Here is a 56,139-nt window from a genome sequence, read left to right as displayed (position 1 = left end):
AGCAAGCCCATTAGCGGGAGGTTGCCAATGTTGACTAAGATCTGGAATGCGCGGGAGTAAAGGAAGTCGCCGACTAGTACGCTGGGGGCGTTTCCCCAGTTGGCGTTGGCCGTGGGACGGCCGCGGCGCAGGGCGGAGATGTCGACAACATCGTCGTGAAGTAATGTGGCGGTGTGGATAAACTCGATGACCGCGGCCAGTTGCAGGTGCTTTTCGCTAATTTGGCCAATGGCGCCAGCACTGAGTAAACTCAGTAGTGGGCGCAGGCGCTTGCCGCCAGCGTCGACGATATAGTGGCCGATGTTTTCCACGAGGGGCACATTAGAATGCAGTTGTTGGATGATGAAGTCGTTGACGGCGACGAATTCGCTGTCCACGACCTGTCTAATCTGTTGCATGGTAGCAAGGAGTCGTCTGGCGGAGTCGGCTGGCATCGTATGAGCGCAGCCGCGAGCTGTCAAGGTCTACGCGTCACTTGTGATTGCGGGTATTGTGTATTTTTTTAAAACTGCGTACAATTCGCGCCCCTGAAGCAAAACCGTGCGGCCCCTTAATGGTTAAGTGGTGGTGACGGTGCCTGGACTTGTCCCGGCGTGTTGTAGCTAGGCCTTATTTTGGTCTCGATACGAACGCTCGGCCGAAACAAACTATTGCAAGCAGGCTCTTGGAGATATAAACATGTACGCAGTGATTGAAAGCGGTGGTAAGCAGCACCGTGTTATTGAGGGCGAAACCCTTAAGCTAGAAAAAATTGAAGTTGCCACTGGCGAAAGTTTGACCTTCGATAAAGTATTGATGGTTAAGACCGGTGACGATCTAAAAATTGGCGCGCCTTATGTTGAGGGCGGTAAAGTGACTGCGGAAGTAATTGCGCAAGGTCGTCACGCCAAGGTGAAAATTGTTAAGTTTCGCCGTCGGAAGCACAGCATGAAGCAAGCTGGTCACCGTCAGTGGTTCACCGAAGTGAAAATCACTGGTATCAGTGCTTAAGGAATTAGGAGAGACTCATGGCTCACAAGAAAGCTGGTGGTAGTACTCGTAACGGACGCGACTCGCAGAGTAAGCGTCTGGGCGTAAAACGTTTTGGTGGTCAGGTAGTTAGTGCAGGTAGCATTATTATTCGTCAGCGTGGAACTCGTTTCCATGCCGGTGAAAATGTTGGTTGTGGTACTGATCACACTCTGTTTGCTAAGGCAGACGGTGTAGTGAAGTTTGAGGTTAAAGGTCCCAAGAGCCGCAAGTATATTAGTATAGTTGCAGCGTAAACCGCTCGGTGATCTTGAAGGCCTCGTCTATTGACGGGGCTTTTTTGTTTCTGTAGATAGGTTTTTCGGTATATTCATTTTATGTGGTTGGCGCGGTAATGAAATTTGTAGATGAGGCAGTAATTCGAGTTGAAGCGGGTCGCGGTGGCAACGGCTGTCTCAGTTTTCGGCGGGAAAAATTCATCCCTTGGGGTGGTCCAGACGGTGGTGATGGTGGTGATGGTGGTAGTGTGATTTTGCGCGCCAACGCCTCTATGAATACGCTGGTCGATTTCCGGTTTGTAAAATCTTATACCGCCCGCCCTGGCGAGGGTGGTCGCGGCGCTAACTGTCGTGGCCGCAGCGCTGAAGATTTGGTGTTAGATGTGCCGGTCGGCACCACCATTGTCGACGAGGACACCCTTGAGGTCTTGGGCGATCTGGTTGCTGCTGGCGATGAGCTTAAGGTCGTGCAGGGCGGTTTCCACGGTCTTGGTAATACCCGCTTTAAGTCGAGTACCAATCGCGCGCCGCGTCAGTTTACTCGGGGTAGCGACGGTGAGATTCGTAATCTGCGCTTAGAGCTAAAGGTGCTTGCTGATGTCGGCTTGCTGGGTATGCCCAATGCCGGGAAATCGACGTTTATTCGCGCGGTGTCTTCCGCCAAGCCAAAAGTCGCCGATTATCCCTTTACTACCTTGGTGCCGAACCTAGGTGTGGTGCGGGTGCAGCAGCATCAGAGTTTTGTTATTGCCGATATTCCCGGTTTGGTTGAGGGCGCGGCCGAGGGTGCGGGCTTGGGGATTCGCTTTCTCAAGCATTTAACCCGCACTCGTTTGTTGCTGCATTTGGTGGATATGGCGCCGTACGACGAGACCTTGCCGCAGGATGCGGTGGCGATTATTGCTAAAGAGTTGGGTCGCTTTAGTCCGACGTTGGCGAATCGAGAGCGTTGGCTGGTGCTGAATAAGTTGGATTTGATTCCTGAGGATGAGCGCGAGGCGCGTTGTCAGGAAGTGGTTGATGCCTTGGGCTGGACTGGGCCGGTGTATAAGGTCTCGGCCATAACGGGCACGAATACTAAGGCGCTGTGCCAGGATATTCTGCAGTTTGTTGAGGCGCAGGCTGAGTTGCTGGCGACCGACAGCGAGGCCGCTGAGCGCGAGCGGGATATCCAAGACGCTATGCAGTCGGAGGCGCGTGAGCGGATTCAGGCGCTGGCAGATCAGCGTCGTTCTGAGCGTCGCGCCGCCGGTGATACCGACGATTACGACGACGATGAAGATGACGACCACGATGTTGAAGTGGTTTACCGGCCCTGAGGTGAAGAAGCTTGTCTGATAAGCGGCAAAGTTTGCGCGCCTGTAAGCGCGTCGTGGTGAAGATTGGCTCGGCCCTGCTGACCAATGACGGCCGCGGCCTCTGTGTTGAAGGCTTGGATGCCTGGGTAGCGCAAATCGCTGCGCTGCGGGCCGATGGTCGTGAGGTGGTATTGGTGTCATCGGGTGCCGTGGCTGAGGGTATGACCCGTCTTGGCTGGAAAGAGCGGCCGGATGATCTTCATAAGTTGCAGGCTGCCGCAGCCGTGGGGCAGATGGGGCTGATTCAGGCCTATGAGCAGCGCTTCCGCACCCATAATCTGCAGACCGCGCAAATTCTATTGGGTCACGACGATATTTCTGCTCGTGACCGCTACCTCAACGCTCGTGGCACCTTGCTGACCTTGCTGGAATTGGGGGTGGTGCCGGTGGTGAATGAAAACGACACCGTGGTCACCGATGAAATTCGTTTTGGTGATAACGATACCCTTGCAGCCCTTGTGGCGAATTTGATTGATGCAGACACCTTGGTGATCTTAACGGATCAGCGCGGCCTGTTTGCCGAAGATCCCCGCAAAAATCCTGCCGCCGAATTGATTTCGGTGGCAGAAGTGGCTGACCGCGATCTCGATGTGATGGTGGGCGGTAGCGCGGGTGTGTTGGGGCGTGGTGGGATGTTAACCAAGCTGCGGGCGGCGCGTCTCGCCTCGCGTTCCGGTGCGAATACTGTGATCGTTGGTGGTCGTGAAGACCGGGTCTTGGATCGGGTGTTTGCCGGTGAAGATTTGGGAACACTGCTTTTGTCTGGTCAGCGGCCAATTGCGGCGCGCAAAAAATGGCTGGCGGGTCAGTTGCAGTTGCGTGGCAGGCTTCAGTTGGACGATGGTGCCGTGCGCGTATTGCGTCAGCAGGGGCGTAGTTTGCTACCGGTGGGCGTGGTAGCGGTGAGTGGTCAGTTTGCTCGTGGCGACCTTGTTATGTGTGTTGGCGCTGATGGTAATGAGGTGGCGCGGGGTTTGGTTAACTACAGCGCCGAAGACGCGCGTAAAGTGCTGGGTTTGTCCAGTGCGCGGATTGCCGAGGCGCTGGGTTATATTGCCGAGCCGGAATTAATACATCGCGATAATTTGTTGATTAGCTGAAATGCCGCAAGATGCTTGATGGGCGGCGGTAGGCGCTAAGATAAGAGGCTGGGTGCCTGTCGTAGTGGGTGCTAGTTTGTCTTGCTTAAATCGCAGCCAATAAAAAACCCGCGCTTGGCGGGTTTTTTATTGGCTAAACCAAAAGCGAATTAAGCGGTTGCGCTCATTGCTTTGATTTTGCTGTTCAAACGGCTCTTATGGCGAGCAGCTTTGTTTTTGTGCAGAATGCCTTTGTCCGCCATGCGGTCAATAACAGAAACTGCAGATACGTAAGCAGTCTTGGCAGCATCTTGATCGCCAGAAGCGATTGCGGCCAACACTTTCTTTAAGTACGTGCGTACCATTGAGCGCAGGCTGGCGTTATGCGTACGACTTTTTTCCGCCTGACGTGCGCGTTTTTTAGCTTGTGGAGAATTCGCCACCCTTATAACTCCTTGAAACCTAGTACTGAAAATTTAGGCCGGGAATTATTCCTGTTTACCGCCGGGTTGTCAATAGGGCTAGCACTAAAGAAAGAATAATTTGCTGTGTGCTTGTGGTCTATAAAAATCGCTGCACGGCAATCATCGCCCAGCAACTTAAACACAGCAGCATACTTAGCATCACAGCGGCCGAGCCGAGGTCTTTGGCTTGGCCTGAAAGCGGGTGTAGCTCGGTGCTGATCCGGTCTACGATGGCCTCGATGGCAGAGTTGAGTAGTTCGACGATGATAACAATGACCACACTGCCAATGAGCAGTGCTCTTTCGCTGGCGTTGGTGCCTAGCCATAGCGCAAGAGGTAGCAAAAGCGAGGCGAGGGCGATTTCTTGGCGGAATGCCACCTCGTGCTGCCACGCCGCGCGCAGCCCCTTCAGGGAATATCTGTAGGCATCGAAGACGTGGGCGACTCCGGTGCGGCTCGGTTTGTTCATCATGAAGTATGTGAATCTCTATTGTGGCGCAGTGGCAACTGGCGTGACTAATCAGTGTACAATGCAGCACGTTAAATTAAATGATCTATCGGCGCTAATAAGCGGCGCGAGTTTGTAATATTTGCTGTAACAATAGTGTAAATTCTAACGATGACAATTGAGAGTAAATTAATTTACCCCAAATATTGGCCAGTGTGGTTAGGTGTCGGTGTGCTATGGCTGCTGGCGCACCTGCCTCGGCGTATGAGCTATGCCTTGGGCGCGGGTATTGGCAATCTGTTCTATCGCTTTGCTGGCGATCGGCGCCATACCTGTGAAACAAATTTTCGTTTGTGTTTCCCTGAGTTAAACGACGCAGATCGCGATGACCTTATTCGCAAGACTATGCGCAATCAAGGTGTCGGTTTAATGGAGACCCTGCGAGTTTGGTTTTTGGCGCCAGACAAGCTTGATGTTGATTTTGAGCTGGTGGGCGGGGAGCATCTTGAGGTTGGCGAAGACGGTATGGGCATCATTGTATTGGGTACCCATTTTACGTCTCTTGATGTGTGCGGCACCTTGATAGGCTATCGCTACCCTACTGATTCCTTTTATCGCAAACATAAAAACCCGGTGTTCGAATATATTCTGAGTCGCTCTCGCGGACGTTACGGTGAGCCTATACATCGCAGAGATATCAAGCGCGCCTTGCGACGCTTGCGTGAAGGGCGGCGTTTATACTACCTGCCGGATCAAGATTATGGTCGCAAGTCTGCCGAGTTTGTGCCGTTTTTTGGTGTCATGGCGGCCACGACTATCGGTACCAGTACCTTGGCCAAGAGCGGTCGGGCGCGGGTGGTGTTTGCCCAGCAGCAACGCTTGCCAGGCGGGCGAGGCTACCGGGTAGAGATAATACCAGTGAATAACTTCCCCAGTGGTGACCCTGCTGCAGACGCTAGGGCGATAAATGCCTTGTTGGAAGACAATATTCGACTGGTACCAGATCAGTATATGTGGGTGCATCGCCGCTTTAAGACCCGTCCAGAAGGCGAAGCAGGGGTTTACTGATGGCGGCATTGCAGGTGTGGGTGCTCACGGACGGCAGGCTTGGCCATCTCAATCAGCTCAAGGGTTTAGTGGCGCGCTTGCAGGCAAAAAGAGCGCTTGCTGTGTCTTGGCTAAATATTGCGGAGCAGGGATTCTCCTATACTGGCCGCGCTGGTTTGCAGGCGCAGTTTGGCTGCGAGCAATCGCCAGACTGGATTATCGGCGCGGGCAGTCGTACGCACTTGCCTCTGTTATGGCTTAAATGGCTTGCCGGTGGTAAAGCACTGGTGCTGATGCGACCGAGTTGGCCGCTATTTTTGTTTGACGCAGTCTGTATGCCTCGGCACGACTCGCCGCCAAATCGCCAAAATGTGTTGGCAACCGAGGGTGTGATGAATCACATCGTGCCGGTGACTGAGGGGCGAAACTCTGCGCAGGGTTTGATCTTGCTCGGCGGTATTAATAAGCATTTTGTTTGGGATAGCGAGGCTGTTTTGGCACAAGTGCAGCAAATTGCCGCTGCCTCGCCGGGGGTGGCGTGGCTAGTGTCTGATTCGCCGCGCACGCCAGTCGGTTTGTTGGCGAAAGTGGCTGAGCTCGATATGGTAAATATCGAGACCATTGCCTACCAGCAAACCGGGTCAGGTTGGTTGCAGGCTAATTTGGCGGTGGTGGGCCAGGCGTGGGTGAGTTGTGACAGCGTATCCATGGTCTACGAAAGCATTAGTTCTGGCGCGCCTACCGGCTTGTTGGCTCTGTCGCCGCTCCGGGAGTCTCGTGTTACTAAGAGTATGGGGCAGGTCTTGGCTGCCAGCTTGGCCTCGGGTTTCGCAACTGCAAATTTACATCAGGTATTGCCAAGCGCGGCCTACCCGTTATGGGAGGCCGACCGCGCGGCGGATTGGTTATTGAAATTACATGGGAGCGTTTGAGCGCATGACTGATCAAAGTCCGCCCTTGAAAATTGTGCAAGTTTTGCCGGCGTTAAATTCCGGCGGAGTAGAGCGCGGCACAGTGGAATTGGCCAGGGAGCTGGTGCGTGGTGGCCATCAGTCGGTGGTGATATCCGCCGGCGGACGAATGGTTGACGGGCTCGTTGCCGAGGGCAGTGAGCATATTGAGATGCCGGTGCATCGCAAGTCGCTGATGTCGCTATTTCAAGTTCGGCCAATGCGTCGCCTGCTGACTGAGCTAAAGCCGGATATTGTCCATGTTCGCTCCCGCGCGCCAGCGTGGATTGTCTGGCTTGCTTGGCGGCGGATGAACCCCAGTACCCGGCCGAAATTGGTCAGTACTTTTCACGGCATGTACTCGGTTAACTTTTATAGTGCAGTGATGGCGCGCGCCGAGCATATGATTGCTATTTCCGACTGCGTTAAAAAATACATGCGTAGCAATTACCGTGTGCCAGAAGAAAAAATTACCTTGATACCGCGAGGGCTGGATCCGGCTGCGTTTAATCGCGACGCCTGCACTGCGCAGTGGCGAAAGGAGTTGTATGCGGCTTACCCTGAGTTGCAGGGTAAGCATATTGTTTTGATGCCGGGGCGGCTTAGCCGCTGGAAAGGCCAAGAGGCATTTTTAGATATGATGGCGCGGCTAATGCGCCTGCGGCAGGATTGCCACGGTGTTGTGGTGGGTGATGCTGAACCGGGCAAACAACATTATTTTGAAGAGTTGTTGGCTAAGCGCGACGCCTTGGGCCTGAGCGATAAAGTGACTTTTGTTGGCCATCGCAGCGATATTCCAGCCTTTTACGCATTGGCCTCGGTGACTTGCCATATGTCTAATAAAGAAGAGCCCTTTGGGCGAACCGTGCCGGAGTCATTGGCTACGGGCACGCCGGTGGTGGCCTTTGATCGCGGTGGCGCAAGTGAGTCTTTGAATGCGGGCTTTCCTCAAGGTTTAGTGCCCGCAGATGATGTTGTGGCCTTTGCGGTTCGGGTTGACGATTTAATCGATGCCGATGCAGAAATTAAGCTGCCAGAAAGTTATTATTTGAGCAGTCAATTGGCCAGTACCCTTGGTGTGTATCGGCGTTTAATAGCGCAGCGTTAAGACGAGGTTTGAGAATGAAAGTGCTTCACGTGGATTACGAACGCCTGCGCAGCTATGGCGCCAACCGGATTAGCTGGGCCGAGAAGATGAAATACGGCTTGATCCGCAATAATCACTATGTGCGCAGCTTTTCCGATCGCGATGTCGCGGCGTTTGAGTCGCCTTTAGGAATTCGCGAGCTGGGTAAAAAGGCTGCTAATAGGCGGTTTCTTGAGGTTGTAGAACACAACGATCCCGACCTTATTATTATTGGTCACAGCGATATTATCACAGTAGATAGTCTTAAATTGGTGCGTCAGCGTCGCCCCGAGTGCGTATTGATTCACTGCAATTGCGATCCCTTATTTGTGCCCAATAACAGCAAGCGCATTGCTGCTTTTGCGGGGGTGGTGGACGCGGTATTTGTCACTACTGGCCTGCGTGATTTGCGACGTTACGCTGGCTTGGGTGCACGGCTTTACTATATTCCCAATCCGGTAGAGCCCACGGTAGAGGTTTTAGATAACTCGGTTAAAACTGATTTGCCAATCGACCTGTTGTTTTGCAGTAATGCCACTAAATTCACTAAGCGCCTGGAAATGGTTAAAGCCATTAAAGACGCTGTCGACGGTGAAATGAATTTTAAAACTTACGGGAGTTTCGGAGAGGCTCCAGTGTGGGGTCGGGATTACGACCTGGCCTTGTCGAAAACAAAAATGGCGCTTAATTTAAATCGTCAGGAAGGCGATCACTGGTACACATCTGACCGAATGTCCCAGCTTGGTGGCAACGGAGTGCTGCAGTTCGCCCACAGCAGCGGCAATTTTTCGGAATACGTGCCGCCGGAAACCTTGGTGTATTTTGATGACCAAGAGGATCTAATTGCTAAGGTTCGCGAATTTCATCACGACGATGCTAAGCGCCAAGACTGGGCTGCGCGGGCGCGAGCCTTTTTTCAGCAGGAATTAAATTCGACCTTGTACTCACGCTATATTGTTGAGGCGACGATGGTTCAGCCCTTTAGCCATGACTATGTTTGGGCGCGGAACATCAACCCCGACGGCAGCGACAAAGCATGATTGCCCTCAAGGCGTTAAAGCCGTTTGCGGCGGGTGGTAATCGCTGGTGCTATGTTGACCCAAGTGATTCCGCGCGGTGTATTAAAGTGCGGCGCCCCGATTTTAGTATCGCGGAGCGGCGCCGTAGCAAGGGCTTCCCGAAAAACTTAAAGCCCTTGTCGAGCTTCGACGACAATCTAGATGAATTCAATGTTATGGCGAGTCTCGAGCGCCACTATGATGACAATATTTTTGCGCATATAAGCTGTTGCTTTGGTTTTGTCGACACCGATATGGGTAGGGGGCTGTGCTCCGAATTGATTCGTGACAGCGACGGTGACGTCTCGCTGTCGTTAAAGCAATATCTTTGGGAAAATGGCTACGACGAGGATTGTCGCTCAGCAGTGAATGCCCTGTGTGAACATTGGTTGGCATACCGCGTGCCTTCGCGGGATTTGATTTTGCACAATGTTGTAGTGCAGCGTGAAGTGAGCGTGCCCGATGCGCCCAAAATACAGCGTTTAGTGGTGATTGATGGTGTTGGTAGTGCCGGCGTGATTCCGGGCCATTTAATGCCGGGATTTATGCAGCAAAAGAAAGCGCAGCGTAAAGTGGCTAATATCCACCAGCGTATTGAAGATCTGCTCAGCGACAAAGCTCAGGGCAAGGGCCCTGGAATGCATGGTTTTTTATTTCATAGCGGGCAAAAGTAATTGGCTTCGACAGGCTTAGTTGGCGACCCCCTGTTCGGCGATATATTCCAGTAGTTTTTTTGCGATCTGGGGCCACTGTAATTCAGTCTGCGCACGGTGCTGCGCATTTTGGCCTGTGGTCTTCAATGTATTCTTGTCGCTGAGCATTTTTTTAAGGCTCAGATAGATGTCGTCCTCGTTGTCACCATCACACAATAATCCGGTATGGCCGTCGATAACGGCGTCGCCAGCACCCCCAGCGCGTCCGGCCAGGCTCGGCAAACCGAGCATGGCGGCTTCTATATAAACAATTCCAAAGCCTTCAACTGAATCGCCAACCGCGCGGCAGGGCATGGCAAAAACGTCTGCTTTTTGCAGCAGCGCTGATCGCTCGCCGTCACTCACTCTTCCGCAGAATTTAACGTTAGCGCCTAGGCCGAGTTCATTGACGCGGTTAACGAGACTATCTTGCAGGGGGCCGCTACCCGCGATTAGATATAGCGCATTGGGGTACTCCGCAAGCAGCTTGGGCATGATCTCAATGATCTTGTCCTGACCCTTCCGCGCTTCTATGCGGCCCACGGTGATTAAAATAGGGGTGTGTTCGCCAAGCCAGTCTCTGGCTTTTGCCTGCTCACTGTTGTTGGCTTGAATTGGCGGATTTACGCCCGGGTGCAATGTGTGAAGTCGCGTAAAATCGGGCGTGTAGGGCTTTGCTCTTTGGGCGGTAAATTCTGAGTTGGCTAAAATTAAATCTGCCCTCGCCAGGGTTTTGGTGATGCGCCGGTGCTTTTTGGCTTCAAGCTGGGCGGGAAACTCCATGCCATGAGCAATACAAATACAGTGGGTATTGCCTAATTTTTGCGTTTTTATAAGTTCAAGGCTTTTCCAGCTGTCGCAAATTAATATCGATTGGTCTAGCTTTTTGAGCTGTGCTAAAACCTTTAGGGCTTTGCGATAGCGGCGGAGGATTTTGGGGCCGCTGAGTCGTTCAACTGAAAATGGCAGACTATTGTCAAAATGGTCTTGGCCCTCTGCTGTCGGCGCATCACAAATAACGCGCACGGTATGGCCAAGTTGGTGCAGTGCTAGCGCAAGTTCATGCATATAATTCTGAATGCCACCAGCGGCGGGGGGGTAGTTCTGTGTGCTAATGATAATGTCGTGGCTTGGCATCGCGCTGAATCCGGTTTGGGGCTGGTGTATGCTGTCAAGCCATGGTGTTCAGTTTGCTGGGCTTGCTGCGTCCTATTCAATTTTAAATGTTACAATAGCGGCAAAATTGAAGCCGAGACGACGGCCAACTAAGCACTGGGTGAATATAAACGGCCGCTTGAAATCATACAAGGCGTTGCTGCCTCGTCAGTTTTTTACTTAGTTGACAGATTAACCGCTTGCCGAGGGTAGATTGTGCCTAGCTTGGGATCTGATGAAAGGCGATTAAAGAGGGTTTCATGCAAAAAAAATGCATATGCTGGGTGATAAGTCTTAATTCCGAGTCTGAAAATGCTCAAAAGCTGCTTGCCGACTTGCTGCGTCAGGGGCTTGATGCCGAGATTTTTCCAGCGATAGACGGCCGAGTGGGTATGCCTGCGTTAGAAGGTGGCGAGCAAATTCGTGGCAATTTGGCGATGGTGCGTCATGGTAAGCGCTTAACGGCGAGTGAGTTAGGGTGTTATTTGTCGCATTTGCGGGCGATAAAAGCGGCCTATCGCGACGGTTATGAGTATGTCTGTGTCATCGAAGATGATGTTGTTATTGAAAATCGCTTTGGCGACGTGTATCGCTCGGTACTTGATAAGGGCCTGGACATGGTCCGGTTGATGTCGCTGCGAATTCGTAAACGAACCGTGCTTGAATCTCTTGTTGGTGAGCACCGTTTGGTTCGCCCAGAGCGCGGTGGACTGGGAACACAGGCCTATGTGCTGAACCGCGTAGGCATGAGAAAGTTTATTGATTATGCTCAAAACATATACGAGCCCGTTGATAAAGTATTTGATCACTTTTTCCTGTTTGATCTAAAGGTCTTTGCTGTTGAACCGCATGTTGCCTATGAGCTGGTTCACGAAACCAGCGTGGCTAAGTCCTCAAATACGGCAGCCGATAAACCCCTGTTATGGCATCGTGTGGTGTTCCACCCAGTGAAACTGTGGTTCAGCCTACGCCGACATGCCTATCGATTTCGTCATTGGCGAGACTTTCGTAATGCCGCAATGCCGGAGCATGAGGTGGGTAGAACAGAGCGCGCGCGTTAATTATCAAGAGGCGTTTTAAAACACTAAATCGTCTTCTGAGTACGATACTCTTTGGGTTTTTCTAATATGAAATGTTTAGTCACCGGCGGTGCCGGTTTTATCGGCAGCGCCGTAGTTCGCCATATTTTGTCCGACACCGATGCCGCCGTCGTTAATGTGGATGTGCTTACTTATGCGGGTAATCTAGAGTCACTGCCCGGCGCGGAAGATTCTGGCCGTTACGCCTTTGCCCAAGTTGATATTTGCGACGCAGCAGCCATGAGTGCCGTTTTTGCCAAGCACCAACCCGATGTTGTGATGCACCTGGCCGCTGAAAGTCATGTCGACCGCTCCATCGACGGCCCCGGCGCCTTTATTCAAACCAATGTGGTGGGCACTTACACCATGTTGGAAGCGGCCCGCGCCTACTGGCAAGGACTAGAGGGCGACAAAAAGGCCGCGTTCCGTTTTCATCATATCTCCACCGATGAGGTCTATGGTGACCTTCACGGCACCACCGACTTGTTTACGGAAACCACGTCTTACGAGCCCAGCTCGCCCTACTCGGCCAGTAAGGCCAGCTCCGACCATTTGGTAAGAGCCTGGGGGCGCACCTTTGGTCTGCCGATCATCGTGACTAATTGCTCCAATAATTACGGCCCCTACCATTTTCCCGAGAAACTGGTGCCCCATATTATTCTTAACGCCCTGCACGGCAAACCGTTGCCAGTCTATGGCGATGGCAGCCAAATCCGCGACTGGCTGTATGTCGAAGACCACGCCCGCGCCCTGTTTAAAGTGGTTCGCGAAGGTAAGCTTGGCGAGACCTACAATATTGGTGGCCATAACGAAAAGCGCAATATTGAGGTGGTGGAAACCATCTGCGAACTGCTTGAAGAACTCGCTCCCGAGAATGCCAATTCCCGCGCCAGCGGCAAAGGCTTTAAAGACTTAATCACCTTTGTTAAAGACCGGCCCGGTCACGATGCCCGCTACGCGATTGATGCCAGCAAGATTCAGCGCGACTTGGGCTGGACGCCAGAAGAGACCTTTGAATCGGGTATCCGCAAAACCGTGCAATGGTACTTAGACAAGCCCCAGTGGTGGCAGCGAGTATTGTCGGGGGATTATAAGTTGGACCGGATTGGCGAGGCGGGCTAAGCGCTTGAAAACAGCTGGACGCTTGACGGGAGAGGGGAGACGCAGAAGCGAGGGCCGAGCTGAACCCGTTGTTATGTCTGTGTAAGTATGACGCCGACAAAACGCCCTTCGCCGTCATACCTGCGCAGGTAAGTATCCACGTGAGCGCAGCGAATGCCGTTGGGTGGTAAATGCGAGGTGCAAGGCCAAGGTATAGACTCCTGCCTGCGCAGGAGTGACTTAATTTGTTGTCATACCTGCGGAGGCAGGTATCCATTGAGCGCAGTGAGAGCGTTGAGTCTCCAGTGCAGTGCTTCGGCGAAACTAAATTCATATTGGGCCTGATGTTTGTGACATCAGGCCGGTAAAGGACGCACCATGACCAAGAAATACAAAGGCATTATCCTCGCCGGTGGCTCGGGCACACGCTTGCACCCCATTACGATGGGATGCTCCAAGCAGTTACTGCCAATTTACGATAAACCAATGATCTATTACCCACTGTCAGTGCTGATGCTGTCGGGTATCAAAGATATTTTAGTTATCTCTACGCCCACCGATTTACCGGGCTTTCAGCGCCTTTTGGGCGATGGCAGCCAGTTTGGTACGAATATCTCTTATGCCGAGCAGCCCAGTCCCGACGGCTTGGCCCAGGCCTTCACCATAGGCGCTGATTTCATTGGCAATGACAATGTCAGCTTGGTCTTGGGGGACAATATCTTTTACGGTCAGCATTTCTCCGATAATCTGAAAAGCGCCATGGCCCAAGACACCGGCGCCACGGTGTTCGGTTATCACGTCACCGACCCCGAACGCTTTGGGGTGGTCGAGTTTAATGCTGAAGGCAAAGCCATTAGCATTGAAGAAAAGCCCGCCAAGCCGAAGTCGCCCTATGCGGTAACGGGCCTGTATTTTTACGACAACGACGTGGTTGAGATTGCGCGTAATATTAAACCGTCTCACCGCGGCGAATTAGAAATTACCGATGTGAACCTCGCCTACCTCAATCGCGGCGACTTAAATGTGGAAGTGCTGGGCCGCGGCTTTGCCTGGTTGGATACCGGCACCCACGATTCCTTAATCGATGCGGGTCAGTTTGTGCAGACCGTTGAGCATCGCCAAGGTCTCAAAGTCGCCTGCCTAGAAGAAATTGCCTACCGACAGGGCTGGATCAATACCGAGGAATTGTTGCGGCAAGGTGAGGCCCTTAAAAAGACCGGCTATGGCGAGTATTTGTTGCGCGTTGCAGCGGGGTATAAATGAACGTCATTCCAACCCAACTCAAAGATTGCGTGATTATCGAGCCCAAAGTGTTTGGTGATCATCGGGGCTTTTTCTTAGAGACCTTTCAGGCAGATCGCTACCGCGACATGGCGGGTATCAGCCAGCCCTTTGTGCAAGACAATCACTCTCGTTCGGCCAAAGGCGTCTTGCGTGGCCTACACTTTCAAAAGACCAAGCCGCAGGGTAAATTGGTGCGGGTGGTCAGCGGTGAAGTGTATGACGTGGCGGTGGATATTCGCCCCGACTCACCGAGCTTCGGCCAGTGGGAAGGCGTAATCCTCTCGGAAGAAAACAAGCGCCAGTTCTGGGTGCCGCCGGGTTTTGCCCACGGGTTTGTGGTGCTCAGCGATACCGCTGACTTTGAATACAAATGCACCGACTACTATGACCCCAGTGACGAAGGCAGCCTGATTTGGAATGACCCGGCGATGGCGATTACCTGGCCGCTAGAAAATCCTACGCTGTCGGATAAAGACAGCAAGGCCCCCACCTTTGCCGAGCTGTTTCAGCAATGAGTGCGCAGGCCGCAATGCACCTGCTGGTGACTGGCGCCAATGGCCAGCTAGGCCAATGCTTGGCGGACCAGCTCAAGGCGCAGAACATTGCCCACACCCTGCTGAGTCGTCAAGACGCCGATATTAACGACACCGTGGTGCTGGAAAAGATCATCGCGGATAAGGGCGTTACCGCCATTATCAATGCCGCCGCGTACACGGCGGTAGATAAAGCTGAATTCGAGCCAGAATTAGCCATACGTGTGAATGTTGATGGCCCCACTGTACTGGCTAAACTCAGCGCGCGTTTTGATATCCCCTTATTACATGTTTCTACTGACTACGTTTTTGACGGTAATAAGCAAACACCGTACATCGAAACGGATGAAACTGGCCCCACTGGGGTCTACGGCCAAACCAAACTCGACGGCGAGTTGGCCATACAGCGCCATGCGACAAAATACATTATTATGCGCACCGCGTGGGTGTTTAGTGAATATGGCAATAACTTCTTGAAGACTATGCTGCGGCTGGCAAAGGAGCGGGACACGCTCGGCGTGGTCGCCGACCAAATCGGTTGCCCGACCTTTGCTGGGGATATCGCGCAGGCATTAATCAGTGTTGCTCAGCAATTGCACGAGAGTGAAGAGCAACGTCTGCCAGAAGCGCGCTACGGTATTTATCACTATGCCGGCGACGAGGCGGTGAGCTGGCACGGCTTTGCCATGGCGATATTTGAGGAAGCTCATCAGCAGGGTGCGTTAGCAAACATACCGGTGGTGAATGCCATTGCAACGCAAGATTACCCAACGCCAGCGAAGCGGCCTGCGCACTCGGTGTTGAGTGCCGCTAAGATCGGTGTGGACTATGCTGTGAGGGCGAGTGAATGGCGAATTTCTGTGGGCGAAATTGTGCGGGATATTGCAGGGTAATTTGGTTTTAAAACTGAGTAGATAAGGAATAGGGTAAAAGATGCAGGATCTCGCGAAAGAATTGACACTGGTAACCGTGACCTATAATAGCGCCAGTGTTTTGGCCGCGCATATTGATTCGCTGCGTGATTCGGCCGATTCCCCTCTGCCGCGGTGGCTTATTGTTGATAACGCTAGCACTGACGAAACCGACACTTTGCTAAGGGGCTATGCCCGAGATGTAGAACTAATTAAGAACCCGAAAAACATTGGCTTTGGTGGCGCATGTAATATTGGGATTGCAGCTAGTCAAACCCGCTACGTCTTAATATTAAACCCAGATACCGCGTTGTCAGAGTCAGCGGTACAGCAGCTGTTGGCGGAACTGAAATCCCAAGACGCAGCGATTGCCGGTCCAGCATTGGAGGCGGTTGCGGATAATAATGTGGAGGCGGTGGACTGGTTGGTTGGTGCAGTACTTCTTTTTGATAAAGAAAAAATGGACCCTATTGGCTATTTTGATGAGCGTTTCTTCTTGTACGAAGAAGATGTCGATATTTGCAAGTGCGCTAATAATGCAGGGTTGAAAGTTGTACATTGCCGCAATGTTAGTATTCCTCATGTCGGAGCGGGATCCACAGAGCGCACAACCACCGTGAATGAGTTTATTCACTTCCATAAAGGTCGGTCATTTGTGTTGTATGCGAGAAAGCATAACTTGCCTTCAAGTGTGGTTGAAAAATATATTGGCGATAACCGTCGTCGAAAATTTATTGCGCTACTGACCTTTGGGCGAAGTCGCTATTTGCGTGCTCGCGCCAAACTTAAAGGTGTGGCATCAGTGTTGTTGGAAAAGAACCGCAGTAAATAAAAAATTGTATAGAAGGTGTGGGTGATTAGAAAATCTGGCTTTTGTAGTCGTAGTCGTTTAAGTGCCTTTTAAGGTAGTGGGTCTGCGCGCGAGCTTGCCCTAATTTGGTCGGGAGAAGGTGTAATGAAAGTCCTATTTACTTTAGGAGTTTATCAGGAAGATCGGCCAGAACGATGGGCAGCTAAGCACAGTGTTTTTTTTGCGTTGGCGAATTCGCTTACTAATCTTGGTCATGAGATTTTATTTTACTGTAATAAGAATTCAGTCAAATCAAGATTTGTTACTTCTAAATATAAATACTACTTCGAAGGCGAAGACATTTTTTCGGAAGTTCTGGTGGAGAACAGCATTCAGTGTGTTGTTGTTTGGGGTGGGCGTACCGATGCTGACGACAAACTAAGACGAAGTTGTCCTGAAAATATAAAATTAATATATGCAGAGGCTGGCTGGTTTCCTCAGGCTGGTACCTGTTATTTTAGTGAATTCGGTACTAATGCTAATGCCCAGTTTTTAAAAGAAGGGCTTCAAAATCACCATTTTAACGCAGCAAGTTTTGCGCGAGCTAGAAGAAAAGTGCTGGGAGCGTCTATTGGCTATTTTCGATGCTTGAAGTTGCCAAGTTTTTATGATGTGAAAAAATTTGATTCGACAAAGCCTATATTTTTACCTTTGCAAGATGAAGGCGATACCAATATTGTGCTTTCCTCACCAGTGAAGAGCATGGCACTTTTTATATCTAAATTTGCGGAGCAATACCCGCAAGTGAGTTTTATTGCACGTCCGCATCCGCGGGCAAGCTATTCGAGTTTGCCAGCTCATGATAATGTAACGTATCAGAGTTCAGACGTTGATCCGTACACTAATTTTGATCATTACGGGGGGGTAATTGGGATTAACTCAACAATGCTTCTGCAGTACGCGTTACTTGGTTTGCCCGTGGCCGGTGTGGGTAAGGGAGTTGCTACAGGGAGTGGGGCATACTTCGACCTTGAATACGACCAATTGCCTAGCCAACTTGATGATATTGTGTACGACGTTCATTCGTCGGCAAAATTTTTCGATTATATGCTGAGAAATAAGCAGTTAGCGGTTAGAAAGCTAATGAATACTCGCTATGTCAGTAAATCATATTTAATGGGTATGTTTGAATAATAATGGGTGTCTAATGAGATTTGATTTTTGGTTTCGGCGCTATTTGCTTGGGTCTCGTTTGAAAAAAAAGAGTACCCCTATTATTGGGCTTAGTAGTAGCGCGCGTATACAAGAGAAAACTCGAATATTTATCGGTAAGGGTGCTGGTTTTTTTGAGCTAGGCGCTCGCTCTGAATTACGGCGTTTGGTTGATATTCAGGTTGGCGGCGGATTTTCCCTCGGCGAAAACTCTGTGGTTGGGGTTGGGTCCTTCATTGAGGCTTTTGGAACGGTTCGCATTGGCGATCGAGTGCTAATGGGCCCTCATGTTAAAATATTTTCCAGTACTCACGAGTACGGTGTGCCCGGTGCTTTGCACAGACCGTTGGTCAAAGGGGATATTAGTATTGGGAACGATGTGTGGGTCGGAGCGGGCGCAGTCATAGCAACAAACGTGACGATAGGAGAGAATTCAGTGATTGGTGCTAATGCATTCGTTAATTCAGATGTGCCAAGTAATTGTGTAGTGGCAGGCTCTCCGGCTAAGGTTGTAAAAAGGCTCTAGTTGTTTGCTATGAGTGTATAATGCTCCTTCTAATTTAAGTATGGTGCTTTGCGCTGAATTATAAATAGTGGCCGGTGTTTGTACTTAGGCAATAGTGGGGCAGCCTTGATGTCATGTGCATATTGTGCGTCATAGCTCCGAATCTGCAAACGGGGTGTCACGTTTGGACTTGAGTCGCCACATACCAAATGACTAAGCCCGTCATGAGATCTCTTTTTTCGATTTAATTTAGGCCTGGTGGTATACAGAGGCAGTAGTGTTTTATGGCTATTTGGATTCGGAAGTTTAAATGAATGTGACGCGAATATTGCGAGTGAAATTTTTGGCGCGTGCAAAAATGTGTGCGTTGGGGTCCACCGTAGATCGTTGTGGGCTACAAGCGTGTTAAGCGCCCCCCCTAAGATATCTGTAGCGATGTGCACGTTTAATGGCGAGCGCTTTGTGGCGGAGCAATTGGATTCCATTTTAAACCAGACGTATAAGAATATTGAGCTGGTGATTGTCGATGACTTATCAACTGACGGTACATTATTGTTACTTGATGATTATGCTGCGCGCGACGAGCGGATCCGTGTGATCCGTAATAGCGAGAATATTGGTTTTGTGCGGAACTTTGAAAAGGCAATGGGGGAATGCAATGGCGAGTTTATTGCCTTGGCGGATCAAGACGATATCTGGTTCCCCGAAAAAATTGAAACTTTATATAATGAAATTGGCGAGAACTGGCTGATTTATTCCGAGGTAAGTCCGGTCGATTTTGAAGGAAATCTTTTGGATATAAACTTTCCAAAGGTTAATCGCTTGGAAGGTCGTTGTCCCTTGGCATTAATGCTAAATAATTGCGTTACCGGTCATGCAAGTTTAATAAAACAAGAGTTGCTGAGCTTGGCGATGCCTGCAATGAGTGGAATGCCCTTTCATGACCAATGGCTGGCGATAGTTGCTGCATCAAGAGGTAAGCTCAAGGCCAGTAATAAGGTTTTGTCTTTCTATCGGCAGCATGAAAATAATGCAGTCTGGAAAACGAAGGCCAAGCGAACTGAGGCTAAATATCTAAAAACCTTGCGAGATGTGGAGCGGGTCTGCGAGTTTATCCGCACCGTGCTGGCGGCAGACATCCTTGTCGGGCGAGAGCGGGAATTGCTCGAAGAGTTTTACGCCTGTTATTCGCGTTACGATAGAGTTTTTTATAATTTTAAACTGCGCTGTTTTCTTAAAAAACATGGGGATACTTTTCTGGCCTTGTTTCTGCAGAAAGACAAATACCGTCGTAGGATTTGTCGCGGCAAGTGGTACTTTATATTTTTGGCATTTTGGTAGTAAGGTTTGATAAAGGTATTTAATAATATTTATTTGTAATCTGAAATATTCAATATTCTAGGGCGAGTAAGAGCTCTATTATTTGCATTATTCCCGTGTCACAGTAGCGATATGAGTCTATTTTTTGCGGTGGTGTGGTCATATTTTTTTAAGGTCTGATTCTCTGCTTTGTTTAGAGGTGGTGGGAATGACTTGATTTGTATTCCTATGCTGTTGCTGCATTCTGGTGTCAGCTCGGTTCGTCAATGTATTGGTTAGGGAGTTTCGGCAACCACATGAAGTGTATTATTTGCGACTCAAATGTCAGCTACTTTTTTTCTAAGCGGTATACGGATCCGTATATAGCTAGGCTAATGGCTGATGTTGGTGATGTGCATTATTGGCGGTGTGGTGATTGCGGTTTTGTTATTTCTCGAACTCATGTCGAAATGTCAGGTGAGGTTTGGGGTGAGCTAAATTACCAGTTCCATCACTTTCATGAGAAGTCAGGTTTTGAATCCGAGATTAATCAGCCTCCTTATCTCGAGCAAGCAGCGATGTTAGCTGTGTTGGTTGAAAATGACATAGTTGATGCTGGAAGTGTGTTGGATTATGCCGCTGGGTATGGCAGTTTAAGTTTTTTATTAGATAAGTATTTTGGCTTGAAGTTGCCGAAATATGATCCTTATGTAAATCAAGGCGGTCACCTTCCTTATTTGCAGCAAGAAGAGTTAGGGACGTATAAAACAGTGATTAACTCGGTCATGTTTGAACATGTGCGAAGTCGAGATGATTTGGATCGGGTCCATGAACTAGTTGCTAGCGACGGGTGCATGGTTATTCACACGCTTGTGTGTGAGAGTGTCCCAAATGACCCCGATTGGTTTTATCTGCGGCCTCCAGTTCATACGGCATTCCATACTAATAAAAGTATGGAAATATTGATGGCTCAGTGGGGGTTTAAATCTTCTATATACTGCCCTCAGAGTAAATGCTGGGTTTTACTTAGGGGTGATGTGAGTGATGTTGAGCTGCGTGTCGCAGATATAAATCAAGAACTACAGCACCAGTGGCTATTTTGTAAAAATGGCTTCGTTGATTTTTGGAAGGGTTTTTAAGTTTCCGAATTTTGGTTGAGAAAAAATTATGTTGTTGAGCGTAGCACTTTATTGTTCGCTATCGCCTAACTGTAACAATCAAAATTAAGTAAAGTGTTGATGTAGGTTAACTAAATGACCGATAAGCCAATTTTTGTTACACAACCATTTTTGCCGCCATTAGATGAGTACGTCCCGTATTTGGAAGAAATATGGGATAGTAAAATACTCACAAATGGCGGGCAAATGCATCAGCGCTTTGAACGCGCCTTGTGTGAGTATTTGGGCGTAGAGCATATATCTTTATTTAATAATGGCACGATAGCGCTACTTGCGGCGTTGCAAGAATTGCGTGTGACCGGGGAGGTCATTACCACGCCCTACTCATTTGTGGCGACCAGTCACTCGCTGCTGTGGAAGGGCGCAAAGCCGGTATTTGTTGATATCGACCCCGTTAGCTTGAATCTTGATCCTCAAAAAATAGAAGCGGCCATAACGCCACAAACAACAGCTATCATGCCGGTGCATTGCTATGGGAATCCATGTGATACGAGGGCCATTAAGGCAATAGCAGATTTATATAATTTAAAAGTTATATATGACGCCGCACACGCTTTTGGTGTTGAGGATCACGCGGGCAGTATCTTGAATCATGGTGACCTCAGTGTGCTCAGTTTTCATGCCACAAAGGTATTTACTACTTTTGAGGGTGGTGCCGTTATTTGCCCAGATGCCAAATCTAAGCAGCGCCTAGACTACATAAAGAATTTCGGTTTTCAGAATGAGGTCTCCGTGGTTGCCCCCGGAATCAACGGTAAGTTGAGTGAGGTGAACGCCGCTATGGGTTTGCTGCAATTAAAATATTTTGATCAGATTGTTACGCGTCGAAAAGATATTGATGCCTATTATCGGCGGTGCCTGGCGGGTGTCAGTGGTATTGTCATACCTGACAGGGAGCGCCAAGTAGTGGATAATTACGCGTATTTTCCCATTTTGGTTGAAAGTGATTTCGGCATCTCTAGAGATGAGCTTTACGAATTGATGCTAAGCGATAATATTTATACTCGCCGCTATTTTTATCCGCTTATTAGCGAGTTTCCGATGTACCGAAGCTTGCCGTCGGCCTCCACAAATAACCTGCCGGTGGCAAGTGCGGTGTCCAGAAAAATTTTGTGTCTGCCAATTTACCCGGCGCTGGAGAACACTGATGTTCTGCGTGTTGTCGATGTAATAAGGAACGTTTGAAATGGGAATTTTGTCGAAAGAGCAGATAAACGAAATGGGCTTTGCGCGTGTTGGCGAAAACGTCGCCTTGTCTGATAAAGCCTCTTATTATAATTGCGGAAAAATCTCAATTGGCAATAACGTCAGAATCGATGATTTCTGCGTTCTATCTGCAGGTGACGGGGGGATTGAAATCGGTAATTATTGTCACTTCGCCGTTTTTACCTCAATGATGGGTGCGGGGAAGATATCCTTTGGTGACTTTGGTGGTACATCGTCGAGAGTGAGTATTTATAGTAGTAATGATGACTACAGTGGTGCGTATTTAGCTGGGCCTCAGGTCCCTCCTGAATATACGAATGTGTATCATGCCGATGTCGTCATTGGTCGTCATGTTATTTTTGGTGCGGGTTCAGTGGTATTGCCAGGGGTGGTTGTCGAAGATGGTGCCGTTGCGGGTGCGCTTAGTTTGGTGACGAAAAACATGAGTGCGTTTTGCTCGTACTTTGGGGTGCCAGCGCGAAAGATTGGTACGCGATCACGGCAGTGTCTAGAAAAGGAGCAAGCATTGATGGCGTCTTTGCAGATATGAGTGACAGGGCGTTGATGTGTTTTTTTTATATGTGTCCTAAGCTACATCGGGTGGAGTGAATGCGCGCTAAGCCCAAATATATTATTGTAACTCCGGATTACGATGACACCTCTGGCGGACGTATTGCGCTGCATAAGCTATGTCATGAGTTGAATCAGCTTGGCGCGACAGCAGTCATTTGGCCAGATAAGTGGGTGCAGCGTAAGAAAGCATATAGCCGTTTGAAGCAATTCCGCCTGAACCTAAAGGACGCAATCCATGGCGTGCCATTTTATTGTCATCCCCAGCTCAATACACCGCTAGCGAAGCTTTGGGGGGTGGGGGCGAGAGATATTGTGGTGTATCCAGAAGTGGTCGCGGGGAACCCTTTGGGGAGTCGCAACGTGGTGCGCTGGCTCTTGCACCGGCCAGGCTTTCATACCGGTATTGTCGACTACAATGATGGCGATCTGTTTTTTAAATTTGCTGATTTCGCGGATGATCCAACTGTAACGGGCGGCAATGCCGATCGACTTTTTGTTTTTTCGGTAAACGAAGTCTATCGGAATCAAGGTCTAGCGGAGCGAAAAGGGGCTTGTTATCTTGTTCGCAAAGGCGGTGATATCGAAATAGGTTCTAGTCTTGCTGGGGCTACGAAGATTGACGGCTTGTCTCATTCAGAGGTAGCTACAATTTTTAATCGCTGTGAGGTCTTTTATTCTTTCGACGATGCGAGTATGTACTCTTGCTACGCTGCCATCTGCGGCTGCACGAGTGTTGTATTGCCAAAACACTACGCGTCGCGACAAGATTGGGTGGCTAAGAATCCTGGGCTACAGTTTGGGGTTGCCTACGGTGAAGATGATATAGCCCATGCACGTGCTACCCAGAAGCTCGTGCTTGGCCATCTTAATTCGCTTGAAAACGAGTCTCTTGAGTCGGTTAAGCGCTTTGTTGAGATTACACAGGACCGGTTTGGGGGTAGGTTCTAGCGCTGATCGGGCAGCAAATGAATTGCTGCCTAGCTATCGAAGCGTATAAACGCCTCTGTTCTAGCGGTCCTTGGCAATACTCACAGCGACCGGAGTCTCGACGACATACGGTGTTATAATGCCGAGCTTTTGCCCTTACGGGTTTGCCGTTAATCGTCTATATCGGAATTTTTATGTTGTTGTTATCGAAGAAAGAAGACTGGCTGGGCAATGTCCGGGGTGATGTTCTCGCCGGCCTTGTTGTAGCGCTAGCGCTGATCCCTGAGGCGATAGCCTTTTCCATTATCGCGGGCGTTGATCCAAAAGTAGGTCTTTACGCTTCGTTTTGTATCGCGGTGGTTACCGCCATCGTTGGTGGGCGCCCCGGCATGATCTCGGCGGCGACTGGCGCCATGGCTTTGCTGATGGTGACCTTGGTTAAAGATCACGGTTTGCAATACTTATTGGCGGCAACACTATTAACCGGTGCACTACAGATTGTGGCTGGCTATTTAAAGCTCGGCCAGCTGATGAGCTTTGTGTCGCGCTCGGTGGTTACCGGCTTTGTGAATGCCTTGGCGATATTGATTTTTATGGCGCAGTTGCCAGAACTGACTAATGTGACTTGGCATGTGTACGCCATGACCGCGGCCGGGCTTGGGGTGATCTATTTATTCCCGCTGCTGCCAGTGATCGGCAAGGTAATCCCTTCACCACTAGTGTGCATTCTGAGTTTGACGGCCTTTAGTCTATTCGTTGGGCTGGATATTCGCACCGTGGGTGACATGGGTGAACTGCCCGATACCCTGCCTATCTTCCTCTGGCCAGATTTGCCGATGACGATGGAAACTCTGGCGATTATATTCCCTTATTCTGCGGCACTGGCAGTGGTGGGCTTGTTGGAGTCGCTAATGACCGCGACGATTGTCGACGACTTAACCGATACCGGCAGTGACAAGAACCGTGAGTGCAAGGGGCAGGGCGTCGCTAATATCTTTTCCGGTTTGTTGGGCGGCATGGCGGGTTGCGCCATGATTGGTCAGTCTGTCATCAATGTAAAATCGGGTGGTCGTGGCCGCCTATCTACTATGGTTGCTGGGGTGATGTTGCTGACTATGGTGGTGTTTTTGAGCGATCTGGTCTCTATTATTCCTATGGCAGCCCTCGTCGCGGTCATGATTATGGTGTCGATAGGCACGTTTAATTGGGGCTCGGTGCGTAATTTGAAATCTAATCCGCTGTCCAGCAATGTGGTGATGATTGCCACGGTTGCCGTGGTAGTGTGGACCCATAATTTGGCCTTTGGGGTATTCGTTGGGGTCTTGTTAGCCGCGTTGTTCTTTGCTAATAAAGTTAGCCATTTTATGTATGTGGACAGTCAAATAGATGAAAAAACTGCCGCACGCTATTATCGAGTAATTGGCCAAGTTTTCTTTAATTCAGCCGATAAGTTCGTCGCATTTTTCGATTTTAAAGAAGCCAATGAAAAAGTGGTTATTGATTTGAGTCGTGCTCATTTCTGGGACGTATCCGCGGTCGGGGCGCTGGATAAAGTGGTGCTGAAGTTTCGCCGTGAAGGCGCAGAAGTCGAGTTAATTGGTTTGAATGAAGCCAGCGAAACCATCGTCGACCGTTTTGGTGTCCATGATAAGCCGGAAGAAATTGAAAAGGTTCTCGGAGCGCATTAATGAATAATAATTACATATTAGGCTGTATTGACGGCGCAAGCCTAACAGCCGCAGTTTGTGACTACAGCGCGTGGTTGGCAGGTAAAATTGCCGCGCCAGTAAAGCTACTACACAACCTGGAGCATCGTCCTCAAGCGCCGCTTGCTGATTTAAGCGGTAGTATCGGCCTAGGAAGTCAGGAGGAATTGCTAGAAGAGTTGATCAAGGTTGAGCAGCACCGCAACCGGCTCTTGATGGAAAAAGGTAAATTGATGCTCGATGCGGCACGTCAGCGTGTTGAGGCTGAAGGCGTAAGCGATATTGAGGCTTGGCAGCGGAACGGCAGCCTTCAGGAGACCTTGGTTGAGCACGAAGAAGATATACGGGTGCTCGTCATGGGGGTGCGTGGTGACGAGCATCGCGAGGGTCAGCTAGGCGCTCATTTGGAAACGGTTATTCGCGCTTTACACAAGCCGGTACTGGTTGTGAATAAAGCGTTTACTGCACCTAAACGAGTGATGCTGGCCTATGATGGACAGGACGCAGCCCGAAAGGCCCTCGATATGATGATCAACAGCGCTATATTTAAAGATATTCCCTGTGATCTGGTTTATGTCGGTGAAGAGCGGCTTGGCGAAGATTTGCTGTTGGAGGCGTCGAGCTTGCTGACAAAGGCAAATATTCAACATACTACAGTGTGTTTGCAGGGGCGTGGCGACGAAGTTCTATGCCAGTATCAAATTGATAACGATATTGATATGACGGTGATGGGGGCTTACAGCCACCATCCTCTGCGTAATATGTTGCTAGGTAGCTTTACGGCGAAGATGCTGCAAAAAAATCGTCAGCCATTACTGTTGTTGCGCTAGATAAAAGCGAGTTCTCCGTCCGATGAGTGAGACAATGCTTCGTAGGCCATGCTCCTCATCCTGACATTCAATTTTCTCGGCTATTGAATCCAGTTGGGTCTGCGCTTTTCTAAAAATGCAGAAAGGCCTTCTCTACCTTCGTCGGAGCCACGAGTTTGAGCGATGCGCTCGCTGGTGTCGGCAATCATCGCGGCGTCGATTTCACGGTCCGCGATATCCAGTACTAGGCGTTTGGCTTCGGCCATCGCGTTTGGGCCATTGCGAAGTAGATTTTTCACGAGATTCGCTATACGGGCATCGAGCTCTTCTCTCTCTACTAATTCAGAAACTAAGCCTAGCTCATGTGCGCTCTTCGCGCTAATTAGCTCTGCCGTGGTGAAATAGCGGCGCGCGGCGCGCGGCCCGATTGCTCGAACGACATAAGGGCCAATAGTAGCGGGGATCAGGCCAACTTTAACCTCGCTAAGACAAAATGCTGACTCGGTTGATGCTACCGCAATATCACAGCAGGCGACTAAGCCCACGCCGCCACCGTAGGCGGCACCTTGTACTCTGGCAATTGTCGGCTTTGGTAAAAAATTTAGGGTGCGCAACATGTTTGCAAGTGCATTTGAATCTCGCAGATTTTCCTCGTAATTATAGCCAGCCATACGGCGCATCCAGTTTAGATCGCCTCCAGCACAAAAACTCTTGCCGTTCGACGCCAAGATCACAACGCGCACTGCAGAGTCGTTAGCGGCCTGCGTGAATGCATCGGTCAATGCTGCAATTACAGTGTCGTCAAAAGCATTGTGGATGTCTGGACGATTCAAGGTGATGGTTGCTACACCGTGTTCATCCACGTGGTAATGAATGGATTGACCCATAAGCTTGGCGGTCATTTGATGTCCTTAATATGAGGTGGAGATGGCTGGCTGCTAGTTAGTTTAAAGTGTAGATGATGATACTTTACCGCAGTTACTGGGTGTAGGGGTAAAACCGTAATTGCCACAAGGGATTCGGTTTTGTTGATGTGTGTCCTAGGGCGCAGTTGGGAAGAGCGTCAAGGGGCTGCCGATGGGCGTGCACTTGTCCTATACCTTAGCCGTATTTACTTAATAGTGAGGTAATATGGCCGATCTGCTCGTTCAGTAGTGCGTCATCTTTGGTGTTGTCGCTTTTAGACAGCTCTTGTTGCATCGCGCAGGCCATGGTTTCAAAGAACGTCTTGTCTAGGGCCTTGCGGGCTGCTGACAGTTGTTGCGCCACGCGCTCGCAACTTTGCTCTTCCTCCATCATTTTCTGTATGCCGCGCAGCTGTCCTTCTACCCTTTTCAGACGAGTGATGAGGGCTTTGCGCTTTTTGTCCCATTCCTGTTCCATAATGCCTAATCTTCGATGCCTATACTCTGCTCAGTATATACCGCTAGGTCGCTACAGCTAGGGATAAGCGTATAAAACCAGATTTTGTTCGGCGTTGTGGGTGCGCTGCTGCCAATCGTCGTCACCGCAGGCGTTCGCGCTACCGCTGCTATGAATGGCGCGAAATAGACTGGCACAGCGTTGGCGGAATAGCCTAAACCCTTTAAATGCAGCGAAAAACCGTAAATACTTGTGGTCGCAATTGGATCTTTGTTATTTTTGCTGCCTAGAAATCGGCAGCTGATGCTATTTAGATATAACTTTTATTGGTGAAATTTTATGAGTATTGAAGATCGAGATGCCGGTGAGCTTATTCGTCGTGAAGTCATGGGTAGCGCCCATGTTGATGCATCATTAGGCAATGCATCAGATTTTGATATGCCTCTGCAAGAGGCGGCGATGGAGCATGCCTGGGGGGGAGTGTGGACTCGCGAAGGTATCGATCGTAAAACGCGGAGCATTGTAACGGTGTCTATGCTTATTGCGCTACAGGCACACGGTGAGCTGAAAGGTCATGTGCGCGGGGCGCTAAACAATGGCGTTAGCCCAGAGGAAATTCGTGAGATCGTCATGCATGCCGCTGCTTATTGTGGTTACCCTGCGGCCCTGTCGGCAATGCGCGTGGCGCGCGAAGTCATTGATGCTTATGGGGTTTGATTGCAGTTTATGAATGTAATGGGTCGCCGTGCGGCGAGTACGGATGCCCAGTTTGTTGCATGGCTAATGATTCAACTGATCGTTTCAGTTAAACCATAAATGTCATAACCAGTTGCGAGGAAATAAAACAAATCAAGGACAAGCTCAGCATTGGCCGATACGCCAGCAAACTGTATCGGCATCGGCTTGGACTCCGCCTGATCCATCATCGCCAATTGCTGCTGTAGCTGATTTTTCACTGCAGTCTACTTCTGAAAGGTAAGGCAGGTTCAGATGGGCCTGATTCTAGCGGGTCAGTTATTTGAAGCGCGTTATTGCATAGTTATGCTTGATGCTCATTTAGCGCTCGCCAATACTGGTCATAAAGTTCCGCGTAAATATCGCTAGTGCCACTATATTGCGGCGGTTGGCGCGTTTTGCCCAGTGCGCAAGGGTGACATAGGCGGCGATAGGTGTGCCGGTTATGGGGCGAGATGGCCATCGCTCAGCTCGCCGACCTTTGGGTGCCAATGTTGCTCTGCTTAGCTCATTGGCCTGCCGTGTTAGCGCGGTAGCAGCTTTGCGGGCATGGTTTTAAAGGCATGAATAGAGTTTGAGCGTATGTAACTTGGCTTCCCCAGCAGTTCAATACTGGCGAAGTACTTGAAGAACTCCTCAAAGAATATTCTAGCTTCCATCCGCGCCAAGTTGGCACCAAGGCAGAGGTGAATGCCGTGGCCGAAGGCCATGTGGGGGTTATGTTTGCGCTCAATGTTGAATTGCATGGGCTGATCGAAAACGGCTTCGTCAAAGTTGGCTGAGCTATAGAGCATGACCACCTTGTCTCCTGCTTTAATCGCCGTGCCGCCAATGTCGGTGTCGCAGGTCGCCGTGCGGCGAAAGTAGTGCAATGGGCAGGTCCAGCGCAGCATTTCCTCTACGGCACTAGGCAGTTTCTCGGGCTGGGCTTCGAGCTCCCGGTACAGCTCGGGCTGTTGCAGGAGCTGGTACATGCCGGAGCTGATTAAGCCGCGGGTGGTTTCATTGCCTGCCACAGCGATTTGCACAAACAAGCTGGCGAACTCGGCTTCAGAAATGAGCTCGCCGTCGACTTCTTGGTTGATGAGTAGGGATATGAGATCGTCGCCGTCTTTGCCCTTTCGCTCGCAGGCCAGTTCAAAGCCGTAGGTGCCCATTTCGATACTTGCCTGTAGAACTTCTTCCTCGGTGCCGCCTAGGTCGGGGTCCGAGGCGGAAGTCTGCATGTCGGACCAGCGTCGAATCTGCGGCCACATATCTCGGGGAATTTCCATTAGCTCGCAGATGACCGCGGTGGGGAGGTCGCCGGCCAGGTCGTCGACAAAGTTCACGGTGTCGCGGCCTTGGGCTGCGTGCATAATCTCTTGGGCTATCGCGCGTATTTGTGGTTCTAGCGCTTTGAGTCGACTGGATGTAAAGCGGGTAATGACCGCACGGCGAGGCTTGGCGTGACGAGGTGGGTCCATGCCCAGTAATTGGTTGCGGGCCATTTCCAGGGTACTGTCTGGCAGGTCGTCAATTAGCACAAACCCCCGCTCCGCAGAGAATGTCTGGAAGTCCCGCGATACCGCCATAACGTCGGCGTGTTTGCTAATGGCCCAGTAGCTACTGCCGTCCGGATGTGGGTGCTGATACACCGGCGCATTGTCACGCAGCCATTGAAACTGCTTGTGGGGAATGCCATTGAGATAACTGTCTGGGCTATAAACATCAATATTCATCTTATTCCACCAATACCTTGGGGCTTGGTAAGCCTTGCGCCTCACACATGGCGAGGTAGAAATCGAGGGTCATTTGGCCATCGACAACGGAGGTAATATTGCCTTTGGCGTCCATATTGGTGTTTGAACCGTACATCTGAAACCACACCCGGGTATTGTCTTCAATACATTGCAGGGTGTGGACTGACCCGGCTGGTTCATATAAGAACGATCCGGCGCGGTTAACGTAGTCGTACTCTTTGTACTTCCACGCGCCAGAGGTGGTGTAGCCCCACACTGGTCCAGTGTGTTTGTGGGTTTCAACTTCATAGCCTGCTTTGAAGATGTTCTCGATTATCCACAGGCCTTCACCGCGCTTGACCTGTAGTACCCGTAGTAGGCTGCCATCGCCAATATCAATGAACGGCAGCTCGTCTGCGCCGATGTGAACCGCCTCTGTAATAGCCATGTTTGCTCCTGATGTCGTGGTCTCTTTCGAGTTCTTATTAGTACTGCTTGCAGCTCTAATCAGTATGACGGGATGGCAAGGCCTTTAAAACCTCCGTTTGGAGGAGGGTGCTTGATTTGTCAGATCTTGAGTTCAGGGGGTATTTTACTTAAATACCGTGGGGGAAAATCATGGGCATCACATGCTTAAAGCACTAACCTTCTTAAAAAAAGAAAGAGGGTAAGAGTGATAGCGTTTGCTCAGCTCGGTATAGACTCGCGAGGTGGAATTACCCGTTTTCACTAGCAAAGTAGCGATATTGTGGGGCTGGCTCCTTACGTGGCTATCTATGTTAAAATACTCGTATTGGAATAGCCTAGGTTAATCCCATTTCCAGTTCGGCCTATTGTTTATAGCGAGTTATTTTGATGTCAGATAACGATATTATCCCGTCCGTGCGAATCCATAGTGGTGAAAAATTCACCACTGAAAGGGGCGTAAAGGCCATTAAAGATGGTATTAAGGCAACTAATCAAACCCAAGAGCGGTTAGCAAAACCTGATTGGCTGCGGGTTAAAATCCAGGGCGGCAATGCTTATAAAAAAGTGGCGTCGATTGTCGCTGAAAATAGACTCGCGACGGTTTGTGAAGAGGCAAAGTGCCCAAATTTGCAGGAATGCTGGAGCGCGGGTACGGCAACCATTATGTTAATGGGCGATGTGTGTACACGAGCTTGTCGGTTTTGCGCCGTGAATACAGGTAACCCCAAAGGCGCATTGGATGCCGACGAACCGGAGCGCACGGCGCGATCAGTCGAATTGATGAAGCTTAAGTACGTGGTGCTAACGTCGGTCAATCGCGATGATTTGGCCGACGGTGGTGCCGGTCACTACGCCGCCTGTGTTAAACGGGTAAAAGAAGTAAATCCAGATACCGCAGTTGAAGCCTTAACCCCAGATTTTGAAGGGGTATTAACCGATGTTGAGGCTGTGGTTGATTCTGGGATCGAGGTGTTTGCACAGAATATTGAAACGGTGAGACGCCTAACCCACCCAGTGCGTGATCCTCGAGCGGGCTACCAGCAAACCCTCGATGTCTTGGCACATGCTAAACGCTATAAGCCAGAAGTATTAAGCAAAACGAGCTTAATGCTGGGTTTGGGTGAAACCGACGAAGAAATCCTAGAGACAATGGATGATTTGCGAAGGGCTAATGTCGATATTCTGACACTGGGTCAGTACTTGCAGCCAACGGTAAATCATTTGCCGATCGCGCGCTATGTGACGCCCGCGGAGTTTGAGAACTATCGCCAATTAGGCTTGGAAAAGGGATTCCTAGAAGTGGTTTCTGGCGTTATGGTGCGCTCTAGTTACCGCGCGGAGCAGGTGCTGCAAAAGAATAATGTGGGGCTTGGCTAAGTTGTTGAATATTCCGCTAGCGCGGGATACCAGTACTAGTGAAGTGTCGAAGCACGGGTGGCTCAAATAGCTGAGGCAGGCTAGGGCCACGGCCACCACATAATCAAATTCCATTACACGCTGCTTGCCGCTTACTTATAGATTTCGTTCACTTGCGGCGTTCTCGCTACTATTCCTCGGTCAGTGTGGGTTTTTATTGGTATAAAAGCCGGTGCCATTACTTTCATGCTAGTTAAGGGAGGGCGGGGGTGGGAAGGGAGCACGGGTTTCAGTTAAGGCCAGCAAGATGAAAAGTACGGTGGTTTGTTGTGCGGCCTAAGCGTAATTTAAATGTGCAAGTCGGTTAGCTAGGTAAGTGCTTTAAAGCAACAACGGCGGCAGCGGTGCGATTTTCAACATTGAGTTTGCGAAAAATTTGCTCAAGGTGTTTATTGGCGGTGCGAGGGCTCATGTCCAGAATAGTGCCAATTTCTCGATTCGTTTTTCCGTGGGCAATCCACAGTAAAACCTCGGACTCCCGTTCGGTAATGGGTAGTGCGGCGCGCAGGCGTTCAAGGTCTGAGGGGCGTTCCATGTCGATAAGTTGTAATAAATATTCATCGTTACCCGTTTGGCTGATGTAACGAATTTCCAGCGGTTTATCGACCGCTTTCACGAGCAGCCCCTTGTCCCTATTGTAGTGTGGCGCCAATAATTGGCGGAGTTGACTGGGCAAATTCTCGTCTAGCCACGCGTTGTTAAGTCCTGCGTCTTCAAGTAAGTGGTAAGCCTGTGGGGTTGCCCAGAGTAAATTACCTTCAGCAGAGGCTGAAAATAAAAAGCTGCCGGTATTGTCCAGCGCCACCCGCGCGCTGAGAGTTAGGCGCGCATTGTTTAAATGGGCGCGCATTCGCGCAATCAGCTCGTCGCCTTTTACCGGCTTGGTAATATAGTCGACGCCGCCTGCGGCAAAGCCTTTTACAATACTTTCGGTGTCGCTGAGGCCCGTCATAAAGATCACCGGAATGTGAGCTAAATCGCGATTTTCTTTTAGGCGTCGACAGGCTTCAAAACCGTCCATATTTGGCATCAAGGCGTCCATTAATATGACGTCAGGTGTGATAGTGGCGGCAATGGTTAATGCCTGGGCACCTTCCAGCGCGACGAGTACAGTGATGCCCGCTTGGTCTAATGTGTCATTTAACATGCTCAGCGTGTCGGGGGAGTCGTCGACAATCAGTACGACGTCTTTCTTGGCACTTGCTTGCTTCATATTGGCTTTTCTTCCAGTGCGGTAATGAGTGCCGCGAATTGAAATCCTGCCGCCTGCTCTTGCAGGCTGGAAAGGCTTTGAGGGTCGATGTTTGGGTCTTTGGCGAGTTTGTCTAAGCAGTGGCGAATGCCTTTAGCGTAGCCAATCTTGGCGAGCTGAATTAGCTCGCGGCGCGCCTCATTGCTTAAGGTTAGTGGAATTGTATCAGCCTTGGTCGTATGTGCCACCACGCGATTTTCACTCTGTTCTTTTGATTCATATACCCAATTAATGCCGGCGTATTTTGCTAGGTAGTCTAGCACCTGGCTGACGCGGATGGGTTTGAACAAATAGGCGTCGTGGGGAGGAACTCCACTGCTTTCCGGCGTGACTTCAGTTGCATTGGCGGAAATCATAATGATGGTGGCGTTGTGAATACGCGCCCGTATCGCTTTGGCCAAGTCCCAGCCACTCATGCCCGGCATGGCAATGTCTAGTAGGAAAATACGCGGCTGAGATTCGCAGTAGCGCAGCATATCCAAACAGGTGTCGCCGTCGGGGGCGGAGATCACATTAAAGCCAAGTGGGTTTAGCATGTCGTTGAGTAAACTGCGGTGGGTGGGTTCGTCATCCACCACAAACAGGGCTTGTTCGTAGCCTTCGTAAGCGATAATTCTTCGCTCGCTGGGGCTGGCGCTGGCCAGTTTGTCGGTGCTACTTAGCATTAAATTGAGTTTTACTTCGCTGCCAACGCCTACTTGACTGTGAATAGCGATATTGCCGCCCATAATATCGGTGAGCAGTTGGGTGATTGTTAGGCCTAAACCGGTGCCGGCAATATGGGGTGATCCGGGTTTACGTACTCGCTCAAAAGGCCGGAAAATGCGTTCAATATCTTCCGCGGCAATACCAATGCCTGTGTCATTAATGATAAATTCGGCGACCTGATTGCGGTAGCTAACGGTAAAGTTAACCCTGCCCTCTGGTGTATATTTGATGGCATTAGAAATTAAATTAATCAGAATTTGGCGGAGGCGTTTTTCATCGGTTTTTACTGTTTCGGGCAGCGGGGTTAGGCGGTCAAAACTAAAGCCAATGCCTTTTGCCTGAGCTTGAACTTGAAACATACTTACGATTTGATCAAGTAAATTTCCCAAATTAATGTCGCTTGGCGCGAGTTCAAGGCGGCCGGCTTCAATGCGAGATATATCGAGTAAACCCTCAATAAGATCCGCTAGGTGTTCACTGCTGCGTCTGATTACACGTAAGGCGTCGAGTCGACTGGCGGGGATTGAAGCGTCTTTTTCCAGTAGTTGGGCGTAGCCGAGGATGGCGTTTAGGGGGGAGCGTAGCTCATGGCTTATGCCCGTTAAATACCGTGTTTTGGCTTGGTTGGCCGCCTCTGCGATTTCTTTGGCGCGCTGCAATTGCTGGTCAGTTTGTTTATGAGCGGTTATTTCAGCCATGAGCAAGGTGGTTTGGTGTTGGGATTCTTCCTGTGCAACTCGGCGGCTGTCGTGAACCAGGGCGAACATCCAGGCCAATATGCCGGATACGATCAGCAGAATACAAAACACATTAAATAAAGCGCCCGCCGCTAGGCTGCGCTCCATACCTTCATCAATCGTTATTTGGACATAGACCAAGGCTAAAACACTGGCGATGATTAAGCTGATTAAGGTGAACAAACCGATAAAGTGGCCAGTGCGGGTATTGAGCGAGCTTATCCAGCGTCTTGGCAACAGAAAACTAAGGGTATTGGTGAGCTGCTCTGCCATGCGCGAATTAGTCTTGCACATATCGTGGCAGCGGCTGTCGAGTGAGCAGCACAGTGAGCATATTGGCCCTGCATAGGCGGGGCAGTGGCTCATGTCCTCGCCTTCAAAGTGGTGGTAGCAAATACAGCAGCGCAGCGAAATTTTACTGCTCGCGATTACTGGCTCGCGTGCTAAGTAATATCGGCCCTTAGTAAACCAGCAAATCAAGGGAGCGCAAATAAATGTGCTGCCCAATGCAATAAACGAGGCTAGCGCCTGGGCCGTGATGCCGAATTGCCCAAGGTGAGCGAGCAAGCCTACGGTTGAGGCGATAATCATTGAACCAACCCCAACAGGGTTGATGTCGTAAAGATGGGCGCGTTTAAACTCGATGGCTTGGGGCCGTAAACCAAGGGGACGATTGATCACGAGATCGGCCACTAAAGAGCCTACCCAGGCGAGCGCGATAATGGCGTAGGCGGTGAGAATTTCTTCAAGAATTCGATAGATGCCCAGCTCCATCAACATCAGGGCAATGGCGACATTAAAGACAAGCCAAACCACGCGACCGGGGTGGTTGTGGGTGAGTCGGGAGAAGAAGTTAGACCACGCAATAGAACCGGCATAGGCGTTGGTGACATTAATTTTCAGCTGCGACAAAATCACAAATACACTGCATAAAATAAGTGTTAGTTGAGGTGATGAACCCAAATAACTGAATGCGGTGAGGTACATATGGTTGGGGTCGGCGGCCTCGCTAAAAGGAGTGCCATGACTCAGTGCTAATACCGCCAAAAAGGAACCCACTAATATTTTGATTGATCCGCTAATAATCCAGCCTGGGCCGGCAGCGATTAGAGCGAGCCACCAGCGTTTGTTCGGTCGGTCTTGGTGGGGTAAAAATCGGAGAAAGTCCACCTGTTCGCCAATTTGCGCGATTAATGAAAATATCACCGCCGAGGCGGCGCCAAAGGCCAAAATATTGAGGTTTGGGTCGCTGTCTGGTGGTGTGAATGCCACCCAATTGCTAAAGGCCTGGTCGGACTGCCACGCGATACAGGCCAGTGGTGCGAGCTGTAAAATAATCCACAGCGGCTGAGTCCACACTTGAAAGCGGCTTATCCAGGTAATGCCGTGGGTCACCAGCGGTATTACTACTACGGCGCTGATTAAATAACCGTATTTAAGTGGGATGTCGAGGCTCAGCTCTAGGGCGAGCGCCATGATCGACGACTCGATCGCAAAGAAAATAAACGTAAATGAGGCGTAGATCAGTGAGGTGATCGTTGAGCCAATATAGCCAAACCCGGCGCCGCGGGTGAGCAGGTCAATATCGATACCTTGGCGCGCGGCGTGATAGCAAATGGGCAAGCCGGTTAAAAAGATAATAATACCCACGGCCATTACCGCAGCGACGGTATTGTTAAAACCGTAGCTGAGGGTGATCGCGCCGCCAATCGCTTCTAAAGCAAGAAACGAAATAGCGCCCAGCGCCGTGTTTGAAACCCGGTTAAGTGACCACTTGCGCGCGCTTTTGGCGGTAAAACGCAATGCGTAGTCTTCTAAGGTTTCATTGGCGACCCAGCGATTGTATTTCCGGCGTACCCGGAACACTTTTTGTTGCGCACTCATATGGCCAAATGACGCTCCGATAACAGCTCATTGGCTGAATGACATACTCATGTTTGGCCATTATAGGCCTTAATTTCTTACGAATCTCGCGCTATTAGGCTTGTTCTGTTTCTCCTGGTAACCGTCAGTTGATGCGTAGCGCGGCGTCTGTTTTGCGAAAATCAGCTGAGTATGGAAAGTACCGCGCCGCTGCCGTAGGCGGTATACGTCATTTAACTTAGCCGGGGGGAGCATTCGCCTCATGGTGCGGTACGTCACTTCTGCGGAGACTGTCCACTGTCGAATCAAGCAACCGTAGGGTAGGAGAAGTAACGATGAGTGATAAATCCGATAATCAGCGTTCTTGGGGGCGCCGCAAGGTAGTTCGCGCTCTTGGCGCACTACCGCTGGGCATTATTCTGGCATCGCAGTTGAGTTGGGCTGCACCCGCCACCAGCACAGGGCAGGCGGTTACCGATGACACCGTAACCGTGGGCATTTTGCACTCGTTAACGGGCACCATGGCAATCAGTGAAACCGGTGCGCAAGAGGCTGAAAAACTGGCCATTAAGCAAATCAACGAATCTGGCGGTATTCTGGGGCGTCAAATCAAAATCATTCAGGAAGATGGCGCCAGCGATTGGCCAACCTTTGCTGAGAAAAGCCGTAAATTGTTAGTGAACGACAAGGTGGCCGCCGTATTTGGCTGCTGGACCTCGGCCTCGCGTAAAGCGGCGCTACCAGTATTTGAAAAAGAAAACGGCTTGCTTTACTACCCCACATTTTACGAAGGCTTAGAGCAGTCTAAAAATGTTATCTACACCGGCCAAGAAGCGACTCAGCAGATTCTAGACGGTTTGAACTGGGTGGCGAAAGAAAAGGGTGCAAAGACTTTCTACCTGATTGGCTCTGACTATATCTGGCCGCGTACCTCCATGAAAATTGCTCGTAAACACATAGAAAACGTTTTGGGCGGCAAAGTTGTGGGTGAAGAGTACAAGCCACTGGGCGATACCCAGTTTGGTTCGGTCATCAACAAAATCCGCCTGAAAAAGCCTGACGTGATATACGCCGCAGTAGTTGGTGGCAGTAACGTCGCGTGGTTTAAGCAGCTTAAAGCGGCGGGTATTAACTCTAAGAAGCAGACGTTGCTGACCATCTCGGTGACGGAAGATGAAGTGTTGGGCATCGGGGGTGAAAACCTCGAAGGCTTCTACTCCATCATGAAGTACTTCCAGAGCCAGGATAACCCTAACAACGTCGCTTTCGTGAAAGCGTTTAAAGAGATGTGGGGCGACGACAGTGTGATCGGCGACGTAACGCAAGCTGCTTATCTAGGACCTTGGTTATGGAAAGCTGCTGTAGAAAAGGCCGGTACCTTTGACGTAGACGCAGTCGTTAAGGCATCTGAAGAAGGTGATATTGAGCTGACTACCGCGCCAGAAGGCTATGTAAAACTCCACCCTAATCACCACCTTTGGAGTAAGGCACGGGTAGGTATGTGGAAGAAAGATGGCCAGGCCGAGGTGGTGTATACCTCAGAGCTGATCGAGCCAGATCCATTCCCAGAAGGTTACCAATAGGCCTTCGGGTTTCCTAGAAAGATCTTAGCAATACCGGCGAGCAGCAATGCTCGCCAAGCGCTTTAACGAAATCATGCAGTGGAAAAAAGTAGTGAAAAGAATGTTGAAGTATTTTTTAGCGGAGGCTAAGTAATGGGCGGTTATAGCTACGACGAGTTAGGTGCGATATTCGCTATGCAGGGCTTCGCCGGCATCAGCTTGTTCAGCGTACTGTTGCTGATGGCCTTGGGACTCGCAATTATATTTGGGCAGATGGGGGTCATTAATATGGCGCACGGCGAATTTATGGCCGCCGGGGCATATACCACCTATCTTATCTCTACACTCACAGAAACCTATATTCCGGCATTTATGCCGTACTATTTTGTGTTCTCGATAGCGGCGGCCTTTCTGGTTGCAGGCACACTCGGGTACTTAGCCGAATTTATATTGATAAGGCACCTCTACAAGCGCCCGCTAGACACTTTGTTAGCCACCTGGGGTTTGAGCTTAATCATGCAGCAGTCCTACCGCTCGATCTTTGGTGCGCGGGAAGTTAGCCCCACGCTACCTGAATGGTTGATGGGTGCTTATCCAGCAACCGATATGATCGACATCCCCATTAACGGCATGTTCGTGCTCGGTTTAACGATATTCACGACCTTGGCGGTATTTTACCTCATGTTTAAATCTAGCTGGGGTTTGCGCGTGCGTGCCACCACCCAGAATCGGGTAATGGCTGGCGCGGTGGGAATTAACACCAAGAAAGTAGACCGCTACACCTTTGCGCTGGGTTGCGGTATTGCGGGTATGGCCGGCGCGGCGTTTACGACAATTGCGTCTACGGGACCAACCACCGGAACCTTGTATATCGTCGATACCTTTATGGTTGTGGTCTTTGGTGGCGCCGCGAGTTTGTTTGGCACTATTGCCTCGGCATTTTCAATTGCACAAGCCCAGTCTATTCTCGAATTCTTTATCAGCGGATCAATGGCCAAAGTCTTTACCTTGCTCACCTTGGTAATAATTTTGATGTTCAAACCAGAGGGACTGTTTGCCAGCAAGGTTCGTCGTTAAGACGAACCTCGCGCTTACAAGAAGTCTGGTTCTAAATTATTGGGAGTTAATGATGAGCTTTGTTTACGAGAAATTATTTGGCGATAAAAAGGGGCTGATAGGGTTTTGCATCCTAGCGGCGCTTATCCTGGTTGTATTTCCTGTGATGCTAGATTCCTTTCGCTTGAATCTAGTGGGTAAATATTTAACCTACGCTTTTGCGGCAGTTAGCTTAGTGTTGTTGTGGGGTTATGGCGGGACGCTAAGTTTGGGGCAGGGTATATTTTTTGGCATTGGCGGGTACGCTATGGCCATGTTCTTAAAGTTAGAGGCCTCCTCGCCAGAGAATACCGCTATCCAGTCAACACCGGGCATACCCGATTTTATGGATTGGAACCAAATTACGGAGTTACCACTGTTTTGGATGCCATTTCATAGTTTCTCTTTTACCTTGTTCGCGGTTTTGGTTGTACCCACGATATTTGCGTACATCATTGGCGCGGCCATGTTTAAACGCCGGGTCGGCGGCGTGTACTTTGCGATTATTACCCAGGTTGTTTCCGTTATCTTAACGGTACTGATTGTAGGTCAGCAGGGGCTAACGGGCGGGATCAATGGCATTACTGATCTGCGTACCTTAAATGGTTGGGATATCACCTCTGACAGTGCAAAGACGCTGTTTTACTTTATTAACTGCTTTTTACTCCTCGCGGTCATTATTGCCTCCCGCTTTATTTTAACAAGTAAATTTGGCCGGATACTGCTGGCGATGCGCGACAAAGAAGATCGGGTGCGCTTCTCTGGCTACGATGTGGCGAACTTCAAAATATTCATATTTTGTTTTGCAGCGATGATCTCGGCGATAGGTGGGGCTATGTTTACCCTGCAAGTCGGCTTTATGTCGCCGTCCTTCGTTGGCATTGTGCCTTCAATTGAAATGGTGATATTTGCCGCGATCGGCGGCCGCATGTCATTAATTGGCGCGGTCTACGGCACCTTGCTCATTAACTTTGGTAAAACCGCTTTTTCTGAGTCTTTTCCTGAGTTGTGGCTATTCCTTATGGGCGGTTTGTTTATTGCGGTAGTGATGTTTTTTCCTAATGGTTTGGCGGGCTTGTGGGAAGACTATGGTCACCATCTCACTAAGCGTCTCGATTTTATTAAAAACTTATTTAGTAAATCCAAAAGCGCTGCAGACGCCATTGAGCTGAAGGGGTCAAAATCATGAATATGTCTACCAATACTGACTTTACCTTGGCGATAGAGGATCTCACTGTATCTTTCGACGGCTTCAAAGCTGTCGACAACCTAAATTTTTACTTAGATCGAAATGAGCTTCACGTGGTTATAGGGCCAAATGGCGCGGGAAAAACCACTGTGCTCGATTTGATTTGCGGTAAAACAAAATCGACCTCTGGCAGTATAAAATTTCTGAATAAGGAATTAACAAACCTCTCCGAGCACGAAATTGTACTGGCGGGGGTGGGGCGTAAATTTCAAACGCCGTCTATTTATGAAAACTTGAGCGTGATGGAAAATTTGGAAATTTCCTATCCTAAAGGACGCGGTGTATTTGGCTCGCTGATGTTTAAACACGATGCGGTGGTGCGAGATAAGATTCTGGAAGTCGCCACGCAGATTATGCTGGAAAAGGCGTTGCACACCGAAGCTGGCTTGCTGAGTCATGGTCAAAAACAGTGGCTAGAAATTGGCATGCTGCTGATTCAGGATCCGCAACTGCTTATGTTGGATGAACCTGTCGCAGGTATGAGCGTCAAGGAGCGTGAACAAACTGCAGAGCTGCTCAATAAAATCAGTGAGGGTCGGTCGGTGCTGGTCATCGAACACGATATGGAATTTGTCGCGCGTATTGCTCACAAAGTCACGGTTTTACATCAGGGTAAGATTCTGGCATCTGGCGATATGAAAGATGTGCAGAAAGATCCCAAAGTGATTGAAGTCTATCTCGGTCACTAAGCACATCGTTCAATCTTCTTCGAGTGCACAATCGGCCCATGTGAGGTGAAAAATTATGTTAGAAGTATCTAATTTGAAAGTGTGTTACGGACAAAGTGAAGTTATCCATGGGCTTGATTTTGTGGTGCCAAAAAATGAGACGCTGGCGATTATGGGGCGCAACGGCATGGGCAAAACCACCTTGTTCAAATCCTTGATAGGCGTGTTGCCCAGCTCTGATGGTCGGATTTTGATAGACGGTATTGATGTTAGTAAGAAAGAGAGTTTTCAGCGAGTTGAAAATGGTATTGCCTACGTGCCCCAGGGGCGAATGATTTTCCCCTCGTTAACCGTACAAGAGAATATTGAAACGGGGATGGAGGTCTCTAAGCTCAAAAAAATTCCCGATGATATCTATGCACTATTTCCTGTGCTAGCCGACATGCGCAAGCGTAAGGGTGGCAATCTTTCGGGTGGTCAGCAGCAGCAGTTGGCCATCGCGCGGGCGCTAGTAACAAATCCCAAGGTGCTGTTGCTAGATGAACCAACGGAAGGCATACAGCCTTCTATTATTAAAGACATTGCTAATGTGCTTAATGAAATTAAAAAATTGCGCGACATCACCATTATTGTTTCTGAGCAAGTACTGAGTTTTACCATGGCGATTGCCGACCGAATTATCGTGATCGACAAGGGCAGTTTCATTCATGAAGACCTTCGCGAAGACGTCGATACCGACAAGATAAAAGCCTATTTGTCGGTGTGATCGTAATGAATTTCAGTGTGTACGTTGAACAACGAATGAGTAAAGACGGAGAGTAAAATGAGACACGGTGATATTTCTAGCAGCCCAGACACCGTTGGCGTGGCGGTCGTTAACTACAAAATGCCGCGCCTACACACCCGCGAGCAGGTGTTGGACAACGCCCGCAATATTGCGGAGATGATCAAGGGCATGAAGATCGGCCTGCCCGGTATGGATTTGGTGGTATTCCCTGAGTACAGCACCATGGGCATTATGTACGATAATGAAGAGATGATGGCAACCGCGGCCACTATTCCCGGTGACGAAACGGCTATTTTTAGTGCTGCGTGTCGGGAAGCCAAGACCTGGGGGATTTTCTCGCTTACCGGCGAGCGTCACGAAGAGCATCCCCATAAAGCGCCCTATAACACCTTGGTCTTAATCAATGATCAAGGTGAGATTGTTCAAAAATACCGTAAGTGTATTCCTTGGTGTCCAATCGAGGGTTGGTATCCCGGTGACAAAACCTATGTCAGCGAGGGCCCCAAGGGTATGAAGATAAGTTTGATTATTTGCGACGATGGTAACTACCCAGAGATCTGGCGAGATTGCGCTATGAAAGGCGCCGAGCTGATTGTGCGCTGTCAGGGTTATATGTACCCGGCTAAGGAACAGCAGGTCATGATGGCAAAGAGTATGGCGTGGGCGAATAACTGCTATGTTGCGGTTGCCAACGCCAGCGGTTTTGACGGCGTTTATTCTTATTTTGGTCATTCCGCCATTATCGGCTTCGATGGCCGTACGCTAGGTGAGTGTGGCGAGGAAGATATGGGCGTGCAATACGCTCAGCTGTCGGTGAGTCAAATTCGCGATGCCCGAGCCAATGACCAATCTCAGAATCATTTATTCAAATTACTGCATCGGGGTTACACCGGGGTCTACAACTCAGGTGACGGTGACAAGGGCGTTGCAGACTGCCCCTTCGACTTTTACCGAACCTGGGTCCTAGATGCTGAAAAGGCCCAAGCCGATGTTGAACGCATGACCAGGCCAACGATTGGCGTGGCAGATTGCCCTGTAGGTGAGCTACCTTTTTATGGCAAGGAAACGCAGGCGGGAAAATAACGCTATGCAGTGTGTGGTCGCGCCGCAGTAATGCTAAGTGCGCTTGTAGACGTGGGGGCTTATCATGCCGTTTATTAACGACCAATTGGCAGAAAACCAAGTGCGCTTGGCCAGTCAAACTGATACTTGCTTGTTTTCAGCCGCGTGTATGCCGGATAAAACGGTTGCTGCTAGGCGCCAATCCCGCTTTCGCTTTGAGCCTAGCGCGGTAATGAGCTTGCTGCGTAGCCGTATTATTGCTCAAGACGCCGCTTTGGCGGCAATAGAAGATATGCTCAATGTGGTAAAAGCTGATATTGGCAGTAAGCAGCGGCCTTTGTGTGTGATGTTGTTGTTGGGGCCTACTGGGGTTGGTAAGACCCAGACCGCTCGCCTTATTGCTGAGGCGATTTGCGGTAGCGTTGAGGCATTAGTTCGCATCGACATGAATACCTTGGCGCAAGACCATTATGCCGCTGCGCTCACTGGTGCGCCGCCGGGCTATGTGGGTAGCAAAGAAGGGCATAGTCTCTTTCCTACTGAGGCGATTGCAGGTAGCTATAGCGTGCCTTCCGTCATCTTGTTTGATGAAATTGAAAAAGCCAGCGACGAGGTAATCCGCTCTCTACTCAATGTACTGGACAGCGGCAAACTTAAGCTCTCGTCTGGACTAAAAGAGTTAGATTTTTGTAATAGTTTGATTTTTATGAGCAGCAATATTGCCGCCTCAGAACTTGAGCGCCATCGGAATAAAAAATACGTATTTACTGGGCGAAGAATCAGTGAAAAGAAACTAATTGATCGTGCGCTTGGGAAGAAGTTTGATCCCGAATTCATTAATAGGATCGACGCAAGCCTTGTTTTTAAACATTTGCGGCGCAGTGACCTTGGCGCTCTCTTCGATCTTGAGCTAGGTAATCTCCGACGGCGTTTAGGCAAGCAGGGTGTCGAGCTTGACTTAGATCAAGCCTGTTTTGATTATCTTCTGAAACACTACGACCCCCGCTATGGCGCGCGAGATATTGCTCGCCGTTTGCGTGCACACTTGGAGCCCGTTGTGGCCAGAGCGATACTTTCAGCGCCTGCGAGTGACCGCTTTATTGGTTTTGTTCAGAATAATGCCTTGGTAGTAGAGGGTGAGTAGCGCGTAGTGATGATCTTTAGGCGCCCCTCGATATTATAAAGCCCAAGCCCAAGCCCAAGAGCTCGTCACTGCATATCGAATTTATGTTTGTTCGATAAATGTACTAAGCCGCCAATCACTCGGCGGTCTCATCTCGCTAGTTTCTTGTCTTAAGATAATTCAATTTAGATAGTCTGCTGAAACTGCCGCTGTGGTTTGTTCACGTTTCGAGGCTAGGCAGCGATATTTTTCAGCCTGTTTAGCTCTCAGTTTCTCGTACTCTGCGTCATTTGACGTAGTCTTCAGGGCATATTGACTAATACCGGATTCAGCAGCGATTGGGGATAGTGAGGTCATGGCGATGGCTGCTTATGACTATCTTGCATTGGCTAAGTTTAGGTTAATAAGTCAGTACAGTTATCGCTCAGAATTTTCTAAGACTGATCCGGAGAAAAACGATGGCTGAAACAATCATCAAGGTTGACCTTAGCAAGTCGGCTTATGAGAACGATATGATCCACAACCGCTGGCATCCTGATATTCCGATGGTGTCGATGGTCAAGCCCGGCGACGATTTTAAAATCGAATGTGTGGACTGGACCGGCGGTCAGATTAGCAATAACGATTCCGCTGACGATGTCCGCGATGTTGACCTGAGTAAGGTCCATTTTCTCTCTGGCCCTGTCGGCGTCGAGGGTGCCGAACCGGGTGATTTACTGGTGGTCGATATTCTAGATATCGGTACCTTTGATGACAGTCAGTGGGGTTTTAACGGCTTCTTCTCTAAACAGAACGGGGGTGGTTTTTTAACCGAACATTTTCCCGAAGCCCAGAAATCGATTTGGGATTTTAATGGCATGTTCACCAAATCTCGGCATGTGCCTAGAGTGGAATTTGCCGGTTTGATTCATCCCGGTTTGATTGGCTGCCTGCCATCACGGGAAATGTTGAACGAGTGGAATACCCGTGAACAAGCGCTGGTCGACACGGACCCGCACCGCGTTCCGGAATTAGCGGCCTTGCCCTATGCGGAAACTGCCCATATGGGGCGCATGACCGGTGAGGCGGCCAAGGCTGCTGCCGCTGAAGGCGCCCGCACGGTGCCACCCCGCGAGCACGGTGGCAACTGCGACATTAAAGATTTGTCTCGTGGTGCAAAGGTGTATTTCCCCGTCTATGTAAAAGACGCTGGCCTGAGTGTAGGAGATTTGCACTTCAGCCAGGGCGACGGAGAAATCACCTTTTGCGGCGCCATTGAAATGGCCGGTTGGATCCATTTACGGGTTAATTTAATTAAAGGCGGTATTGAAAAGTACGGCATTAAGAATCCTATTTTCAAACCTAGCCCGATTACCCCTAAGTACGATGATTATCTGATTTTTGAAGGTATCTCGGTAGATGAAGGCGGTAAACAGCATTACCTCGATGTGCATATTGCTTATCGGCAGGCGTGCTTGAATGCCATTGAGTATCTCACCAAGTTTGGATACACCCGTGCGCAGGCGTACACCATACTTGGGGTGGCACCGGTGCAGGGGCATATCAGTGGGGTGGTGGATATTCCAAACGCCTGCGCCACACTGTGGCTGCCCACTGATATCTTTGATTTTGATCTGCAACCCAATGCCAATGGGCCCAAAATAGAGGTCGATGGCAGTAGTTCAGATGTGCCTTTATCTCCGGATTTGTGACATCTGAATAGTGAGTCACTGTGCGCCGGCGTATTGGGGAATGGGCTGGCGCGCTAAACGACGAGGCGAGAGGAGACTAAGCAATGCCAGTATACGATTATAAATGTCAGGATCACGGCCTGTTCCACGATTTAGCCAGTATGGCCGAGTCGGCTCTGCCCTGTGCCTGCCCGCAATGCGGCGAGCTTAGTGCGCGGGTGATTATGATTCCGCCTGAGGTGTTGGCCATGGCACCAGCGAAACGGCAGGCCATGGCGCGCAATGAAAAGGCGCTACATCAACCGATAATATCAACACCAGATTCGCGCGAGGATGCGAGTCAGCGTCGCGCCCACTCAGCAGCCAAAAAGGGTTGTGACTGTGGGCCTAAGGTATTTAATCCTGATCGTAGTAGCTTGCGGCAGCAGGCAATTTTCTTGCCTGATGGCAGCAAGGTTTTTCCCTCCCAGAGACCCTGGATGATTAGTCACTGAGGTGACTTTGAAATTCTCTTTGGGAAGGGATATTGAAGGGGTGGCGCTAGAGTGCAGCCCCTTCCTTTTTTGATTAAGCGCTGATCCTTGTATTCGGCGTCTGCTTCAGTGCACAATGTTTCTCGGTGTATTGCTAACAACGGTGAAATTCTTTTACACCCAGAATAGTTTTTCCGCGAAAAGTGACTGTCACTCAGCGCAGCTTACAGAATGCATTATTTACTGTGCTGAGCTTTGTGTGTCGCTGGGCTGGCGGGTGTTAACTATTGTGCTAATAGACCCGTCGGGTATTGTGGCGGTTGTGTTAATGGGCTATTTCTTTGGCAGGTTCTTTGCGGCGTATTCGTTTGCCTATCGCCCGCACTTTCATACGACAATACCCAGCGTTACCTAAACACCAACAGTCTTATTATGCCAATCTGGATGCGACCCGTGGAGCGGTTTTGGCGGGGTCAGAATTTACACTTTATTCATCACCTCGTTCCTCGCGTACCGTTTTATCGCTACCATGCGCTGCATCGGCAAATTGGGCCAATACTGCGCGCACATGGCAGGCCTGTTCTTGGTGTTTGGAGTGGGACGCCGGTGAAGGTGTGAGTGGCGCTATTTTTTTGAGGGGCTTACTTGTATTTTTATTCAATACCCTCATTGATTACATATCAGTATTTTTGGATCTAAATACCAGGGAATTCATTTTGACTTCAATAACAACGATAGCCAGTCAACTCGATGTAAATAACAAAGCGAGTATAAAAAATCGTCTTTTTAAGTCGGCTATGAGCGAGCAGTTGGCAGATCGCGATAACGCGCCCACCGATGAGTTAGTACACCTTTACCGTGCGTGGGCAAAGGGCGGCACGGGTTTGCTGGTTACCGGCAACGTAATGGTAGACCGCAGCGCCTTGGGTGAACCGCGAAATGTGGTACTGGACGAGAAATCGGATATTGCTAAATTTAAGGCCTGGGCTGATGCCAGTACAGAAAATGGCGCGCAGGTCTGGATGCAGCTGAACCATCCGGGTAAGCAAATACCGAGTTTTTTGAGTAAAGAACCGCTTGCACCGTCAGCAGTGCCACTTGGCAATGGTCTAGAAAGTGGCTTTAAATGCCCGCGGGCCTTAACCGAGGCCGAGATTTTGGCCATCATTGAACGTTTTGCTTGGGTAAGCGCCAAGGCGAAGGAATGTGGCTTTAATGGCGTGCAAATCCATAGCGCGCACGGTTACTTGGTCAATCAGTTTTTGTCGCCGCATCATAATCGCCGCGACGATCAGTGGGGCGGTAGTCTTGAGAACCGCATGCGCTTTTTAATGGAAATTTATCGCGCGATACGCGCCGCGGTAGGAGATAGTTTCCCTGTTGGTGTAAAGTTAAACTCTGCGGACTTCCAAAAAGGTGGTTTTGATGAGTCTGACTCGATTGAAGTTATCCAGGCCTTGCAGAACGAAGGCATTGATTTAATCGAGATCTCCGGCGGTAACTACGAAAACCCCAGTATGGTTGGCAGTGGCGCGAGCGAAAGCACACTCAAGCGCGAAGCCTATTTCTTAGACTATGCTGAGAAAGCACAAAAAATCATGAATGTGCCTCTGGTTGTTACCGGCGGCTTCCGCTCTGCCAGCGCTATGAATAGTGCAATCGCCTCTGGCGCGGCAGATATGATCGGTATCGCAAGGCCGCTGGCCTTAGATCCGGCTCTAGCAAATAAACTGATGGCGAGTGACAAACATTCAATTCAACTACCGGTGCTTAGTACGGGCATAAAAGCCTTAGACGCAATGACCATGCTGGACATTACTTGGTATGAGCACCAGCTTGAGCGTATTGGTAAAGGCAAGTCGCCAAAGCCGAATCTTTCGGAGTGGGTATCTGTGTTAAAGACCTTCACCGCCTTAGGCGCGCTGGCCTTTCAAAAACGGCGCGTGTAGCCGGCTACTATTCTTACGAGTTAATCGCCCAGGCGCGATTCGCTCGTGGGCGTAAGATTTTCTTCTTGGAAGAGTTGCCAGGCAGGCATTGACGTAAAATATGCGTTTAAACCCAGCCGTCGATTTTGCTACCTAGCGAGACGAGACGCCCACCTAGTTTCATGGTGTTGTCATCGGCTGTTCATTTGTATTTAGACACAAGTCGCAGTAGCGGGCTTTTGTTGCGGCTTGCGCAAATGGTGAATGGTTTTCAGTATTATGCAAGGAGCTTGAGCGCGAGCTGCGATGTTAGAAAGCAAACCATGAAAAAGATGCCCATTGCCGAAACGCCGGCAAAAATGATGGGCATCGGGTTTGATTCGGCTAAGTCCATGAGTCTTTTGCGGCCAGACTGATTTTGTAGCGCAAATAACAAAGAAATACCCTGCTTAAACGTTTCGAAGACGCTGAGGGGCTTTTGTTCAGTGACTGTGTTCATTTCTTTGTGTTCCATGATCGTCATTATTCCTTTGCTGCTGAAGCCGGACGTCAACTGTAGACTGTTTTTGGCTAGAAAACAGTGGCGGATTTAGTCAATTCTAATTGCACGGCTACACCCCTGTTTGTGTCATAGCGGTATCCTCGCCTTGCAAGAGCAGTGTAACACTCTTGCAAGGCCTGTGGGCCAGTGGGATATCAATCGGGCACCAAGGACAAGTCCTTCTGCAGCTTGTGCGAAGCACCGTAAAAACACAGTGCCGATAGCACCATGATTGGCGGCACAATGTAAAACAGTGCCATGCCGAGTGCCGATGCCCCTAAGGTCGGTGTGAGCGCGTCACTGAGAATACCGACACTCCACGGCCCCAAGCCTAGGCCGATAATATTAATGATAAAGAAAAGGACCGCAGAGGCCGTAGCGCGCATGCTCAAACCCACCAAACCGTGGGTCATGGCGATAACATTGCCGAGATAGCTGTTCATTACTATTCCGGGGATGATTAAGCACATTAAGGCGGTATATTTTTCATCAACCGTAAAGGCCGCCACGGTAAATGGCAGGCCGACAATCAGCGCGAGGGTGGGCATCCACATATACCAGCGCTTATCGCTTCGGCCGAGCTTGTCTGAGATGTACCCGCCGGCAATAACGCCCACTGCGCCGCCTAAGCCCAATATTACGGCTAGCCACGTGCCGAGTTCACCGGTGGTCATGCCATGGCTGCGGATCATGAAGGAGGCAGTCCAGTTGGCGGTTGCGTAGCCGGCAAAGGCGTTGAGCGCGGCGCCCATGGACAGAAAACGAAATGAGGGCCGGTTCCAGAGTACCGATAACACCTCGATAAGCGACGGTTGGGTGGCGCTGGCGACGCGCGCCTCAGATTGGCCACGCTTGGGCTCAGACAGCGTAAACCTGACGACAATAGCCAGCAATATGCCGGGCATCCCCACCACCACAAATGCGACTCGCCAGCCAAAAAACTCGTTGAGCCAACCGCCGAGTAAAAAGCCAAAGAGAATGCCAATATTCACGCCCGAGGAGTAAAGCCCCATTGCCGTTGCGCGTTTCTGTGGCGGAAAAATATCGGAAATCATGGAGTGCGAAGGGGGGCTGCCGCCGGCTTCGCCAACGCCAACGCCAATACGGGCAAGCAGGAGCTGCACAAAATTTTGAGCTAAGCCGCTGATACTGGTCATAAAGCTCCAGATGAATACCGCCAAGGCGACGATATTACGGCGGTTGGCGCGATCGGCCCAGCGTGCAATGGGAATGCCCGCAGTGACATAAAAGGCGGCAAAGGCGAAGCCTGTTAGCAATCCCAAATGAGAGTCTTTTAAGCCTAAATCGGCTTTTATAGATTCTTGTAAAATGGCGAGTAATTGCCGGTCGATAAAGTTAAAACTATAAACAATGGTTAATACACCTAGTGCGTAATAGGCGGCGCCGGTTGGCGTTGAATCTGGCGACTTGGCGTTGTGTTCAGTACTCATATCAGTCGGTACTCGCTATTTATTGTTATATGCGTTTTTTTTTGCCGAAGGCTTGGCCGCGGCCTTAAATCCAGCGCTGTTAATGCTGGCCTAGAATATCGTTGTTGGCTGGCTTGTTAGCCACTAGTTTTAGTGGTGGGGCGTCGCGGCAATAATAGTATTGACGGCACGCCACGGAATTTATTGCTGAAAATAGCGACCGCTAGGTTTGCTATTGAAGCCAAGCTAGCGATCTTCTGTGGCCATTGGTTTTAATTATGGCCACGTAGGTAGTCCCTTGCCTATTTTACTTTGATGGGTTGATGAGGAATTTTCTGCCGGTGGCCTGCTGGCTGTAGGCCGCAACAATATCTTTGTCTAGGGCTTCGGTCAGTGAAATCTCGTCGCTGTAATGGCTGGCAAACGTCGTCCGCAGTTCATTGGCAACACGCTGGCGCAACTCCATCATTTTTTCCATGCCAGCCTTTTGCGTAAAGGGGGTAAGGAGCCAGGCGTTAATGCCCCAGCTAAAACCAAAGTTACGGTTAATAATGGTTGGTGATAAATCGAGGCCACCGTAGATATAGAGTTGCTTAAAGGTGGTGGAGCCATAGGGACCGGGCAGTTCTTCGGTGCCTTTTAGCGCAGCGCGCTCCATACAGCTGAGAATGCGACTACCGAGGTCGCCGCCGCCTGTGGCATCAAAAGCAATGTAGGCACCGGTTTCTTCAATAGCGGCGGTGAGGTCGTTCATGAAATTCTCATCGCTGGAATTACAGATATATTTCGCACCCATGGCTTTGAGAATGTCGACCTGCTCTTGCTTGCGCACAATATTGATTAAGTCGATGCCATCGCTTTGGCAAATTCGATTGAGCATCTGGCCCAAATTCGACGCGGCGGCGGTATGGATAATCGCTTTAAAGCCTTCTGTGCGCATGGTTTCGACAAAGCCTAGGGCCGTGAGCGGGTTTACAAAGCACGACGCGGCCTCCCTAGCCGTGGTGCCTTCGTTCTGCGGCATGCACTGCATTACATTGACCTTGCGATACTGGCAGTAAAGCGCGCCATCCATAACGGCAACAGTTTTGCCCCGCAGTGCTTGTGCTGCGGCGCCGCTACCGGCTTTAACGACCGTGCCAGCACCCTCGTTGCCCATTGCCAGAGGTTTGCCAATACGGGGCTTAACGCGACTTTCCATTCCGCTGCGCAATTTGGCGGTGTAGCGTGTGTCTGCGCCGCTGCCACTGGTTTCACCAGTAGCGACGTCTGCCGGCATTATTAGAATTGCTTGGTCAGAGGGGTTGATTGGCGTCGCTTCAATGCGCACGACCACTTCATTTTCGCCGGGCTCGGGTACTGGCGCTGATTTTAGAAAAAGTTGTAGCTGACCATCTTCAGTGACCAGTGACCGCAGTTGCAGGCCTGAGCTAGGTGTTTCGTTGTTCATCTCTTTCTTCTCCCCGAAATTTGGATTTTTGTAATCGTATGTATCAGCGTAACTCTAGCGTTACAGAAATAACAAATGTTATTGAATTGGCGTTCGAAAGGCCCCGCTTCATTTGTCTGGGTTGGCGCGGTGAGCTGCTAAGAAGAATAGCTGATTTGTGGGTAAACGCAGGGAATAGTGCTAGATGCCCGCGCCATGCCGCTACCCCCGTAAAATAGTTACGCATCTTGCTAAGTCGCTGCTGCGGGGGTGGGGCTAAAATTAGCGGGCGGGGCCGCGGATGACCTCGGCAAAACCGGGTGCGTCTGGACGTTTGCGAGCACTTACTTGGCGGGGATCAATTGGCTCACCGCAGTCCGGGCAGCAAAGAATCGGCTGAATGTCGTGACCACAAGATTGATGCTGGCGCAGAATCGGTGGCCCAGCGGCATCGGAATAGTATTTGTCGCCCCAGTTAAGCAGGGTCGAAATTACCGGATACAGGTCGCGACCCTTTTCAGTTAGGCGGTATTCATAACGCGCTGGATTGCTTTGGTAAGCGCGGCGCTCCAATACATTGTGCGCCTCTAGTTTTTTTAAGCGCTGGGTCAATGTTGTGCGTGACACCTGTAGGCGTGTCTGCAGATCTTCAAAGCGCCGTACTCCCAGAAAGCAGTCACTAAGAATCACAAGCGTCCAGCGATCGCCAAGAACGACCGAACTGCGAGCAACTGAACATTGCTGTGCGCCGAGCTCTTCCCATTGCATTTAATTTGCCTCTAATAATCGCGCAGATTTCTGAGTAGTTCGCCACAAAGTATATACAAAGTCCATTTTTTGTACTAACTTTAATCAATAAGTCCAGTTTTTGGACTGACCAATAAAGTCACAAGAATATTTGCTTTTGGAGAGTGCCATGCCTGCCCCCGTCCCCTTTGACCCAAGTGCGATAGCCAATGCCAAGCATAAGCTGCGTCCCGCTAAGGACGGTGTCACCGTTAAGCGCACTATCTGCGCGACCTGCGACATCGCCTGTAGTGTGGTGACAGAAAGTAAGCAGGGCAGAGTCGTTAAAGTGCGCTCTTCAGATAACCCCATCTTTCGCGACAATATTTGCATGAAAGGGATTATTGCGCCCAAAGCTTTTGCCCACCCAGACCGCATTTTGCACCCCATGAAGCGGGTCGGTGAACGTGGTTCCGGCAAGTGGGAGCGGGTCAGCTGGGACGAGGCGATGAGGGATATTGGCCAGCGACTGAAAAAAGTGATTGATGAACACGGCCCCGAGGCGTGGGCGGTATCCACCAGTCAGTGGAATACCGCCACAGACCACGGTCTTGGCCGTCGAATCATGAACCATATTGGCTCGCCAAACTGGATCAGTGGTGTTGCCCTGTGTGCAGGTAATACTGCTGCTATTAACCGGCTGACCTATGGCTGGTTCCCGATGGGGGACTTTAATAACACCAATTGCATCGTGCTCATGGGGCACAATCCCCGGCGTCACAGCTGGACACCGCTTTATAACTATATTCGCTCGGCACAGCAGCGCGGCGCCAAGCTAATTGTGTGTGATCCCCGCAAGAGCTCGAGCGCAGAGCGCGCGGATATTTGGTTGCCCTTAAAAGCGGGCAGCGACGCCGCCATGATGTTTGGCTGGTTAAAAGTCATTTTTGATGAAGGTCTGTACGACAAAGACTTTGTGGCCAACTGGACAGTGGGCTTTGAAGAATTGCGTAAGCGCGTAGACGAGTTTCCCTTAGATCGCGTCGCCAAGCTTACGGGTTGTGAGCCAGAGATGATCGCTAAGGCGGCGCGCATGTATGCGAACTCCGGCCCGTCGATTATTCCCTGGACGCCAATCACCGACATGCAGCGCAATAGTACCTCGGCGATTCGTCTGCAAGGTATTTTGCGCGCCGTGTGTGGCTACATCGATGTTGCCGGTGGTGAAACCCTGCAGGGTTTTCATCCCGACGTGGTGCCGGAATCGACCATTGAAATGCACGAAGTTTTGTCTGAGGCACAAAAGGCCAAACAGCTCGGCTCAGATACCCACCCCGCATTTACCTACCGTGGGCAAGAGGCGCTGCGCGAACCGCTTAAGCGCGTGTGGGGGCACGAATACCCCAATCAAATTACCGGCTGTTATATGGCTAATCCGTCGGCCACCTTCCGGGCCATGGCGGGTGAGGGCAGTTATCCAGTAAAGGCCTTTTTTACCTTGGGCAATAACACCGTAATGAGCTACGCCAATATGCCGCTCATTATCAAAGCCATGATGAATCAGGATCTCATTGTTGCCCACGAGCACCATATGACCCCAACCGCGCAGCTAGCTGATTACGTGCTACCCGGTGACAGTTGGTTGGAGCGGCCCTGGTTGACCGATGCCTTTGGCTGGATGTCGGCCTACCGTCCGTCGGAGCAGTCGATGGAGCCCCCTGGCGAGGCGCTGAGTACCTGGGAGTTTTGGAAACGCATCGCCAATGCCTTAGACCGCCCTGAGTTGGTGTCGTGGGCGTCGCTAACCGATTTCTATGACGATCGCTTGAAAGCAACCGGCATGAGTTTTAAAGAGTTGTCGGAAACCACCGAAATTTATTTCGATATGCCGGAGTTTCGCAAGTACTTAAAAACCGGCTTTGCCACGCCGAGCGGCAAGGTGGAATTAAAGTCCTCTATTCTCGAAGACCTTGGCTTTGATCCGCTTCCTTACTTTCGTGAAGATCCGCCAGTCGACCCCAATTACCCCCTACAAATGTTTACCGGCGTACGTGAAGACGGCTATTTTCAAACTGCCCAACGGCAGGTACCAGAAATGCGCCAGCGCGCTCCCGAGCCCATGATCTTTGTGAGCCCAGATACCGCAAAGGACTATCAGCTCCAAGAAAACGAGTGGGTCATTATCGAAAACCAAACAGGAAAAATTTCAGCGCAAGTCGCCATTAAAGAAGCCATGCCCAACGGCCTAGTGCGCGTACCCCACGGCTGGTGGAAGCCAGAGATGCAATCGGGCGCGGGTCATTTGTCGGGTGCGCTGCAATACAGCGACGCGCAATTGTGTCGCGATGACGAAGATTATCTAGACCGCGAGCAGGGCATCCCCCATCTAAAAGGTGTGCCCTGCCGTATTGTTAAAGACCCTACTGGGGGCGCCGCCAACCCAGCTCCGACAGAGGCCACATTATGAGCAAACTCAGTAGGGCTGAGAGAAAGCGGGAGCGTGCAGCTAAGCTCCTTATCTGGCTGGCAGACCGCGCCTCGCGCAATAGATCATTATTAGATCGCCTCTGCCGCTTTATCGTAGACCGCGTGTCTCGGCGTGCGCCCCACGAAGACTTTATGCGTGACCAAATTGTCGACGGCAATGAGGGCTTTGATCCAGACGAGCTTGATCGCTACCAGCGGGGTGAGAGTGGTCATTAGGTTTGGAGCGCGGCGGAAAAATAGCGAAATTGGTTCAGGTGTTATGAGTCGATCTCATATTCCTTCACATCAAAAGCGTCTATTAGAGAAAATGAATCATTGTCTGGGCCCGAATTTCTGAATTCATCCAATGGGCCGCGTGCAATCCATTTCTCGAAAATATTTACCCTGTTCTCATCGAGAGGATCTGGCGATACGGAAAAATCTTCGCATGCATCGAGCATTCTCGCCTGCGATACAGAATCAAGCGACTTTTTGATAAATTCTTCTCGCGTGCCACGCTTTAGCTTTAATTTTCCTGCAACGATTATTGCCATGTAATTACTCTTCTGGATGCATAACGCCCCAGCGGCATGCTTTTTATGCGGCGAACAACATGCGTTTGTTAAGTGCACATTTGCTTCGGCAGTAAGTTTGATTTTTGATATAGCGGATGTGCAGGCTCGCCCGACTTATTCATTTTTAGGCAGTGTAAATTTGGCAGCAGTTGTTTTACCTGATGTGAGCGCCCGATGTGACAGCCAGTATTACCCCATGCCGCAACAACAAGCCCTGCTTTACCTGATAGTTTGATAAGCCACTTGTCATTCTCATGACCTACGGGGTCACATGCAGTGAGCATATCTTCGGGTGCCGTCGCACGAAACGCAAACAGGTTTGCCATGCACACACCACCAAACCCCCATGATTTTGCATAGTTAATACAGCGCGTAAGAGTTGGGTCATCTTCTGTTTCGTTGGCGGTAGATGGGTTCAGGCCAATAAACATTACGTGGGGCTTTGAATCATCCCAGATACGCCATAAAGCAAATCGGTACTTCCGGCACTCGGATAATTTTGCATCTTTCTTCAAAAGTTTCTCCGAAATTTCCATGTGAATTGAACGCCCAAATAACAGGCTAAGTAATAGTTGGCTACAATTGTGTGGCGATGCGAAACGTGGCCAACTGTCTCGTCCGAAAGCCAACATTTGTTAGAAATTTTTATCTGGAAGCTCTTCAATGCCTGTGTATGCGATGGCTAGATGATCTGATTCATGACGATCAAAGAGCTCACCTAGATATACCATAAGGGTGCGGAACTTATTCTTTGATTCTAGCAACCAAACCTTATTTATTGTGCTGTACCAGTCAGGTTGAAAAATTGTGGGATTTCGGAGTACTTCAACGGCCTCCTCCTCGGAGTTAAGTACTGGGCCATATACAATCTCTGGCTTTCCGTGCGCCAGCCTATCCCGGAGCTTAAATATTTGGCTTGCGAATTGGAGTGGAGGACTACCCCAATCTGGCGACTTACTTACGGTTTTATGCAGAATAGTAATCTTTTTCTTCCAAGGAAGCCGTTCAAGTTCATCCCATATATCTAAATGTTGTGCTCCCAGTGAATTAATATAAGATTCCATAGAGAACGCTAAAAAAACAACCACAGGAGTTAGTGCGGCAGCGTTATCAGACCTTTTTTCGAGGTCATTGAACAGACCCATTAGAGTCGCAACGTTAATGCTCTGCGCTGTTATTTCTTGATAAGGACGGTACTTTGTCATGCGTATGCCCAGCACGGCAAGTTGGGGCGAGCTGTCAAGCGTGTCCCCAACCTTGATTTGTGTACGCCCAGCATGGGCATGAACTAATGAGGTGAAAGTCCTCTGTAGGAAGGTCACCATCCTTAGCGATTTATGATCGTTATTAGATGTT

General features: G+C 50.1%; 57 protein-coding genes (1 of these 57 only partly in view). 39 read left to right on the top strand and 18 right to left on the bottom strand.

The genetic code is table 11. The annotated features are described in order from the left end of the window. Positions 1-398 carry the beginning of a polyprenyl synthetase family protein gene (locus tag HNQ57_RS15120; protein ID WP_184464415.1) on the bottom strand. It extends 562 nt beyond the left edge of the window, so only the first 398 of its 960 coding nucleotides appear in the window; its start codon is at positions 396-398; its stop codon lies beyond the left edge, outside the window. 280 nt (positions 399-678) lie between these two features. Here HNQ57_RS15120 and rplU point away from each other — a divergent pair, with 280 nt between their 5' ends. The 4 genes from rplU (at position 679) to proB (ending at position 3,705) form a co-directional block, all read left to right on the top strand. Then, positions 679-990: a 50S ribosomal protein L21 gene (gene rplU / locus HNQ57_RS15115; RefSeq protein WP_008248242.1), complete on the top strand. Its 312-nt coding sequence runs from the start codon at positions 679-681 to the stop codon at positions 988-990. A gap of 17 nt (positions 991-1,007) precedes the next feature. Beyond that, entirely contained in the window at positions 1,008-1,265 is a 258-nt protein-coding gene (gene rpmA, locus HNQ57_RS15110) for a 50S ribosomal protein L27 (protein WP_008248239.1), read from the top strand. A gap of 98 nt (positions 1,266-1,363) precedes the next feature. Continuing rightward, positions 1,364-2,566, top strand: coding sequence for an Obg family GTPase CgtA (gene cgtA, locus HNQ57_RS15105; protein WP_184464413.1), 1,203 nt, complete (start codon positions 1,364-1,366; stop codon positions 2,564-2,566). Positions 2,567-2,577: 11 nt separating this feature from the next. Next, positions 2,578-3,705 (top strand): glutamate 5-kinase, encoded by a 1,128-nt coding sequence (proB, locus tag HNQ57_RS15100; RefSeq protein ID WP_184464407.1) that lies wholly within the window; start codon positions 2,578-2,580, stop codon positions 3,703-3,705. A gap of 149 nt (positions 3,706-3,854) precedes the next feature. Here proB and rpsT read toward each other — a convergent pair whose 3' ends face one another. Together rpsT and HNQ57_RS15090 are read right to left on the bottom strand one after the other, a co-directional pair. After that, entirely contained in the window at positions 3,855-4,127 is a 273-nt protein-coding gene (gene rpsT, locus HNQ57_RS15095; protein ID WP_184464405.1) for a 30S ribosomal protein S20, read from the bottom strand. 118 nt (positions 4,128-4,245) lie between these two features. Then, positions 4,246-4,620 (bottom strand): diacylglycerol kinase, encoded by a 375-nt coding sequence (locus tag HNQ57_RS15090; RefSeq protein ID WP_184464403.1) that lies wholly within the window; start codon positions 4,618-4,620, stop codon positions 4,246-4,248. 147 nt (positions 4,621-4,767) lie between these two features. Here HNQ57_RS15090 and lpxL point away from each other — a divergent pair, with 147 nt between their 5' ends. From lpxL to HNQ57_RS15065, 5 genes are read left to right on the top strand one after another with little or no spacing between them, the layout of a single operon-like run. Continuing rightward, positions 4,768-5,664: an LpxL/LpxP family Kdo(2)-lipid IV(A) lauroyl/palmitoleoyl acyltransferase gene (gene lpxL / locus HNQ57_RS15085; protein ID WP_184464400.1), complete on the top strand. Its 897-nt coding sequence runs from the start codon at positions 4,768-4,770 to the stop codon at positions 5,662-5,664. Further along, the gene (locus HNQ57_RS15080) at positions 5,664-6,575 is read left to right on the top strand and encodes a mitochondrial fission ELM1 family protein (RefSeq protein WP_184464398.1); all 912 of its coding nucleotides are present in this window, start codon (positions 5,664-5,666) and stop codon (positions 6,573-6,575) included. The genes lpxL and HNQ57_RS15080 overlap by 1 nt, the downstream gene beginning before the upstream one ends. Positions 6,576-6,579: 4 nt before the next feature. Further along, positions 6,580-7,701, top strand: coding sequence for a glycosyltransferase family 4 protein (locus HNQ57_RS15075; protein WP_184464396.1), 1,122 nt, complete (start codon positions 6,580-6,582; stop codon positions 7,699-7,701). A gap of 14 nt (positions 7,702-7,715) precedes the next feature. Continuing rightward, positions 7,716-8,759 carry a glycosyltransferase family protein gene (locus tag HNQ57_RS15070; protein ID WP_184464394.1) on the top strand — a complete coding sequence of 348 codons (1,044 nt, stop codon included), beginning with the start codon at positions 7,716-7,718 and terminating at the stop codon, positions 8,757-8,759. Next, positions 8,756-9,451, top strand: a complete 696-nt coding sequence (locus HNQ57_RS15065; protein ID WP_184464392.1) for a YrbL family protein — start codon at positions 8,756-8,758, stop codon at positions 9,449-9,451. The genes HNQ57_RS15070 and HNQ57_RS15065 overlap by 4 nt, the downstream gene beginning before the upstream one ends. 15 nt (positions 9,452-9,466) lie before the next feature. Here HNQ57_RS15065 and HNQ57_RS15060 read toward each other — a convergent pair whose 3' ends face one another. Beyond that, complete coding sequence (locus HNQ57_RS15060; protein WP_184464390.1) at positions 9,467-10,606, bottom strand: glycosyltransferase family 4 protein; 1,140 nt, start codon at positions 10,604-10,606, stop codon at positions 9,467-9,469. A gap of 278 nt (positions 10,607-10,884) precedes the next feature. Between HNQ57_RS15060 and HNQ57_RS15055 the strand changes: the two genes are divergently transcribed. From HNQ57_RS15055 to HNQ57_RS14985, 15 genes are all read left to right on the top strand, one after another. Next, positions 10,885-11,685, top strand: a complete 801-nt coding sequence (locus HNQ57_RS15055; protein ID WP_184464388.1) for a glycosyltransferase family 25 protein — start codon at positions 10,885-10,887, stop codon at positions 11,683-11,685. A 66-nt stretch (positions 11,686-11,751) separates the two neighbouring features. Next, positions 11,752-12,825, top strand: a complete 1,074-nt coding sequence (gene rfbB, locus HNQ57_RS15050) for a dTDP-glucose 4,6-dehydratase (protein ID WP_184464386.1) — start codon at positions 11,752-11,754, stop codon at positions 12,823-12,825. 357 nt (positions 12,826-13,182) lie between these two features. Next, on the top strand, positions 13,183-14,067 hold the full coding sequence (gene rfbA, locus HNQ57_RS15045; RefSeq protein ID WP_184464384.1) for a glucose-1-phosphate thymidylyltransferase RfbA: 885 nt from the start codon (positions 13,183-13,185) through the stop codon (positions 14,065-14,067). Beyond that, complete coding sequence (gene rfbC, locus HNQ57_RS15040) at positions 14,064-14,603, top strand: dTDP-4-dehydrorhamnose 3,5-epimerase (RefSeq protein ID WP_184464382.1); 540 nt, start codon at positions 14,064-14,066, stop codon at positions 14,601-14,603. Before rfbA ends, rfbC begins: the two co-directional genes overlap by 4 nt. Beyond that, positions 14,600-15,514: a dTDP-4-dehydrorhamnose reductase gene (rfbD, locus tag HNQ57_RS15035; RefSeq protein WP_184464380.1), complete on the top strand. Its 915-nt coding sequence runs from the start codon at positions 14,600-14,602 to the stop codon at positions 15,512-15,514. Before rfbC ends, rfbD begins: the two co-directional genes overlap by 4 nt. 40 nt (positions 15,515-15,554) lie before the next feature. Then, a complete protein-coding gene (locus HNQ57_RS15030) occupies positions 15,555-16,364 on the top strand; it encodes a glycosyltransferase family 2 protein (RefSeq protein WP_184464378.1) in 810 nt (269 codons plus the stop codon). Positions 16,365-16,487: 123 nt separating this feature from the next. Next, positions 16,488-17,516 carry a hypothetical protein gene (locus tag HNQ57_RS15025; protein ID WP_184464376.1) on the top strand — a complete coding sequence of 343 codons (1,029 nt, stop codon included), beginning with the start codon at positions 16,488-16,490 and terminating at the stop codon, positions 17,514-17,516. 13 nt (positions 17,517-17,529) lie between these two features. Next, positions 17,530-18,060 (top strand): acyltransferase, encoded by a 531-nt coding sequence (locus HNQ57_RS15020; RefSeq protein WP_184464373.1) that lies wholly within the window; start codon positions 17,530-17,532, stop codon positions 18,058-18,060. Positions 18,061-18,297: 237 nt separating this feature from the next. Then, a complete protein-coding gene (locus HNQ57_RS15015; protein ID WP_338114513.1) occupies positions 18,298-19,380 on the top strand; it encodes a glycosyltransferase family 2 protein in 1,083 nt (360 codons plus the stop codon). 353 nt (positions 19,381-19,733) lie between these two features. Further along, positions 19,734-20,477: a class I SAM-dependent methyltransferase gene (locus tag HNQ57_RS15010; RefSeq protein WP_221301747.1), complete on the top strand. Its 744-nt coding sequence runs from the start codon at positions 19,734-19,736 to the stop codon at positions 20,475-20,477. 114 nt (positions 20,478-20,591) lie between these two features. Further along, positions 20,592-21,701 carry a DegT/DnrJ/EryC1/StrS family aminotransferase gene (locus HNQ57_RS15005; protein WP_184464367.1) on the top strand — a complete coding sequence of 370 codons (1,110 nt, stop codon included), beginning with the start codon at positions 20,592-20,594 and terminating at the stop codon, positions 21,699-21,701. Between the two features lies 1 nt (position 21,702). Next, positions 21,703-22,272: an acyltransferase gene (locus HNQ57_RS15000; RefSeq protein WP_184464365.1), complete on the top strand. Its 570-nt coding sequence runs from the start codon at positions 21,703-21,705 to the stop codon at positions 22,270-22,272. A gap of 59 nt (positions 22,273-22,331) precedes the next feature. Next, entirely contained in the window at positions 22,332-23,243 is a 912-nt protein-coding gene (locus HNQ57_RS14995) for a hypothetical protein (protein WP_184464363.1), read from the top strand. Between the two features lie 173 nt (positions 23,244-23,416). Next, the gene (locus tag HNQ57_RS14990; protein WP_184464361.1) at positions 23,417-24,910 is read left to right on the top strand and encodes a SulP family inorganic anion transporter; all 1,494 of its coding nucleotides are present in this window, start codon (positions 23,417-23,419) and stop codon (positions 24,908-24,910) included. Continuing rightward, entirely contained in the window at positions 24,910-25,758 is an 849-nt protein-coding gene (locus tag HNQ57_RS14985; RefSeq protein ID WP_184464359.1) for a universal stress protein, read from the top strand. Before HNQ57_RS14990 ends, HNQ57_RS14985 begins: the two co-directional genes overlap by 1 nt. 80 nt (positions 25,759-25,838) lie before the next feature. Here HNQ57_RS14985 and HNQ57_RS14980 read toward each other — a convergent pair whose 3' ends face one another. Both HNQ57_RS14980 and HNQ57_RS14975 read right to left on the bottom strand, forming a co-directional pair. Further along, a complete protein-coding gene (locus tag HNQ57_RS14980; RefSeq protein ID WP_226968207.1) occupies positions 25,839-26,639 on the bottom strand; it encodes an enoyl-CoA hydratase/isomerase family protein in 801 nt (266 codons plus the stop codon). Positions 26,640-26,838: 199 nt separating this feature from the next. Further along, entirely contained in the window at positions 26,839-27,120 is a 282-nt protein-coding gene (locus HNQ57_RS14975) for a metal-sensing transcriptional repressor (protein ID WP_184464357.1), read from the bottom strand. Positions 27,121-27,438: 318 nt separating this feature from the next. Here HNQ57_RS14975 and HNQ57_RS14970 point away from each other — a divergent pair, with 318 nt between their 5' ends. Continuing rightward, positions 27,439-27,816, top strand: a complete 378-nt coding sequence (locus HNQ57_RS14970) for a carboxymuconolactone decarboxylase family protein (RefSeq protein ID WP_184464355.1) — start codon at positions 27,439-27,441, stop codon at positions 27,814-27,816. A gap of 71 nt (positions 27,817-27,887) precedes the next feature. Here HNQ57_RS14970 and HNQ57_RS14965 read toward each other — a convergent pair whose 3' ends face one another. From HNQ57_RS14965 to HNQ57_RS14955, 3 genes are all read right to left on the bottom strand, one after another. Beyond that, the gene (locus HNQ57_RS14965) at positions 27,888-28,055 is read right to left on the bottom strand and encodes a hypothetical protein (protein ID WP_184464353.1); all 168 of its coding nucleotides are present in this window, start codon (positions 28,053-28,055) and stop codon (positions 27,888-27,890) included. 303 nt (positions 28,056-28,358) lie between these two features. Further along, positions 28,359-29,555 carry a cytochrome P450 gene (locus HNQ57_RS14960; RefSeq protein WP_184464351.1) on the bottom strand — a complete coding sequence of 399 codons (1,197 nt, stop codon included), beginning with the start codon at positions 29,553-29,555 and terminating at the stop codon, positions 28,359-28,361. 1 nt (position 29,556) lies between these two features. Next, positions 29,557-30,003, bottom strand: coding sequence for a 2,4'-dihydroxyacetophenone dioxygenase family protein (locus tag HNQ57_RS14955; protein WP_184464349.1), 447 nt, complete (start codon positions 30,001-30,003; stop codon positions 29,557-29,559). Positions 30,004-30,410: 407 nt separating this feature from the next. Here HNQ57_RS14955 and lipA point away from each other — a divergent pair, with 407 nt between their 5' ends. Then, positions 30,411-31,400, top strand: a complete 990-nt coding sequence (gene lipA / locus HNQ57_RS14950; protein WP_184464348.1) for a lipoyl synthase — start codon at positions 30,411-30,413, stop codon at positions 31,398-31,400. Positions 31,401-31,743: 343 nt separating this feature from the next. Here lipA and HNQ57_RS14945 read toward each other — a convergent pair whose 3' ends face one another. Next, positions 31,744-32,652: a response regulator transcription factor gene (locus tag HNQ57_RS14945; protein WP_184464346.1), complete on the bottom strand. Its 909-nt coding sequence runs from the start codon at positions 32,650-32,652 to the stop codon at positions 31,744-31,746. Beyond that, positions 32,649-36,020, bottom strand: a complete 3,372-nt coding sequence (locus HNQ57_RS14940) for a hybrid sensor histidine kinase/response regulator (protein WP_184464344.1) — start codon at positions 36,018-36,020, stop codon at positions 32,649-32,651. The genes HNQ57_RS14945 and HNQ57_RS14940 overlap by 4 nt, the downstream gene beginning before the upstream one ends. Positions 36,021-36,334: 314 nt before the next feature. Between HNQ57_RS14940 and urtA the strand changes: the two genes are divergently transcribed. The 11 genes from urtA to HNQ57_RS14885 all read left to right on the top strand — a co-directional run bounded on the left by urtA (position 36,335) and on the right by HNQ57_RS14885 (position 47,637). After that, complete coding sequence (gene urtA / locus HNQ57_RS14935) at positions 36,335-37,582, top strand: urea ABC transporter substrate-binding protein (RefSeq protein WP_184464342.1); 1,248 nt, start codon at positions 36,335-36,337, stop codon at positions 37,580-37,582. A 132-nt stretch (positions 37,583-37,714) separates the two neighbouring features. Then, positions 37,715-38,638 (top strand): urea ABC transporter permease subunit UrtB, encoded by a 924-nt coding sequence (gene urtB / locus HNQ57_RS14930; protein WP_184464340.1) that lies wholly within the window; start codon positions 37,715-37,717, stop codon positions 38,636-38,638. Positions 38,639-38,690: 52 nt separating this feature from the next. Further along, the gene (gene urtC, locus HNQ57_RS14925) at positions 38,691-39,845 is read left to right on the top strand and encodes an urea ABC transporter permease subunit UrtC (RefSeq protein ID WP_184464339.1); all 1,155 of its coding nucleotides are present in this window, start codon (positions 38,691-38,693) and stop codon (positions 39,843-39,845) included. 2 nt (positions 39,846-39,847) lie between these two features. Continuing rightward, positions 39,848-40,594, top strand: a complete 747-nt coding sequence (urtD, locus tag HNQ57_RS14920; RefSeq protein ID WP_184464476.1) for an urea ABC transporter ATP-binding protein UrtD — start codon at positions 39,848-39,850, stop codon at positions 40,592-40,594. A 55-nt stretch (positions 40,595-40,649) separates the two neighbouring features. Next, the gene (gene urtE, locus HNQ57_RS14915; protein WP_184464337.1) at positions 40,650-41,339 is read left to right on the top strand and encodes an urea ABC transporter ATP-binding subunit UrtE; all 690 of its coding nucleotides are present in this window, start codon (positions 40,650-40,652) and stop codon (positions 41,337-41,339) included. Between the two features lie 57 nt (positions 41,340-41,396). After that, positions 41,397-42,443, top strand: coding sequence for an aliphatic amidase (locus HNQ57_RS14910; RefSeq protein ID WP_184464335.1), 1,047 nt, complete (start codon positions 41,397-41,399; stop codon positions 42,441-42,443). A 64-nt stretch (positions 42,444-42,507) separates the two neighbouring features. Beyond that, a complete protein-coding gene (locus HNQ57_RS14905) occupies positions 42,508-43,566 on the top strand; it encodes an AAA family ATPase (RefSeq protein WP_184464332.1) in 1,059 nt (352 codons plus the stop codon). 437 nt (positions 43,567-44,003) lie between these two features. Beyond that, positions 44,004-45,236 carry a formamidase gene (fmdA, locus tag HNQ57_RS14900; protein WP_184464330.1) on the top strand — a complete coding sequence of 411 codons (1,233 nt, stop codon included), beginning with the start codon at positions 44,004-44,006 and terminating at the stop codon, positions 45,234-45,236. Positions 45,237-45,319: 83 nt separating this feature from the next. Next, positions 45,320-45,709 (top strand): FmdB family zinc ribbon protein, encoded by a 390-nt coding sequence (locus tag HNQ57_RS14895; RefSeq protein ID WP_184464328.1) that lies wholly within the window; start codon positions 45,320-45,322, stop codon positions 45,707-45,709. Between the two features lie 234 nt (positions 45,710-45,943). Next, positions 45,944-46,306, top strand: coding sequence for a fatty acid desaturase (locus tag HNQ57_RS18250; protein WP_420825310.1), 363 nt, complete (start codon positions 45,944-45,946; stop codon positions 46,304-46,306). A 98-nt stretch (positions 46,307-46,404) separates the two neighbouring features. After that, positions 46,405-47,637, top strand: coding sequence for an NADH:flavin oxidoreductase/NADH oxidase family protein (locus HNQ57_RS14885; protein ID WP_226968208.1), 1,233 nt, complete (start codon positions 46,405-46,407; stop codon positions 47,635-47,637). A gap of 256 nt (positions 47,638-47,893) precedes the next feature. On the opposite strand, the gene HNQ57_RS14880 is transcribed toward HNQ57_RS14885, so the two are convergent. The 4 genes from HNQ57_RS14880 to HNQ57_RS14865 all read right to left on the bottom strand — a co-directional run bounded on the left by HNQ57_RS14880 (position 47,894) and on the right by HNQ57_RS14865 (position 51,784). Beyond that, positions 47,894-48,130 (bottom strand): hypothetical protein, encoded by a 237-nt coding sequence (locus tag HNQ57_RS14880; RefSeq protein ID WP_184464326.1) that lies wholly within the window; start codon positions 48,128-48,130, stop codon positions 47,894-47,896. A gap of 182 nt (positions 48,131-48,312) precedes the next feature. Next, the gene (locus tag HNQ57_RS14875; protein ID WP_184464325.1) at positions 48,313-49,608 is read right to left on the bottom strand and encodes a spinster family MFS transporter; all 1,296 of its coding nucleotides are present in this window, start codon (positions 49,606-49,608) and stop codon (positions 48,313-48,315) included. 286 nt (positions 49,609-49,894) lie between these two features. Further along, positions 49,895-51,037: a zinc-binding dehydrogenase gene (locus HNQ57_RS14870; RefSeq protein ID WP_184464324.1), complete on the bottom strand. Its 1,143-nt coding sequence runs from the start codon at positions 51,035-51,037 to the stop codon at positions 49,895-49,897. A gap of 261 nt (positions 51,038-51,298) precedes the next feature. Beyond that, on the bottom strand, positions 51,299-51,784 hold the full coding sequence (locus HNQ57_RS14865; RefSeq protein ID WP_184464323.1) for a winged helix-turn-helix transcriptional regulator: 486 nt from the start codon (positions 51,782-51,784) through the stop codon (positions 51,299-51,301). A 148-nt stretch (positions 51,785-51,932) separates the two neighbouring features. Between HNQ57_RS14865 and HNQ57_RS14860 the strand changes: the two genes are divergently transcribed. Together HNQ57_RS14860 and HNQ57_RS14855 are read left to right on the top strand one after the other, a co-directional pair. After that, positions 51,933-54,209: a molybdopterin-containing oxidoreductase family protein gene (locus HNQ57_RS14860; RefSeq protein ID WP_184464321.1), complete on the top strand. Its 2,277-nt coding sequence runs from the start codon at positions 51,933-51,935 to the stop codon at positions 54,207-54,209. Continuing rightward, the gene (locus HNQ57_RS14855) at positions 54,206-54,445 is read left to right on the top strand and encodes a hypothetical protein (protein WP_184464319.1); all 240 of its coding nucleotides are present in this window, start codon (positions 54,206-54,208) and stop codon (positions 54,443-54,445) included. Before HNQ57_RS14860 ends, HNQ57_RS14855 begins: the two co-directional genes overlap by 4 nt. 41 nt (positions 54,446-54,486) lie before the next feature. On the opposite strand, the gene HNQ57_RS14850 is transcribed toward HNQ57_RS14855, so the two are convergent. The 3 genes from HNQ57_RS14850 to HNQ57_RS14840 all read right to left on the bottom strand — a co-directional run. After that, positions 54,487-54,762, bottom strand: a complete 276-nt coding sequence (locus HNQ57_RS14850; protein WP_184464317.1) for a putative quinol monooxygenase — start codon at positions 54,760-54,762, stop codon at positions 54,487-54,489. 68 nt (positions 54,763-54,830) lie between these two features. Beyond that, complete coding sequence (locus HNQ57_RS14845; protein ID WP_221301745.1) at positions 54,831-55,319, bottom strand: DUF1643 domain-containing protein; 489 nt, start codon at positions 55,317-55,319, stop codon at positions 54,831-54,833. A gap of 99 nt (positions 55,320-55,418) precedes the next feature. Continuing rightward, positions 55,419-56,139 (bottom strand): hypothetical protein (locus HNQ57_RS14840; protein ID WP_221301744.1); only part of this gene is annotated, 721 nt, incomplete at its 5' end.

The sequence above is a fragment of the Zhongshania antarctica genome (assembly GCF_014202945.1).
Taxonomy (GTDB): domain Bacteria; phylum Pseudomonadota; class Gammaproteobacteria; order Pseudomonadales; family Spongiibacteraceae; genus Spongiibacter; species Spongiibacter antarcticus.
This window is presented reverse-complemented; position numbering and strand designations above follow the sequence as displayed.

Excerpts from the sequence above, each read along its gene's own strand:
- HNQ57_RS14845 (WP_221301745.1), bottom strand. The coding sequence starts at position 55,319 with ATGGAAATTTCGGAGAAACTTTTGAAGAAAGATGCAAAATTATCCGAG.
- urtD (WP_184464476.1), top strand. The coding sequence starts at position 39,848 with ATGTCTACCAATACTGACTTTACCTTGGCGATAGAGGATCTCACTGTA.
- HNQ57_RS15075 (WP_184464396.1), top strand. The coding sequence starts at position 6,580 with ATGACTGATCAAAGTCCGCCCTTGAAAATTGTGCAAGTTTTGCCGGCG.
- HNQ57_RS14960 (WP_184464351.1), bottom strand. The coding sequence starts at position 29,555 with ATGAATATTGATGTTTATAGCCCAGACAGTTATCTCAATGGCATTCCC.
- HNQ57_RS14995 (WP_184464363.1), top strand. The coding sequence starts at position 22,332 with ATGCGCGCTAAGCCCAAATATATTATTGTAACTCCGGATTACGATGAC.
- HNQ57_RS14975 (WP_184464357.1), bottom strand. The coding sequence starts at position 27,120 with ATGGAACAGGAATGGGACAAAAAGCGCAAAGCCCTCATCACTCGTCTG.
- HNQ57_RS14865 (WP_184464323.1), bottom strand. The coding sequence starts at position 51,784 with ATGCAATGGGAAGAGCTCGGCGCACAGCAATGTTCAGTTGCTCGCAGT.
- HNQ57_RS14955 (WP_184464349.1), bottom strand. The coding sequence starts at position 30,003 with ATGGCTATTACAGAGGCGGTTCACATCGGCGCAGACGAGCTGCCGTTC.
- lpxL (WP_184464400.1), top strand. The coding sequence starts at position 4,768 with ATGACAATTGAGAGTAAATTAATTTACCCCAAATATTGGCCAGTGTGG.
- HNQ57_RS14940 (WP_184464344.1), bottom strand. The coding sequence starts at position 36,020 with ATGAGTGCGCAACAAAAAGTGTTCCGGGTACGCCGGAAATACAATCGC.
- HNQ57_RS15030 (WP_184464378.1), top strand. The coding sequence starts at position 15,555 with ATGCAGGATCTCGCGAAAGAATTGACACTGGTAACCGTGACCTATAAT.
- rfbD (WP_184464380.1), top strand. The coding sequence starts at position 14,600 with ATGAGTGCGCAGGCCGCAATGCACCTGCTGGTGACTGGCGCCAATGGC.
- fmdA (WP_184464330.1), top strand. The coding sequence starts at position 44,004 with ATGGCTGAAACAATCATCAAGGTTGACCTTAGCAAGTCGGCTTATGAG.
- HNQ57_RS15065 (WP_184464392.1), top strand. The coding sequence starts at position 8,756 with ATGATTGCCCTCAAGGCGTTAAAGCCGTTTGCGGCGGGTGGTAATCGC.
- HNQ57_RS14870 (WP_184464324.1), bottom strand. The coding sequence starts at position 51,037 with ATGAACAACGAAACACCTAGCTCAGGCCTGCAACTGCGGTCACTGGTC.
- HNQ57_RS14855 (WP_184464319.1), top strand. The coding sequence starts at position 54,206 with ATGAGCAAACTCAGTAGGGCTGAGAGAAAGCGGGAGCGTGCAGCTAAG.
- HNQ57_RS15080 (WP_184464398.1), top strand. The coding sequence starts at position 5,664 with ATGGCGGCATTGCAGGTGTGGGTGCTCACGGACGGCAGGCTTGGCCAT.
- HNQ57_RS15055 (WP_184464388.1), top strand. The coding sequence starts at position 10,885 with ATGCAAAAAAAATGCATATGCTGGGTGATAAGTCTTAATTCCGAGTCT.
- HNQ57_RS14970 (WP_184464355.1), top strand. The coding sequence starts at position 27,439 with ATGAGTATTGAAGATCGAGATGCCGGTGAGCTTATTCGTCGTGAAGTC.
- HNQ57_RS14910 (WP_184464335.1), top strand. The coding sequence starts at position 41,397 with ATGAGACACGGTGATATTTCTAGCAGCCCAGACACCGTTGGCGTGGCG.
- HNQ57_RS14850 (WP_184464317.1), bottom strand. The coding sequence starts at position 54,762 with ATGGCAATAATCGTTGCAGGAAAATTAAAGCTAAAGCGTGGCACGCGA.
- urtE (WP_184464337.1), top strand. The coding sequence starts at position 40,650 with ATGTTAGAAGTATCTAATTTGAAAGTGTGTTACGGACAAAGTGAAGTT.
- HNQ57_RS14905 (WP_184464332.1), top strand. The coding sequence starts at position 42,508 with ATGCCGTTTATTAACGACCAATTGGCAGAAAACCAAGTGCGCTTGGCC.
- HNQ57_RS15010 (WP_221301747.1), top strand. The coding sequence starts at position 19,734 with ATGGCTGATGTTGGTGATGTGCATTATTGGCGGTGTGGTGATTGCGGT.
- lipA (WP_184464348.1), top strand. The coding sequence starts at position 30,411 with ATGTCAGATAACGATATTATCCCGTCCGTGCGAATCCATAGTGGTGAA.
- HNQ57_RS14990 (WP_184464361.1), top strand. The coding sequence starts at position 23,417 with ATGTTGTTGTTATCGAAGAAAGAAGACTGGCTGGGCAATGTCCGGGGT.
- HNQ57_RS15000 (WP_184464365.1), top strand. The coding sequence starts at position 21,703 with ATGGGAATTTTGTCGAAAGAGCAGATAAACGAAATGGGCTTTGCGCGT.
- HNQ57_RS15060 (WP_184464390.1), bottom strand. The coding sequence starts at position 10,606 with ATGCCAAGCCACGACATTATCATTAGCACACAGAACTACCCCCCCGCC.
- urtB (WP_184464340.1), top strand. The coding sequence starts at position 37,715 with ATGGGCGGTTATAGCTACGACGAGTTAGGTGCGATATTCGCTATGCAG.
- HNQ57_RS15025 (WP_184464376.1), top strand. The coding sequence starts at position 16,488 with ATGAAAGTCCTATTTACTTTAGGAGTTTATCAGGAAGATCGGCCAGAA.
- HNQ57_RS14985 (WP_184464359.1), top strand. The coding sequence starts at position 24,910 with ATGAATAATAATTACATATTAGGCTGTATTGACGGCGCAAGCCTAACA.
- rplU (WP_008248242.1), top strand. The coding sequence starts at position 679 with ATGTACGCAGTGATTGAAAGCGGTGGTAAGCAGCACCGTGTTATTGAG.
- HNQ57_RS14945 (WP_184464346.1), bottom strand. The coding sequence starts at position 32,652 with ATGAAGCAAGCAAGTGCCAAGAAAGACGTCGTACTGATTGTCGACGAC.
- urtC (WP_184464339.1), top strand. The coding sequence starts at position 38,691 with ATGAGCTTTGTTTACGAGAAATTATTTGGCGATAAAAAGGGGCTGATA.
- rfbC (WP_184464382.1), top strand. The coding sequence starts at position 14,064 with ATGAACGTCATTCCAACCCAACTCAAAGATTGCGTGATTATCGAGCCC.
- HNQ57_RS15005 (WP_184464367.1), top strand. The coding sequence starts at position 20,592 with ATGACCGATAAGCCAATTTTTGTTACACAACCATTTTTGCCGCCATTA.
- HNQ57_RS14875 (WP_184464325.1), bottom strand. The coding sequence starts at position 49,608 with ATGAGTACTGAACACAACGCCAAGTCGCCAGATTCAACGCCAACCGGC.
- HNQ57_RS14860 (WP_184464321.1), top strand. The coding sequence starts at position 51,933 with ATGCCTGCCCCCGTCCCCTTTGACCCAAGTGCGATAGCCAATGCCAAG.
- rfbA (WP_184464384.1), top strand. The coding sequence starts at position 13,183 with ATGACCAAGAAATACAAAGGCATTATCCTCGCCGGTGGCTCGGGCACA.
- HNQ57_RS14980 (WP_226968207.1), bottom strand. The coding sequence starts at position 26,639 with ATGACCGCCAAGCTTATGGGTCAATCCATTCATTACCACGTGGATGAA.
- HNQ57_RS15020 (WP_184464373.1), top strand. The coding sequence starts at position 17,530 with ATGAGATTTGATTTTTGGTTTCGGCGCTATTTGCTTGGGTCTCGTTTG.
- rpmA (WP_008248239.1), top strand. The coding sequence starts at position 1,008 with ATGGCTCACAAGAAAGCTGGTGGTAGTACTCGTAACGGACGCGACTCG.
- HNQ57_RS14880 (WP_184464326.1), bottom strand. The coding sequence starts at position 48,130 with ATGGAACACAAAGAAATGAACACAGTCACTGAACAAAAGCCCCTCAGC.
- cgtA (WP_184464413.1), top strand. The coding sequence starts at position 1,364 with ATGAAATTTGTAGATGAGGCAGTAATTCGAGTTGAAGCGGGTCGCGGT.
- HNQ57_RS15090 (WP_184464403.1), bottom strand. The coding sequence starts at position 4,620 with ATGATGAACAAACCGAGCCGCACCGGAGTCGCCCACGTCTTCGATGCC.
- rfbB (WP_184464386.1), top strand. The coding sequence starts at position 11,752 with ATGAAATGTTTAGTCACCGGCGGTGCCGGTTTTATCGGCAGCGCCGTA.
- HNQ57_RS15070 (WP_184464394.1), top strand. The coding sequence starts at position 7,716 with ATGAAAGTGCTTCACGTGGATTACGAACGCCTGCGCAGCTATGGCGCC.
- HNQ57_RS14895 (WP_184464328.1), top strand. The coding sequence starts at position 45,320 with ATGCCAGTATACGATTATAAATGTCAGGATCACGGCCTGTTCCACGAT.
- urtA (WP_184464342.1), top strand. The coding sequence starts at position 36,335 with ATGAGTGATAAATCCGATAATCAGCGTTCTTGGGGGCGCCGCAAGGTA.